This is a genomic window from Stenotrophomonas sp. DDT-1, assembly GCF_001580555.1.
Classification (GTDB): Bacteria; Pseudomonadota; Gammaproteobacteria; order Xanthomonadales; family Xanthomonadaceae; genus Stenotrophomonas; species Stenotrophomonas sepilia.
The window spans coordinates 1-54,394 of sequence record NZ_LEKR01000028.1 but is presented as its reverse complement, the minus strand read 5'-3'; the positions used below and the strand labels follow the sequence as shown (position 1 = coordinate 54,394).

At 67.3% G+C, this 54,394-nt stretch carries 48 protein-coding genes; 27 read left to right on the top strand and 21 right to left on the bottom strand.

The features are described from left to right. Positions 1–534: 534 nt before the first annotated feature. The 3 genes from AB839_RS13980 to AB839_RS13970 form a co-directional block, all read right to left on the bottom strand. The gene (locus tag AB839_RS13980) at positions 535–2,184 is read right to left on the bottom strand and encodes a phosphoethanolamine--lipid A transferase (RefSeq protein ID WP_061479820.1); all 1,650 of its coding nucleotides are present in this window, start codon (positions 2,182–2,184) and stop codon (positions 535–537) included. Next, a complete protein-coding gene (locus AB839_RS13975) occupies positions 2,181–2,948 on the bottom strand; it encodes a phosphatase PAP2 family protein (protein WP_061479819.1) in 768 nt (255 codons plus the stop codon). The genes AB839_RS13980 and AB839_RS13975 overlap by 4 nt, the downstream gene beginning before the upstream one ends. Positions 2,949–3,061: 113 nt before the next feature. Continuing rightward, entirely contained in the window at positions 3,062–4,765 is a 1,704-nt protein-coding gene (locus AB839_RS13970; protein ID WP_061479818.1) for a glycosyltransferase family 39 protein, read from the bottom strand. A 131-nt stretch (positions 4,766–4,896) separates the two neighbouring features. Here AB839_RS13970 and AB839_RS13965 point away from each other — a divergent pair, with 131 nt between their 5' ends. From AB839_RS13965 to AB839_RS13955, 3 genes are all read left to right on the top strand, one after another. Then, positions 4,897–5,610, top strand: a complete 714-nt coding sequence (locus AB839_RS13965; protein WP_061479817.1) for a response regulator transcription factor — start codon at positions 4,897–4,899, stop codon at positions 5,608–5,610. Then, entirely contained in the window at positions 5,597–6,883 is a 1,287-nt protein-coding gene (locus AB839_RS13960; RefSeq protein ID WP_061479822.1) for a HAMP domain-containing sensor histidine kinase, read from the top strand. Before AB839_RS13965 ends, AB839_RS13960 begins: the two co-directional genes overlap by 14 nt. A 120-nt stretch (positions 6,884–7,003) precedes the next feature. Then, positions 7,004–8,254 carry a DUF819 family protein gene (locus AB839_RS13955; RefSeq protein WP_005418276.1) on the top strand — a complete coding sequence of 417 codons (1,251 nt, stop codon included), beginning with the start codon at positions 7,004–7,006 and terminating at the stop codon, positions 8,252–8,254. Between the two features lie 117 nt (positions 8,255–8,371). On the opposite strand, the gene AB839_RS13950 is transcribed toward AB839_RS13955, so the two are convergent. Together AB839_RS13950 and AB839_RS13945 are read right to left on the bottom strand one after the other, a co-directional pair. Then, a complete protein-coding gene (locus AB839_RS13950) occupies positions 8,372–8,596 on the bottom strand; it encodes a CstA-like transporter-associated (seleno)protein (protein WP_005410613.1) in 225 nt (74 codons plus the stop codon). Further along, on the bottom strand, positions 8,596–10,677 hold the full coding sequence (locus AB839_RS13945; RefSeq protein WP_061479816.1) for a carbon starvation CstA family protein: 2,082 nt from the start codon (positions 10,675–10,677) through the stop codon (positions 8,596–8,598). The genes AB839_RS13950 and AB839_RS13945 overlap by 1 nt, the downstream gene beginning before the upstream one ends. 215 nt (positions 10,678–10,892) lie before the next feature. Here AB839_RS13945 and AB839_RS13940 point away from each other — a divergent pair, with 215 nt between their 5' ends. Further along, a complete protein-coding gene (locus AB839_RS13940) occupies positions 10,893–11,744 on the top strand; it encodes a pirin family protein (RefSeq protein ID WP_053499689.1) in 852 nt (283 codons plus the stop codon). Positions 11,745–11,872: 128 nt separating this feature from the next. Here the strand turns inward: AB839_RS13940 and AB839_RS13935 are convergent, their stop codons facing one another. The 4 genes from AB839_RS13935 to AB839_RS13920 all read right to left on the bottom strand — a co-directional run bounded on the left by AB839_RS13935 (position 11,873) and on the right by AB839_RS13920 (position 17,005). Then, entirely contained in the window at positions 11,873–12,331 is a 459-nt protein-coding gene (locus AB839_RS13935; RefSeq protein WP_032954397.1) for a hypothetical protein, read from the bottom strand. A gap of 196 nt (positions 12,332–12,527) precedes the next feature. Then, complete coding sequence (aqpZ, locus tag AB839_RS13930) at positions 12,528–13,247, bottom strand: aquaporin Z (RefSeq protein ID WP_057493448.1); 720 nt, start codon at positions 13,245–13,247, stop codon at positions 12,528–12,530. 121 nt (positions 13,248–13,368) lie between these two features. Further along, complete coding sequence (locus AB839_RS13925; protein WP_061479815.1) at positions 13,369–14,232, bottom strand: pirin family protein; 864 nt, start codon at positions 14,230–14,232, stop codon at positions 13,369–13,371. A 709-nt stretch (positions 14,233–14,941) separates the two neighbouring features. Continuing rightward, positions 14,942–17,005 (bottom strand): 3-hydroxyacyl-CoA dehydrogenase NAD-binding domain-containing protein, encoded by a 2,064-nt coding sequence (locus AB839_RS13920; RefSeq protein WP_061479814.1) that lies wholly within the window; start codon positions 17,003–17,005, stop codon positions 14,942–14,944. A 235-nt stretch (positions 17,006–17,240) separates the two neighbouring features. Between AB839_RS13920 and rpoE the strand changes: the two genes are divergently transcribed. The 9 genes from rpoE (at position 17,241) to recO (ending at position 25,893) form a co-directional block, all read left to right on the top strand. Beyond that, positions 17,241–17,861 carry an RNA polymerase sigma factor RpoE gene (gene rpoE / locus AB839_RS13915; RefSeq protein WP_005418256.1) on the top strand — a complete coding sequence of 207 codons (621 nt, stop codon included), beginning with the start codon at positions 17,241–17,243 and terminating at the stop codon, positions 17,859–17,861. After that, positions 17,858–18,739 (top strand): sigma-E factor negative regulatory protein, encoded by an 882-nt coding sequence (locus AB839_RS13910; protein WP_061479813.1) that lies wholly within the window; start codon positions 17,858–17,860, stop codon positions 18,737–18,739. The genes rpoE and AB839_RS13910 overlap by 4 nt, the downstream gene beginning before the upstream one ends. Before the next feature lie 74 nt (positions 18,740–18,813). Further along, positions 18,814–20,346 (top strand): DegQ family serine endoprotease, encoded by a 1,533-nt coding sequence (locus tag AB839_RS13905; protein ID WP_061479812.1) that lies wholly within the window; start codon positions 18,814–18,816, stop codon positions 20,344–20,346. 182 nt (positions 20,347–20,528) lie between these two features. Then, positions 20,529–22,322, top strand: a complete 1,794-nt coding sequence (lepA, locus tag AB839_RS13900) for a translation elongation factor 4 (RefSeq protein WP_005418237.1) — start codon at positions 20,529–20,531, stop codon at positions 22,320–22,322. 54 nt (positions 22,323–22,376) lie between these two features. Continuing rightward, entirely contained in the window at positions 22,377–23,171 is a 795-nt protein-coding gene (gene lepB / locus AB839_RS13895; protein ID WP_005418234.1) for a signal peptidase I, read from the top strand. A gap of 37 nt (positions 23,172–23,208) precedes the next feature. Continuing rightward, positions 23,209–23,592 carry a DUF4845 domain-containing protein gene (locus AB839_RS13890; protein WP_014038086.1) on the top strand — a complete coding sequence of 128 codons (384 nt, stop codon included), beginning with the start codon at positions 23,209–23,211 and terminating at the stop codon, positions 23,590–23,592. Further along, positions 23,582–24,262 carry a ribonuclease III gene (rnc, locus tag AB839_RS13885; protein WP_061479811.1) on the top strand — a complete coding sequence of 227 codons (681 nt, stop codon included), beginning with the start codon at positions 23,582–23,584 and terminating at the stop codon, positions 24,260–24,262. The genes AB839_RS13890 and rnc overlap by 11 nt, the downstream gene beginning before the upstream one ends. Beyond that, positions 24,259–25,155, top strand: a complete 897-nt coding sequence (gene era, locus AB839_RS13880; RefSeq protein WP_005410599.1) for a GTPase Era — start codon at positions 24,259–24,261, stop codon at positions 25,153–25,155. The genes rnc and era overlap by 4 nt, the downstream gene beginning before the upstream one ends. A gap of 18 nt (positions 25,156–25,173) precedes the next feature. After that, positions 25,174–25,893, top strand: a complete 720-nt coding sequence (gene recO, locus AB839_RS13875; RefSeq protein ID WP_049447075.1) for a DNA repair protein RecO — start codon at positions 25,174–25,176, stop codon at positions 25,891–25,893. Positions 25,894–26,481: 588 nt separating this feature from the next. Here the strand turns inward: recO and AB839_RS13870 are convergent. Beyond that, positions 26,482–27,210: a response regulator gene (locus AB839_RS13870; RefSeq protein ID WP_005418228.1), complete on the bottom strand. Its 729-nt coding sequence runs from the start codon at positions 27,208–27,210 to the stop codon at positions 26,482–26,484. 127 nt (positions 27,211–27,337) lie between these two features. On the opposite strand from AB839_RS13870, the gene rlmD reads away from it, so the two are divergent. The 9 genes from rlmD to AB839_RS13825 all read left to right on the top strand — a co-directional run bounded on the left by rlmD (position 27,338) and on the right by AB839_RS13825 (position 34,620). After that, complete coding sequence (gene rlmD / locus AB839_RS13865; RefSeq protein WP_061479810.1) at positions 27,338–28,672, top strand: 23S rRNA (uracil(1939)-C(5))-methyltransferase RlmD; 1,335 nt, start codon at positions 27,338–27,340, stop codon at positions 28,670–28,672. Between the two features lie 34 nt (positions 28,673–28,706). Continuing rightward, complete coding sequence (locus tag AB839_RS13860; protein ID WP_031270571.1) at positions 28,707–29,192, top strand: CYTH domain-containing protein; 486 nt, start codon at positions 28,707–28,709, stop codon at positions 29,190–29,192. Between the two features lie 113 nt (positions 29,193–29,305). After that, complete coding sequence (locus AB839_RS13855; protein ID WP_061479809.1) at positions 29,306–30,001, top strand: DsbA family oxidoreductase; 696 nt, start codon at positions 29,306–29,308, stop codon at positions 29,999–30,001. A 90-nt stretch (positions 30,002–30,091) separates the two neighbouring features. Next, entirely contained in the window at positions 30,092–31,099 is a 1,008-nt protein-coding gene (gene nagZ / locus AB839_RS13850) for a beta-N-acetylhexosaminidase (protein WP_061479808.1), read from the top strand. Beyond that, positions 31,099–31,653: a hypoxanthine-guanine phosphoribosyltransferase gene (locus AB839_RS13845; RefSeq protein ID WP_005418223.1), complete on the top strand. Its 555-nt coding sequence runs from the start codon at positions 31,099–31,101 to the stop codon at positions 31,651–31,653. The genes nagZ and AB839_RS13845 overlap by 1 nt, the downstream gene beginning before the upstream one ends. A gap of 81 nt (positions 31,654–31,734) precedes the next feature. After that, entirely contained in the window at positions 31,735–32,481 is a 747-nt protein-coding gene (locus AB839_RS13840) for an S-methyl-5'-thioinosine phosphorylase (protein ID WP_061479807.1), read from the top strand. 88 nt (positions 32,482–32,569) lie between these two features. Further along, the gene (locus tag AB839_RS13835) at positions 32,570–32,776 is read left to right on the top strand and encodes a cold-shock protein (protein ID WP_005410590.1); all 207 of its coding nucleotides are present in this window, start codon (positions 32,570–32,572) and stop codon (positions 32,774–32,776) included. 125 nt (positions 32,777–32,901) lie between these two features. Next, on the top strand, positions 32,902–34,170 hold the full coding sequence (locus AB839_RS13830; RefSeq protein ID WP_061479806.1) for an NAD(P)/FAD-dependent oxidoreductase: 1,269 nt from the start codon (positions 32,902–32,904) through the stop codon (positions 34,168–34,170). Positions 34,171–34,350: 180 nt separating this feature from the next. Further along, positions 34,351–34,620, top strand: a complete 270-nt coding sequence (locus AB839_RS13825; RefSeq protein WP_053500349.1) for a hypothetical protein — start codon at positions 34,351–34,353, stop codon at positions 34,618–34,620. 1 nt (position 34,621) lies between these two features. Here AB839_RS13825 and pdeM read toward each other — a convergent pair whose 3' ends face one another. Genes pdeM through AB839_RS13805 form a run of 4 tightly spaced genes read right to left on the bottom strand, consistent with a single transcriptional unit; the run spans position 34,622 to position 40,311 of the window. Continuing rightward, positions 34,622–35,263, bottom strand: a complete 642-nt coding sequence (gene pdeM / locus AB839_RS13820; RefSeq protein ID WP_061479805.1) for a ligase-associated DNA damage response endonuclease PdeM — start codon at positions 35,261–35,263, stop codon at positions 34,622–34,624. After that, positions 35,253–37,712 carry a ligase-associated DNA damage response DEXH box helicase gene (locus AB839_RS13815; RefSeq protein WP_061479804.1) on the bottom strand — a complete coding sequence of 820 codons (2,460 nt, stop codon included), beginning with the start codon at positions 37,710–37,712 and terminating at the stop codon, positions 35,253–35,255. Before AB839_RS13815 ends, pdeM begins: the two co-directional genes overlap by 11 nt. Next, positions 37,709–39,316 (bottom strand): ATP-dependent DNA ligase, encoded by a 1,608-nt coding sequence (locus tag AB839_RS13810; RefSeq protein ID WP_061479803.1) that lies wholly within the window; start codon positions 39,314–39,316, stop codon positions 37,709–37,711. The genes AB839_RS13815 and AB839_RS13810 overlap by 4 nt, the downstream gene beginning before the upstream one ends. Beyond that, on the bottom strand, positions 39,313–40,311 hold the full coding sequence (locus AB839_RS13805) for a ligase-associated DNA damage response exonuclease (protein WP_061479802.1): 999 nt from the start codon (positions 40,309–40,311) through the stop codon (positions 39,313–39,315). Before AB839_RS13805 ends, AB839_RS13810 begins: the two co-directional genes overlap by 4 nt. A 113-nt stretch (positions 40,312–40,424) precedes the next feature. On the opposite strand from AB839_RS13805, the gene AB839_RS13800 reads away from it, so the two are divergent. Continuing rightward, complete coding sequence (locus AB839_RS13800; protein ID WP_061479801.1) at positions 40,425–42,062, top strand: acyl-CoA dehydrogenase family protein; 1,638 nt, start codon at positions 40,425–40,427, stop codon at positions 42,060–42,062. Between the two features lie 278 nt (positions 42,063–42,340). On the opposite strand, the gene AB839_RS13795 is transcribed toward AB839_RS13800, so the two are convergent. From AB839_RS13795 to AB839_RS13785, 3 genes are all read right to left on the bottom strand, one after another. Further along, positions 42,341–42,751 (bottom strand): hypothetical protein, encoded by a 411-nt coding sequence (locus AB839_RS13795; RefSeq protein WP_005418205.1) that lies wholly within the window; start codon positions 42,749–42,751, stop codon positions 42,341–42,343. A 154-nt stretch (positions 42,752–42,905) separates the two neighbouring features. Then, complete coding sequence (locus AB839_RS13790) at positions 42,906–43,247, bottom strand: hypothetical protein (RefSeq protein ID WP_005418203.1); 342 nt, start codon at positions 43,245–43,247, stop codon at positions 42,906–42,908. A 124-nt stretch (positions 43,248–43,371) separates the two neighbouring features. Further along, positions 43,372–44,547 (bottom strand): thiolase family protein, encoded by a 1,176-nt coding sequence (locus tag AB839_RS13785; protein ID WP_049413060.1) that lies wholly within the window; start codon positions 44,545–44,547, stop codon positions 43,372–43,374. Positions 44,548–44,729: 182 nt separating this feature from the next. Here AB839_RS13785 and AB839_RS13780 point away from each other — a divergent pair, with 182 nt between their 5' ends. Further along, positions 44,730–47,573, top strand: coding sequence for an autotransporter serine protease (locus AB839_RS13780; protein WP_061479800.1), 2,844 nt, complete (start codon positions 44,730–44,732; stop codon positions 47,571–47,573). Between the two features lie 47 nt (positions 47,574–47,620). On the opposite strand, the gene AB839_RS13775 is transcribed toward AB839_RS13780, so the two are convergent. After that, on the bottom strand, positions 47,621–48,718 hold the full coding sequence (locus AB839_RS13775) for a Glu/Leu/Phe/Val dehydrogenase dimerization domain-containing protein (RefSeq protein WP_049413064.1): 1,098 nt from the start codon (positions 48,716–48,718) through the stop codon (positions 47,621–47,623). 277 nt (positions 48,719–48,995) lie between these two features. Between AB839_RS13775 and AB839_RS13770 the strand changes: the two genes are divergently transcribed. Beyond that, positions 48,996–50,072, top strand: coding sequence for an HDOD domain-containing protein (locus AB839_RS13770; protein ID WP_061479799.1), 1,077 nt, complete (start codon positions 48,996–48,998; stop codon positions 50,070–50,072). Between the two features lie 3 nt (positions 50,073–50,075). Here AB839_RS13770 and AB839_RS13765 read toward each other — a convergent pair whose 3' ends face one another. The 3 genes from AB839_RS13765 to AB839_RS13755 form a co-directional block, all read right to left on the bottom strand. Beyond that, positions 50,076–51,632 carry a phospholipase D family protein gene (locus AB839_RS13765; protein WP_241776787.1) on the bottom strand — a complete coding sequence of 519 codons (1,557 nt, stop codon included), beginning with the start codon at positions 51,630–51,632 and terminating at the stop codon, positions 50,076–50,078. Between the two features lie 163 nt (positions 51,633–51,795). Then, positions 51,796–52,494, bottom strand: a complete 699-nt coding sequence (locus AB839_RS13760) for an RNA pseudouridine synthase (RefSeq protein ID WP_061479797.1) — start codon at positions 52,492–52,494, stop codon at positions 51,796–51,798. A gap of 47 nt (positions 52,495–52,541) precedes the next feature. Next, positions 52,542–53,042, bottom strand: a complete 501-nt coding sequence (locus tag AB839_RS13755; RefSeq protein ID WP_053499398.1) for a M48 family metallopeptidase — start codon at positions 53,040–53,042, stop codon at positions 52,542–52,544. Between the two features lie 63 nt (positions 53,043–53,105). Between AB839_RS13755 and AB839_RS13750 the strand changes: the two genes are divergently transcribed. Together AB839_RS13750 and AB839_RS13745 are read left to right on the top strand one after the other, a co-directional pair. Beyond that, positions 53,106–53,663, top strand: a complete 558-nt coding sequence (locus tag AB839_RS13750; RefSeq protein WP_061479796.1) for a DUF2058 domain-containing protein — start codon at positions 53,106–53,108, stop codon at positions 53,661–53,663. 170 nt (positions 53,664–53,833) lie between these two features. After that, positions 53,834–54,100: a DksA/TraR family C4-type zinc finger protein gene (locus AB839_RS13745; RefSeq protein WP_061479821.1), complete on the top strand. Its 267-nt coding sequence runs from the start codon at positions 53,834–53,836 to the stop codon at positions 54,098–54,100. The last annotated feature ends 294 nt before the right edge of the window (positions 54,101–54,394 follow it).

Here is a 54,394-nt window from a genome sequence, read left to right as displayed (position 1 = left end):
CCCGCCCGAGGCATGCCTCGGGCCCATGCGGCTGACACCCCGCACTCCGACACCGCCCCACCTCTGACAGATTCCGTGTGCTGTCGGTAGGTGTCGACCTTGGTCGACACATCTGTCAGATATCGAATGGGTCATCCACGCATGGCGTGGATCTACTGTGTCGACCAAGGTCGACACCCACCAGGGCAATGCGTCGTTCCGACAGATCGCGAAAATCTGTCGAAGGCGGGGTGGGTCCGGTTGCGGGAGCGTGAGCCGCATGGATGCGGCGACCGAGCTTACATGGGTGAGGGCGCTTTGCTTGCGAAGCATTGCTTCGCAAGCGCCCGAACGCACAGCCGCCAGCGGCTGGGCCGGGCCCCGGAGGGGGACTTGCAGCGTCCCCCGCAACCGGACCCACCCCGCCAATCCACGGAATGCCAGCTTTTGCTTTTGCTTTTGCTGTTGCTGTTGCTGTCGCTGTCGCTGTCGAGGCTACCGGCCAGCGGCCGGCACTACCGCAGGTGCAGGGCTGCAAGCCCTGCCAAACACCCCTCAACCTTCGCAGTTGGCGAACACGTCGCGGTCGCGCTCGTACAGCGCCGTCTTAACCTGCATGAGGCCCAGCACCGACGGGAACAGGTTGTCGTGGTCGGTATAGGCCGCCGAACGCTTGCGCACGCACTGCAGGTCCAACCCACGGCTGCTGGCGAAGCCCGGCGAGAACCACATCGTCATCGGTACGCGGGTCTGCTCGGCCGGTGCGATCGCATACGGCACGCCATGCAGGAACAGGCCCTTCTCGCCCAGCGATTCACCATGGTCGGACAGGTAGATCATCGCCGTGTCGTAATCCTGCATGCCCTGCAGGGTAGCAATGGTCTTGCTCAGGAAATGATCGGTGTACAACACCGCGTTGTCATAGCTGTTGGTGATCTCGTCGCGCGAGCAGCGGCCGATGTCACGGGTGTCGCAGGTCGGGGTGAAGCGGCGGAACGCGGGCGGATAGCGCTCGAAATAGGCCGGGCCGTGGTTGCCCAGCTGGTGCAGCACCACGACCCGGTCGCCGGGCTTCGCACGCACCTGGGTGGCCAGGTCCTGCAGCAGGATCTCGTCCATGCAGCGGCCATCGGCGCACAGGCCGGGTGTGGTGGCGTCGGACAATGACTGGAAGTCCAGGCCCTCGCACACGCCCTTGCAGCCGGACTGGTTGTCACGCCACAGCGGCGCGATGCCGGCGCGGTTCAGTACGTGCAGCAGCGACTGGTGCGCACGGATCTTCTTCTCGTCGTAGTCGTGGCGGCCCCACGGCGAGAACAGGCACGGCAGCGAGACCTCCGTGCTGGTGCCGCACGAATGCATGTCCGGGAAATTGATCACGCTGGCCTGCGCCAGTTCCGGGGTGGTGTTGCGGCCACCGTTGAGGCCCCAGTTCTGCGCACGCACGGTCTCGCCCATGACGATCACCAGCAGGCGCGGCTTGCTGGCCGGCGCTCGCGGAGTGGCCTTGGCGTCGGTGCCGATCGGCAGCTTCGGTGCGCGCTGCACCGGGTTGTCGCCACGCAGCGCACGCGGCATGCCCAGCAGCACGTTGGCCGGAGTGGCGAGGTAACGCACTTCGCGCTGGTTGCGCATCAGTGCCGAGACGTCCTGGAACGAGATCAACGCGCCGCCGACGGCAGTCACCGCCGACACCACCAGGAAGCCGAGGCGCCACAGCAGGCTGCGGCCCCAGCTGCGACGGCGCAGCTGCACGCGCCACAGCACGATCATCGGCAGCACCGCCAGCAGCAGTACCGGCCACAGCAGCGACACGGTCATCAGCTCGCGGCTTTCCTTGGGGTCCGTCGCCAGCACGTTGCGCAGCATGTCCGCATCCAGGTAGATGTGGTAGCGGCTCATGTAGTGCGCGGCGAATGCGGTCACCAGCAGCAACAGGCTGATCACCACCTTGGCGTTCCAGCGCCAGACCAGGATGCCCAGCAGTACGCCGTGAGCACCCAGCAGCAACAGCAGCAGCGAAAGCGCGTAGCGCAGGCTGCCTGGATGGCTGGCCATCGCGCTGTGCCAGAACAGGCCATTGCCGGCCACCGCGAAGAACAGGCTGGTCAGCGCGATCAGCGCTTCGGTGGACAGCTGCGGCCGCCAGTGGCGCAGACCCGCAAGGGCGGGGAGGCGGGCGGGCCGTTGGACCGATGCGCTCATGCGTTTGCCTCCTGACGGTTGGCATGGTTCAGTTGACGGTGTGTCAGGACGCGCTTGACGATCAGATAGAGGCCGAGCGAAAGCAGCCAGCAGATCAATGCAGTGGCGACGTCATGCGAAAGGAAATGCGCTCCGCGCAGCTGCTGGCTGATGCCGAACACCAAACCGGCGCCGAGGCCGATCCACAACCCGGCCCAGCGCCACGACGGGCGCCATAGCAGGGCGAAGTAGTACAGGCACAGCCAGGCGTAGCCGGCACTGGCGTGCCCGGCCGGGAAGCAGGCCTGCGCGGCCATGCCAGCGGGGCGTGCGGTGAAAAGCCCGATAAATGGCTGGTGGCCGCCGTAGCGCAGCAAGTCCCAAGGGCATTCCATCGGCACCAGCGACTTCAGCAGGGAGATCACGCCGGTGCCCAGCGCCAGGGCAAGTACGACATAAAGCAGCGCCCACCGCAGGGTGTGATCGCGTCCTTTACGCCAGTGATGGAAGCACAGCAGGAGCACGACCAGCGCCGCCGCAGTGCTCAACCATTTACCGGCCTTGTGCACGACGCTGCGGGTGATCCAGGCGTCCTGTAGCACCCATCGGCTGCCCTCAAGGCGGAACAGGTGATCGGCCACCCACTGGTCGCCGCCGAACCCCATTAGCAGCGCAAACACGGGCAGACCGATTGCGACAGGCAGCCAAAAGTGAGTTACGGCGAATCTTGACGCCAGTGGCGATGTCGCAAGCGGCGCGATCGAATCAAGGGGACGAACGGGCATGCTGAGGGAAGGCGGGTTCGGGAATCCGCAGCCATGCTCGTCACCTGCATGTCGGAGAAGGGTCGGACGCTCGTTCGCGCCGGGTTAATGATTTCCCCGGCACGAGTCAACGTTCAGTCTTCTTCGGCGGTCGAGCCGGCCCGTTCGGCGTGGCATTGCGGGTCCCAGGCCGTACCGGGAAGCAGTTGCCAACGATTCCTGTTGGCCATGCCGATGTCGATCACCTTGGCCGGATCCACGCAGGGACTCATCGCCTCGTCCAGCACCAGCAGCCAGCGCTTGTCCGGCGCTTCGGCGAGCCAGGGGCCGGCATCGTGCCATTGCTCGGCCCAGGGCCGCTTGAAGCCGAACTCGCGTACCGGGCGGTCAGCCTGCAGCAGGTTCTGCTCGCGCCAGGCGACCAGCGCCAGTTCGGCGTCCGGACCGATCCGCGCGCCGACGCGGCGCATCAGCGCCGATGCCGATGCGTAGGGATCCAGTGCCGGGATCAGCACCAGGCCGTAGAGCATCCACAGCATGCCGTGGGTCAGCAGCACCAGTGTCGTGGCGCGGCGCACCCGCAACCAGACGGCCAACGTGGCCAGCGCGATGGCGAAGGTCAGCAGGCCATCACCCAGCACCGGCAGCAGCGTATCGGGCATGGCCCGGCGCTCCAGTTGCGCCAAGGCCCACGGGTGCTCGGTCATCAGCATCACGCCGAGCACGCCGGTGGCCAGCATCAGCACCACGCTGTAGCCGAACAGATACCGGCGCACGCACAGCCGGCGCAGCAAGCCCGGCAACAACGGCGCAACCGCCAGTGCCATCGCAGGCAGCATCGGCAGCACATAGACCTCGCGCTTGCCCGGGCTGGCACTGAAGAACACCAGCACCAGCAGCGCCCAGCCCAGCAGCAGCCACTGCCGGCGGTCGCCCCGGCGGATGCGGCGCCACCACGGCTTGAAGAGCAGCGGCAGCAGCAGGCTGCCCGGCAGCCACAGGGTCAGGATCACCTGCAGGTAGTACCAGGCCGGTTGGCGATGGTGCCAGGCGTTGGCATAGCGGGTACCGGTCTGCTTGAACAACAGCTCATGCGCGTAGGCCTGCAGTTCGGCGCTGGGCGTGTGCAGCAGGGCCCAGCCCAGCGGCGCAAGCCACACCGACACGCCCAGCAGGAAGGCCGGGATCAGCCACAGCAGCGTTGCCGGGTGTGGGCCGTCAACGCTGCGCCCGCGGCGACGCTGGTACAGCCACCAGCCGAACCACGGCAGGACCATCAGCAGCGGCAGGAAACCCACGCCTTTGGTCACCGTGCCGAGGCCAGCGGCGAACCCCGCCAGCCACAAGGCAGCCAGGTTGCGGCGTTCGCACAGGTGGCGCATCAAGCCCCACAGGGCCACCGTGGTCATGCCGACCAGCACCATGTCGATCTGCGCGCGCTTGGCCATCAGGCCAAACTGCAGGGTGCAGAACAGCGCCGCCAGGGCGTACAGGGAATGCCGCGGTGACCACAGTCGGCGTGCCAGATCCGACACCAACCACAGGCTGAGCAGGGCGCCCAGCAGCGACGGCAGCAGGAACGACCACTGCCAGCTGCCGACGATCTCGTAGGCCGCCGCCTGCAGCCACATGAAGACCGGTGGCTTCTCCGCATACAGCTCCACGCCCCGGTGCGGCAGCAGCCATTGCCCACTCTCGACCATGGTGCGGGCCGCCAGCACGAAGCGCGGCTCGTCCGGTGGCTGCGGCTGCCGAAGGCCGATCCCCGCTGCCAGCGCAGCAACGATCAACAGCCACAACAGGGGCAGGCGCCAACGGCGGGGCAGGGCTACGGGCACGGCAGGCTCCGGGAGCAAAAACGGCCATTCTGAGGTGGCGGGGGTTGGAAAAGCGTCAGAGGAGGCCGGGACGACCGCATTCCGACATGGGCAGCGCTACCATGGTACGAACTTCCGTGGATGTTTCGTGCATGCGTCTGTTGGTGATCGAGGACAACCGCCAGCTGGTGGCCAACCTGTTCGACTACTTCGAGTCGCGCGGGCACGTGCTCGACGTGGCCCCGGACGGCATCACCGGCCTGCACCTGGCCGGCAGCCATCCCTACGACGCGGTGATCCTGGACTGGATGCTGCCGCGCATGGAGGGGCCGGAGGTGCTGCGTCGCCTGCGCGCCGAGCAGGCTTCGGAGGTGCCGGTGATCATGCTGACCGCGCGCGACGAACTGCCGGACAAGATCACCGGCTTCCGCGCGGGTGCCGACGATTACCTGACCAAGCCGTTCGCCCTGCCCGAGCTGGAAGTTCGGCTGGAGGCGCTGCTGCTGCGTGCGCAGGGCCGGAACCCGCGCAAGCGCCTGCAGGTGGGCGACCTGGTGCTGGACCTGGCGACCCTCGAAGCCCAGCGGGGTGGTCAGGTGCTCCACCTCTACCCGGCCTGCCGCAAGCTGCTGGAGGTGCTGATGCGCGCCAGCCCCGGTGCGGTCACCCGCCAACAGCTGGAGTTCGCCCTGTGGGGCGACGAGCCACCGGATGGTGACCTGCTGCGCTCGCATGTCTATGAGCTGCGCCGCAGCGTCGATGGTCCGTTTGCCGACAAGCTGATCCACACCCTGCCGCGGGTTGGTTACCGCCTTGCGGTGACCGCGGCCGCCGATGCAGGCAAGGGTGATGATGAAGGCGCGTAGGCCAGGCCCGCTGTACCGGCGCGTGGTGTGGTGGTTGCTGGGCTACCTGGCCCTGCTGTCGATCGCTGTGTTCAGCGTCGGCAACTACGTGCACGAACACGCCGAACATGCCGCCTGGCGCGCGCTGCTCAATTCCGAACTGGACAGCATCGTCGAGCACGTCGAGCATGAACCGCACTATCGCTGGCAGGATTCGGACACGCTCAGCCTGTACCGCTTCGATGCAGTCAACCTGCCTGACAGCCTGCGTACGCTGCATCCGGGCCTTCACGACGGCGTGATGATCAAAGGCCGGGAGACGGCGGTGATGGTGCGCGAGACCCGGTCGATGGGACGGGTCGCGCTGGCGCTGGACATCTCCGATTTCCATGACCTGGAGCAGTTCGCCACGCGCTGGGTGATGCTGGCCGGGGTGATCATGATCTTCGTCACCGTGCTGATGGCGTCCTTCGGCATGGAACGCATGGTGCGCCCGTTGAGCCTGCTGGCCCAGCACATCGGCGCATTGCGGCCGGGCGTTCAGGGCCAGCGCATCGAGGTCGACCCGCGCGGCAGTTCCGAGCTGCACACCATCGCCGATGCGCTGAACGACTACCTGGACCGCAACGAGCAGTTCGTCGAGCGTGAGCGGGTCTTCATCAGTACCGCCAGCCACGAACTGCGCACGCCGATCGCAGTGATGACCGGTGCAGCCGAGCTGGCGCTGGAGCAACCGGGCCTGCCCGAACGTGCCCGCCAACAGATGCAGCGGGTGCTGCGCACGGCACAGAGCGTGGAGCAGCTGATCGAGCTGCTGCTGGTGCTGGCGCGTGATCCCGCGCGCCTGGCCGCACGTGCCGAGCGCATCGCACTGGACCAGCTGCTGCCGGAGATCGTCGACGACCATCGCTACCTGCTCGGCGACAAGGACCTGAGCATCGGCATCCAGGCTGCGCCGGTGGATATCGTCGCGCCGCTGGCGGTGGTGCAGGCGGCGATCGGCAACCTGCTGCGCAATGCCATCGAAAACAGCGGCCGCGGCCATATCGAGCTGCAGCTGAGTTCGTCGGCGGTACTGACCCTGCAGGACCCCGGGCACGGGATGAGCCCGGAGGAGATCGCGGCGATCCACGCGCGCATGGCCCGCGGCGAGCGTGCCGATCGAGGCAGTGGCATCGGCCTGGACCTGATCGCGCGGCTGTGCGAGCACCTGGGCTGGACGCTGCAGTTGCAGCCCCGCCAACCGCGCGGGACGCGTGTCACCCTGGACTTCGGCGCTTCGCGCCCCGCTTGATCGGACGGCCGACCTGCTCCGCGCTGCGGCATGACCCGACGTGAAGACAGTGTTAATCTCGACCTGCGCCGCTTCATGCGGCGCTTTTTTTTCCCGCTCCTTCGATCGACAGAGGATCCCATGCCGACCGAACCCGCTACTGCCCTGATCAGCAACGATATCGTTGGACTGGGCCTGATTGCCGCCACCCTGGCCCTGATCTTCTGGGCCGCCAGTGGTCCGACCCCGCTGTTGAAGAAGATCTTCGCCTGGGTGCCGGCACTGCTGCTGTGCTACTTCATCCCCGCCATCTACAACACCGCCGGTGTCATCGATGGCCACAACACCTCGCTGTACAACCCGGTCGCGCGTGACGTGCTGCTGCCGGCCGCGCTGGTCCTGCTGACGCTGTCGATCGACCTCAAGGGCGTCATCAAGCTGGGGCCGAAGCTGTTGCTTGTGTTCTGTGCCGGTACCGCTGGCATCATGCTCGGTGCGATCGTCTCCTTCCAGCTGATGAAGCTGATCCATCCGGAAACGGTGGCCGGTGATACCTGGGCCGGCATGGCCGCGCTGGCCGGCAGCTGGATCGGTGGCGGCGCCAACATGGTCGCCATGCGTGAGGTGTTCGGCACCGACGCCACCACCTTCGGCCAGTTCGCCGTGGTCGACGTGGCCTGCGCCAGCCTGTGGATGGCGATCCTGCTGTTCCTGGCCAACCGCGCGCAGCAGATCGACACCCGCAACGGGGCCGATACGCGCGCCATCGACGAGATGAAGGCACGCATCAGCGCCTACGAGGCACAGAACGCGCGCATTCCCAGCATGACCGACCTGATGGTGATCGTCGGCGTGGCACTGGGTGGCGTCGGCCTGGCCCACGCCATCGCCGCACCGCTGTCGGGCTGGTTCAAGGCCAACGTCAGCTGGGCCAGCCAGTTCAGCCTGGACAGCCAGTTCGTGTGGGTGATCCTGCTGTCCACGGCGATGGGCCTGGGCCTGAGCTTCACCCGCGCGCGCCGGCTGGAAGCCGCAGGCGCATCGCGGTTGGGCACGGTGTTCCTGTACTTCCTGATCGCCTGCATCGGCATGCAGATGAACCTGCTGTCGCTGCTGGATCGGCCGTGGCTGTTCCTGCTCGGCGCGATCTGGATGGCTACGCATGTGCTGGTGCTGTGGGTGGTGGCCAAGCTGCTGCGCGCGCCGTTGTTCTTTTTCGCGATCGGTTCGCAGGGCAACATCGGGGCGGCCGCCTCGGCTCCCGTGGTGGCCGCGGCCTTCCATCCGACGCTGGCGCCGGTGGGGGTGCTGCTGGGGACGGTGGGCTATGCCACCGGTACCGGGTTGGCCTATGTCACCGGCCTGATCCTGAAGTGGATGGCCGGCGCCTGAGTTCTGACCGGACGTTCCTGTTGCGGGTTCGCGGCGTGCGCCGCGAACCCGCTCTGCCCGTGTAGGGCCGAGCACGCGCTCGGCCTTCTTTTGCCTGCGAAAAGGCCGTCCCGGCCCTCAACAGCAGCGGCCACCATTGCGTCCGCCGTAGCGCGCTTCCTGGCGCTCGCGGAAGAACGTCTTGTAGTCCATCGGCTCCTGGTCCGGATGCTTTTCCAGCATATGCCGGACGTAGTTGTCGTAATCAGGAATGCCACAGCACAGTCGTGCGGTCTGCACCAGGCGCCGCCAGATGCGGCGGTGCGCCTGGTACTGGCCGGCGGGAACCAGTTGCGTACTCATCACAGATCCACCATTTCATGCGGCTTCAGCGCCACGTAAGGGGTCTCGCGGTCGCTGCGCTGCGGATTGCGGCGTGCCGCCAGGATGGTCTTGATCGAATACACCAGGACTGCGCCCACCACCAGCAGGAACAGCGCGGTCAGGCCGGTATTGACGTAGGCGTTGACCACGATCTGCTTCATCTGCGCCACCGACTTGGCCGGCGCCGTGATCGTGTCGCTGGCGAGCGCGGCCTGGAACTTGTGTGCCTGTGCCAGGAAACCCTGCGCCGGGTTGCTGTCGAAGATCTTGATGAAGCCGGCATAGGTGGTGCAGATCAGCAGCCACACCGCCGGTACCGCAGTGACCCACGCATAGCGGTCGCGCTTCATCTTGAACAGCACTACCGTGCCCAGCATCAGCGCGATACCGGCCAGCATCTGGTTGGAGATGCCGAACAACGGCCACAAGGTCTGGATGCCGCCGAACGGATCGACCACACCGGTGTAGAGCAGGTAGCCCCACAGCGCCACGCAGCCGGCGGTGCCGATGATGTTGGCGGTCCACGACTCGGTCTTCTTCAGCGCCGGGACGAAGTTGCCCAGCAGGTCCTGCAGCATGAAGCGTCCGGCACGGGTGCCGGCGTCCACCGCGGTCAGGATGAACAATGCTTCGAACAGGATCGCGAAGTGGTACCAGAACGCCATCATTGCGTCGCTGCCACTGGGGATCGCTTCGTGCAGGATCTGCGCGATGCCCACCGCGAGTGTCGGTGCGCCACCTGCACGATGCAGGATGGTCGGCTCGCCGATCGCCGCCGCGGTCGCGGTCAGCTGCTCCGGCGTGATGGTGAAGCCCCAGGTGTTGGTGATGTAGTGCGCCGCCGACGCCGCATCGGCGCCGATCACCGCCGCCGGGCTGTTCATCGCGAAGTAGATGCCTGGATCGATGATCGAGGCCGCGACCAGCGCCATCACCGCCACGAACGATTCCATCAGCATACCGCCGTAGCCGATGTAACGCATGTGCGCTTCATTGGCCAGCAGCTTCGGCGTGGTGCCGGAGGAGATCAGCGCATGGAAACCAGAGACCGCACCGCAGGCGATGGTGATGAACAGGAACGGGAACATGCCGCCCTTCCACACCGGGCCGTCGCCACTGGCGGCGAACTGGGTCAGCGCCGGCATCTTCAGTTCCGGCATCACGATCAGGATGCCGACGGCCAGCGCGATGATCGTGCCGATCTTGAGGAAGGTCGACAGGTAGTCGCGCGGGGCCAGCAACAGCCACACGGGCAGCACCGATGCGACGAAGCCGTAGCCGATCAGCATCCAGGTGATCTGGGTGCCGGTGAACGTGAACGCCGGGCCCCACACTGGGTCGGCGGCGACCTTGCCGCCGTACCAGATCGCGGCCAGCAGCAGGATCAGGCCGACCACCGAGATCTCGCCGATCTTGCCGGGGCGGATATAGCGCATGTACACGCCCATCAGGATGGCGATAGGCATCGTCGCGATTACCGTGAACATGCCCCACGGGCTTTCGGCCAGCGCCTTGACCACCACCATCGCCAGCACCGCCAGGATGATGATCATGATCAGGAACGCACCGAACAACGCGATGGTGCCAGGTACCTGGCCCATCTCTTCTCTTACCAGGTCGCCCAGCGAACGGCCGTTGCGACGGCTGGACAGGAACAGCACCATGAAGTCCTGCACCGCACCGGCCAGCACCACGCCCACCACCAGCCACAGCAGTCCAGGCAGGTAGCCCATCTGCGCGGCCAGGACCGGGCCGACCAGCGGGCCTGCGCCGGCGATGGCGGCAAAGTGGTGGCCGAACAATACGTGCTTGTTGGTCGGCACGTAGTCCAGGCCATCGTTGTTGATCACCGCCGGCGTGGCCCGGGTCGGATCCAGCTGCATCACCCTGTTGGCGATGAACAGGCTGTAGAAGCGGTAGGCCACCAGGTACAGCGAAACCGCGGCGACGACGATCCACAGCGCATTGATGTGTTCGCCGCGGCGCAGGGCCACGGTGCCCAGACAGAAGGCGCCGAGCAGGGCGAGGGCCGCCCAGCCTATTTTGGAAAACCCTTTCATGAGGTGCTCTCTCCCGGAAAGACAGTCAAAGAGTCCCGCGTGCCCTCGACAGGGTCAATTGGCACAGGACGAATCGGCGGTAGTACTTTGGTCGTACGCTTGTTGTGCTGACGTGCAGCGAACATCAGGGATGGAACAATCGGTTGCGGCGCCGTCCATTGGCGTGTGGCCGTGCGGCGTCCATCTTCAGTGGCATCCATCCAACAGGAGTCGCCATGAGCTTTCCCGAACCGGTCCGCGTGCTGCGGACCATCCGTGGCATGCCCACCTCCGACGGTGCCGGCGTGCGCCTGACCCGCGTCATCGGTGGCCCGACGCTGCCCGACCTCGATCCGTTCCTGCTGCTTGATGAATTCGGCACCGACCGCGCCGAGGACTACATCGCCGGTTTCCCGGAGCATCCGCACCGCGGATTCGAGACCGTCACCTACATGCTCGACGGGCGCATGCGGCATCGCGACAACCATGGCAACGAAGGCCTGCTGACCCCGGGCAGCGTGCAGTGGATGACCGCTGGCCGCGGCCTGGTGCACTCGGAGATGCCCGAGCAGGAAAGCGGGCAGATGCGTGGCTTCCAGCTGTGGGTGAACCTGCCGGCAAAGGAGAAGATGACCGAGCCGAAGTACCAGGAGTTCGCGCCTGAGCGGATTCCCGTGGTGCACCCGGAAGCGGGCGTGGAGGTGAAGGTGATCGCTGGCACGGTCGATGGCACCCGCGGCCCGATCGTGCAACCGGCCACCGACCCGCTCTACCTCGACATCACGTTGGCGCCCGACCGTGCCTGGACCTACGCGCTGCCGGAAGGGCACAACGCCTTTGCGTACGTGTTCGAAGGTGGCGTGACTGTGGGTGAGCAGGACGCCGCGCGCGACGTCGCTCGCCAGGAACTGGCGGTGCTGGGCGGTGGCGAGCAGTTGCACATCTCGGCCGGCAATGAAGGCGCGCGCCTGATCCTGGTGGCCGGCCGTCCGCTGCGCGAACCGGTGATGCGCCACGGGCCGTTCGTGATGAACACGCGGCAGGAACTGATGCAGGCCTTCGTCGATTTCCAGGAAGGCAAGTTCTGACGTAGTACCGGCCGCTGGCCGGAAACTGCCTCGCCTGGAGGCGGATCGGGGTGCCGGCCAGCGGCCGGCACTACCGTTGGATCGGGTCGCGCTGCGGGGATGCTGCCAGGCAGTCATCCCCGTCATCCTCAGCGCCCGGCGGCCACGGCCGACGGGGTCAGGCTCATGCCCTGCGCCAGCTGTTGCAGTGACCCCAGCTCCTGCGCGCTGTCCGGATACAGCGAAATCTGCGCGTAACGCCCCTTGTCGAGCTTGACCACGCTGATGCGCCGTTCGGCATACCCCGGCGGTTGCTGGCCGCCCAGGTCGGGCTGGTACCAGTACAGCGATTCACCGCCGAAGCTGCCTTTTTCCTGCCGCAGCGAGCGGTTCAGCGGAATGGACGGGTCACGCGCGCTGAGCATCAGGCTCAGCACTTCCCGGCCATCAGGGGTGCTGGCGCGGCAGACCAGGAAATCGGCCTGCACCTGCTGCTGCCACTGCAGACCGCTGCTGGCCGGTAGCGAAGGACATTCGGACGGCGCCTGCGCGGCGGCGTGGGCCGCAGCGAAAAGCAGGCTCGACAACATGACAGGCACGAACTTCATGCATCCCCCAAGGTGATGAATTGGTTGGCTTCGCCAGCAGAGCCGGCGACCATGGCATCCCATCCCCGGACGCCCCCCATCCGGCATGTGCACGGACGGTCAACTCAACCTTAACGGAACGTGAGCAATCGCACAATTCGCGGTTGCAAGCGCAACCATTGCGGCCGAGGGTCGGCCGCAATGGTTGCTGCGGGGATCAGCGGTCGTTGCCGATCCACTTGTAGATCAGGCCACCGATCGCGCCACCCAGCAGCGGGGCGACCCAGAACAGCCACAACTGGCTGACCGCACCGCTGCCGGCGAAGAAGGCCACGGCCGTGGAGCGGGCCGGGTTCACCGACGTGTTGGTGACCGGGATGCTGATCAGGTGGATCAGGGTCAGCGACAGGCCGATCGCCAGCGGGGCGAATCCGGCCGGTGCCTTGCCGTGGGTGGAACCCATGATCACGATCAGGAACACCGCCGTCAGTACCACTTCGCACAGGAAGGCGGCCGCCACGCTGTAACCACCGGGCGACAGCGCGCCATAGCCATTGCTGGCGAACGCTCCGGCCTGGCTGCCGTCGATGGCGAAGCCACTGGCGCCGGAGGCGATCTGCAGCAGGATGAAGCCGGCCAGCAGGCCGCCGGCGACCTGGGCGATGATGTACGGCACCAGGTCCCTGGTCGGGAAGCGACCACCCGCCCACAGGCCGACGCTGACCGCCGGATTGAAGTGCGCACCGGAGATATGGCCGAACGCATAGGCGCCGGTCACCACGGTCAGGCCGAAGGCGAGCGCCACGCCGAGGAAACCGATACCCAGCGGATTGCCGTCACCACCGAACTTGGCGGCCAGCACCGCACTACCACAGCCACCCAGAACCAGCCAGAACGTGCCGAGGAATTCGGCGGACAAGCGTTTACCCATGCTCATGTGTTGCACTCCTTTGACGGTCGAAAGTGTGATTTATGTCACATTTCAATGATCAGCGGGTGACTGTAGCGTCAACGCCGGGTGCAGGAATACACCCTCGGCTGTGTGCAACACGCGATGCTCAGTACTGCGGCAGCGGGATGAACTCCTTGTCGTCGCCGGGGATGGTGCCGAAGCGACCGGCCTCCCAATCGTGCTTAGCCTGCTCGATACGCTCCTTCGAGCTGGACACGAAGTTCCACCACAGGTGGCGCGGGCCATCCAGCGGCTCGCCACCGAACAGCATCGCCTTTACCGGTGTCTTTGCGCGCAGGCGGCCGCGTGCGCCGGCTTCGGGGATGACCAGGTGCTGTGCGGGGATGTCCACGCCATCCAACTGCGCGTCGCCCTCAAGGATGTACAGCGCGCGCTCGCGGTGGCCGTCGTCGATGTCGATTTCCGCGTCCGCGTCCAGATCGATCGCCACATTGAGCGTATCGGCGAACACTTTCACCGGCGATTCCTCGCCATAGGCGCGGCCAGCGATCACCCGCAGCCAGGCGCCGTTGCGGCGCTGCTCGGGCAGGGTGGCCGCAGCATGGTGATAGAACGCCGGCTCGATTTCCTCGTGCGATTTCGGCAGCGCGACCCAGGTCTGCATGCCGTGGATCGGGTTGTCATGGTCGCGGTCCGGTTGCGGTGTCCGCTCGGAATGGGCAATGCCGCGACCAGCGGTCATCCAGTTGACGTCGCCGGGACGGATCACCTGGTCCGATCCAAGTGTGTCGCGGTGGCCGATCGCGCCCGACCACAGGTAGGTGACCGTGGCCAGGCCGATATGCGGATGCGGGCGCACGTCGATGGCGGTGCCGGGGTGCATCAGTGCCGGGCCCATCTGGTCGACGAACACGAACGAACCGATGCTGCGGGCCTGCAGGGTGGGGACGGCGCGACGGACTTCGAGGCCGCCGATGTCGTGCACGCGCGGAGCGATGATGGTGGTCATGCGGGCGTTCTCGCTGGCAGGGATCAGGCGATCAGCATCGCATGCGGCTGTGACGGGGACATGCCTCGTATGGGTAACAGGGTGTTCCAGCCAACGGCGCAGCCCCTCGTGGCTGGTTGCTTGGTCGCTGACGGCACAAGCACAAGCCGTGCTTGGCCGGGCGGGGTGGGTTCGCGGGGGACGCCGTGAATCCGTCCGTGGAGGCTTGGCCGCGGCATCCATGCCGCGGACACCCCCGCGAACCCACCCCGCCCGGCCCCTGACAGTTTCCGTGTGCGTCCAGCCACGGAGAAGAAAAAAAGAAAATCAAGATCAAACGCCGGTCGCTTCGCTCGCGTCCACGCGTGGTTCAAGCGTTTCGACCAAGGTCGACACCTACCAGCCATCGCAGTTCACCAACCGTCACCGGGAAACTGTCTGGGTGGGGCGGTGTGGGCTTGCAGGACCGTTGGCGCCATAGATGGCGCCATCGAGCCCCCATGGGTGAGGGCGCTTTGCTTGCGAAGCACTGCTTTGCAAGCGCCCGAACGCACAGCCGCCAGCGGCTGGGCCGGACCGCGGAGCGGGGTTTACGGCGTGTCCTGCCTGCCCACACCGTCCCGCCCAACAAACAGAAAAGCCAGAGCCGGCTGTTGCTCCGGCTCTGGCTTTGGCTTTTGCTTCGGCGGTTGCCTCTGCGGGTGCCGGGCCGCAGGCCCGGCCGATGAACTCAGACCACCGGTTCGCGCAGGACGGGGTTGTCCCAGCCCGGGCGCGGGGCGAAACGGTCGCCGTGGCGCTGCTGCAGCGCCTTCAACCGCTCGACGATCACATCGGCACCGACCGCACGGATGTGCTGGATCGGACCGCCGCGGAACGGAGCGAAACCGGTGCCGAAGATCACGCCGGCATCCAGCAGGTCCGCATCGGCCACCACGCCTTCGTGCAGGCACGCCACTGCCTCGTTCAACAGCGGCAGGATCAGGCGGTCTTCCAGGTCGGCCGGGGCCTGGTAGTCGCTGGCCACGTCCGGCTTCTTCGGCTTGCCGTTTTCCCAGGTGTAGATGCCCTGGCCATCCTTCTTGCCACGCTTGTCCGGTTCCACCGTCTGCAGCGCGGCCGGAATCTGCAGGCCCAGGAACGGCGCCAGTTCGCGGCCGACACCGGCGGCCACGTCCAGGCCGACGGTATCGATCAGTTCGATCGGGCCCATCGGCATGCCGAACTTCACGGCGGCCTTGTCGATCACCGGGCCCGGGATGCCTTCGGCGTAGGCGGTGGCGGCTTCCAGCATGTACGGGAACAACACGCGGTTGACCAGGAAGCCCGGGCTGCCGGCCACCGGCACCGGGAACTTGCCCAGCGCCTTGCAGAACGCGGCCAGGCGGCGCTCGGTCTCCGGCGCCATGCCATCGTGGTGGATGATTTCCACCAGCGGCATCTGTGCTACCGGGTTGAAGTAGTGCAGGCCGGCGAACTGCGCCGGGCGCTGGATGTGATCGCGCAGTTCCACCAGTGGAATCGACGAGGTATTGGTGGTCAGCAGGGCGTCCTGCTTCATCTTCGGTTCCAGCGTCTGGTACAGCGCACGCTTGGCTTCCGGGTTCTCGATGATCGCCTCGATCACCAGATCCGCTTCGGCAACCCCATTGCCTTCCAGGTCGGCACGCAGGCGTGCGGCCACGGCGGGGCGCTTGCTTTCGTCGCGCACCTTCTTGGCAAACAGCGCCTGCGCGCGTTCCATGGCCGGGTCGATGAAGCGCTGCTCGCGGTCCTGCAGGGTCACCTCGAAGCCCTTGTAAGCGGCCCACGCGGCGATGTCGCCGCCCATCACGCCGGCGCCGACCACGTGCACGTGACGGATGCCGGAATCACCACTGCCCAGGCCCTTCAGTCGCTCGGTGAGGAAGAAGATACGGATCAGGTTGCGCGCGGTCGGTGTACTGGCCAGCTTCACCACGGCGCGCCGCTCGGCGTCCAGGCGGGCCTGGATCGGCTTGCCGCCACTGCGTTGCCAGGTGCTGATCAGCGCGTACGGCGCCGGGTACTGGTCCTTCTTCGCCTTGCGTGCGACCTGCTTGACCATCTGCGGCGCCAGAAGCCTGCGCGCCAGCCAGGTGTTGGTGGCCCACGCCGTCGCGCGCTGCTTGAACGGGCGGGTGGTGCCGGACAGCGCCAGCGCGACGGCGGTGTCGAGCACCACCGCTGGCGCCACCACCTTGTCGACCAGGCCGATGCCACGCGCGGCCGAGGCCGACAGGGTGCGGCCGGTCAGCATCATGTCCATCGCCGCCGGCGCGCCCACCAACTGCGGCAGGCGGGCGCTGCCGCCCCAGCCCGGGAAGATGCCCAGCTGGGTTTCCGGCAGGCCGATGCGGGTGCTGCTGTCATTGGACGCCACGCGGTAGCGGCAGGCCAGCGCCAGTTCGGTGCCGCCGCCCAGGCAGTGGCCGTGGATCGCCGCAACGGTGGGGCAGGGCAGCTCGGCCAGCTTCTGATAGGTCGCCTGGCCACGACGGATCGCGTCGTTGACAGTGCCACGACGGTCGAATTCCTGGAACTCCTTCAGGTCGGCACCGGCAATGAAGCCGGCCTTCTTCAGTGACTGGACCACCACGCCTTTGGGTGGGTCCAGCGCGATGCGCTCAAGCAGGTCGCCCAGCTCCAGCAGCACGTCCTGCGACATCGCGTTGACGCTGCTGTCCTGACGATCCAGGGAGAGAACCACCACGCCGTCGTCGCGGATCTCGGGGTGCCAGTGGCTGAAGCGGAGACCATCGAAGCCTGAGAGCATGGACGTTCCATCCGGTTGTGTATGGAGAAGCGGCTATGATCCAGAGGTTGTTTCCCCCGCGTCAAATCCCAATAGCAGGGGAGTGGCGCCCCCGGATCCATGGCCGTGGACCGGGACGCTAACGGAACGGTGGTTAAAAGCTGGTGCGGCGCCAGGTGATCGGCGACTGAACTTTTCCCGGGATTGGCAGTCTCATTGCCCGACGTCGGTTGGGCTGACAGGAGTGCGGCCCCTCATGGCCGAGGTTGATACACCACAGGAGCTGGATCTGGAACTGGTCCGGCGCGTGCAGCACGGCGAGAGTGCCGCCTTCGATGTCCTGGTGCGCAAGTACCAGCATCGGGTGGTGGCCCTGGTCGGTCGCTACATCGCCGACTGGAGCGAATGTCAGGACGTCGCCCAGGACACTTTCATCCGTGCCTACCGCGCGATCGGGAGTTTCCGTGGCGATGCCCAGTTCTCAACCTGGTTGCATCGAATCGCCGTGAATACCGCCAAAAACTACCTGGCTTCACACAATCGACGGCCGCCGACCGATGACATCGACATCGGCGATGCCGAACAGTTCGACAGTGGTACGCGCCTGCGTGACACCGACACGCCCGAACGCGAGTTGATGCGCCAGGAGCTGGAACAGACGGTGATGAAGGCCGTCAACGCGCTGCCGGAAGAACTCCGGTCAGCGATCACCCTGCGCGAGGTGGAAGGCCTGAGCTACGAGGATATCGCGCAGAAGATGGGGTGCCCGATCGGCACGGTGCGTTCACGGATCTTCCGGGCGCGCGAGGCGATCGACACCGAACTCCGGCCGCTGCTGGACATCGGCAGCGCCACCCGTGAGAAGAGCCGCGTATGACCAGTAACCCGTTCAACGAATCGCAGAACCATCAATCGCCCGCCGGGCAGCGCCTGGACCAGCGCCATCGCGAGCAGCTGTCGGCCCTGGTCGATGGCGAGCTGGGCGCCGATGAAGCGCGTTTCCTGCTGCGCCGGATGGAGCACGACCCCGAGCTGGCCGGTTGCCAGGAGCGCTGGCAGCTGCTGGGCGACGTGATGCGCGGGCAGGCGTCGGCACTGGCTCCGGCCGGGTTCAGTGCCGCCGTGGCTGCCGCCATCGCGGCCGAGCCGGCGCCACAGGCCGAGCCGCGTCGCCAGGTACGTCGCAGTGGCTGGCGGGCCTGGGGCGGCGGCGCCGCCCTGGCCGCGTCGGTGGCCGCCGTCGCGCTGTTCATCGGCGGCGAGAAACTGAAGGAGGCCACGCCGGGTGAACCGCTGGCGCCGCAGGTGATCGCCAGCCAGGCGGAACTGCCGCCGGCGCCAACCGCGCCGGCCCCGGTGACCGAAGCATCGGTGGATACCGCCGCGATGGCCGTGGCGGCGGCGCCGGCTGTGGCGATGGCTGCCACCAGCCGTCGCCAGGACGCCCGCCGCGCCAGTGCAACCCGCAGCCAGCAGGCCGCGCGTGCCGCCCAGCGCGATGACGCTCCGCAGCGCGCCATCGCCGCCCTGCAGGCACCGCTGGCTCCGACCGTACCGGCCAACGCCAACCACAACCTGCCATTCGGTGAGGTCGGCGGGCTGCAGGCCCGGCCGTGGCCGCGCTCCAGCCTGGCGCCGACCGCGGGTGGTGCGCTCAATGCCAGTTTCCCGGCCCGCGCCGGCGGTGCCGCGTTCTACCCGTTCGAGCCGCGCCTGCAGGACGACCTGCCGGTGCCGCCGCGCCCGCGCGACTGAGCCGGGCGCCTTCACGCCCCGCCGTCGGCGGGGCCCGTATTCCTCTTTCCATCCGACCCGGAGGTTGCCGTCCGATGACTCCCCGACTTCGCACGCAGGCCATTGGCCTGCTGGCCCTGACCCTTCCCCTGGTGGCCTGCGCGCAGGCGCCGGCGCCTGCCGCCCCGGCCCAGCCTGCGCCGGCCGCGGCGCCGCGGGCGCCTGCACAACCGCTGGTCAGTGGCTTGCCTGACTTCACCAACCTGGTCGAACAGGTCGGCCCGGGCGTGGTCAACGTCGACACCACCATCGTCCGCAACAACCGCCAGGCCTCGCGCGGCCCGATGGGCGACGATGACATGCCGGAGTTCTTCCGCCGCTTCTTCGGCCCTGACTTCCCGATGCCGGGGCAGGGGCCGGGTGGGCAGGATGGCGGTCCCAGCATCAAGGGGCGTGGCATGGGATCGGGCTTCATCATCTCGCCCGATGGCTATGTGCTGACCAACTACCACGTGGTGGCCGACGCCAGCGAGGTGAAGGTCAAGCTGGGCGACAGCCGCGAGTTCACTGCCAAGGTGGTGGGCAGCGACCAGCAGTACGACGTGGCCCTGCTCAAGATCGATGGCAAGAACCTGCCCACCGTGCGCGTGGGCGATTCCAACACCCTGAAGCCGGGCCAATGGGTTGTCGCGATCGGCTCGCCGTTCGGCCTCGACCATTCCGTTACCGCCGGCGTGGTCAGCGCCGTCGGTCGCAGTACGGGGGGGCCGGACCAGCGCTACGTGCCATTCATCCAGACCGACGTGGCGATCAACCAGGGCAATTCCGGTGGGCCGCTGCTGAACACCCGCGGCGAAGTGGTCGGCATCAACTCGCAGATCTTCTCGGCCTCCGGTGGCTACATGGGCATCAGCTTCGCGATCCCGATCGACCTGGCGATGAGCGCGGTCGAGCAGATCAAGAAGAGCGGCAAGGTCACCCGCGGCCAGCTCGGCGCGGTGGTCGAACCGATCGATTCGTTGAAGGCGCAGGGACTGGGCCTGCCAGACAGCCGCGGCGCGCTGGTCAACCAGATCGTGGCCGGCAGTGCGGCCGCCAAGGCCGGCGTGCAGGTGGGCGATGTCATCCGCTCGGTCAACGGCAGCGCGGTCAACAGCTGGTCCGACCTGCCGCCGCTGATCGGTGCGATGGCGCCGGGCAGCAAGGTGAACCTGGTGGTTTACCGCGACGGCAAGCCGCATGAGCTCAGTGCCACGCTGACCGCACTGAGCGAGGACGGGCAGGCCAATGCCCGCGGGCCGTCGGCTGGCGGTGGCGAGGCGGCTCCGCAGACCGGTGCCAACGCCCTGCTGGGGCTGGATGTCAGCGACCTGAACGCGGCCCAGCGCAAGCAGTTGGGGCTCAACGGCAATGAAGGCGTGCGCATCACCGGGGTCAAGGGCCAGGCGGCACGCGATGCCGGCCTGTCGCCGGGCATGGTGATCCTGCAGGTCGGCCGCACTGCGGTCGGCAGCGTGGATGCCCTGAACCGGGCGTTGTCCAGCTTCAAGAAGGACGACGTGGTGATGCTGCTGGTCCGCACGGCCAACGGCAACAGCGCCTTCGTGGCGGTGAAGGCCGGCCAGTAAGGCTCCTGCCGGGGCCGCTTCGGCGGCGCCGGCGCGGCCCCCGAAGCCCCGCCCCGGCGGGGCTTCGGCCGTTCTGGCCCCGGTCCGATGAGGCAGTTTTCGCGGCCGGGCGCCGGGCATGCGATAATCGACCGTTACCCTGACGACGCCGCGCGCCGCCGCCACCTATGTCTTCTGATTCGATGCGGAACATCCGCAACTTCTCCATCATCGCCCATGTCGACCACGGCAAGTCCACGCTGGCCGACCGCATCATCCAGCTCTGTGGTGGCCTGCAGGCCCGCGAGATGGAAGCGCAGGTGCTCGACTCCAATCCCATCGAGCGCGAGCGTGGCATCACGATCAAGGCGCAATCGGTGTCACTGCCGTACCTGGCCAAGGACGGGCAGACCTATCACCTGAACTTCATCGACACCCCCGGCCACGTCGACTTCTCCTATGAAGTCAGCCGCTCGCTGGCCGCCTGCGAGGGCGCGCTGCTGGTGGTCGATGCGGCGCAGGGCGTGGAAGCGCAGTCGGTGGCGAACTGCTATACCGCAGTGGAGCAGGGCCTGGAAGTGGTGCCGGTGATCAACAAGATCGACCTGCCCACCGCCGACATCGAGCGCGCCAAGGCCGAGATCGAGGCCGTGATCGGCATCGACGCTTCCGACGCCGTGCCGGTCAGTGCCAAGACCGGCCTCAACGTGCAGGACGTGCTGGAGGCGATCGTCCATCGCATCCCGCCGCCGGTGCCGCGCGACACCGACAAGCTGCAGGCGCTGATCATCGACTCGTGGTTCGACAACTACCTGGGCGTGGTCTCGCTGGTGCGCGTGATGCAGGGCGAGATCAAGGCCGGTGACAAGCTGCAGGTGATGTCGACCGGCCGCAACCACCAGGTCGACAACGTCGGCGTGTTCACTCCCAAGCGCAAGGTGCTGCCGGCGCTGCGTGCCGGTGAAGTGGGCTGGGTCACCGCCAGCATCAAGGACGTGCATGGTGCGCCGGTCGGCGACACCCTCACCCTGGCCGGCGATCCGGCGCCGAAGCCGCTGCCGGGCTTCCAGGAAATGCAGCCGCGCGTGTTCGCCGGCCTGTTCCCGGTCGATGCCGAGGACTACCCGGACCTGCGCGAAGCGCTGGACAAGCTGCGCCTGAACGATGCCGCGCTGCGTTTCGAGCCGGAAAGCTCCGAAGCGATGGGCTTCGGCTTCCGCTGTGGCTTCCTGGGCATGCTGCACATGGAGATCGTGCAGGAGCGCCTGGAACGCGAATACAACCTGGACCTGATCAGCACCGCGCCGACGGTGGTGTATGAGGTCCTGAAGACCGACGGCTCGGTCATCAACATGGACAACCCGGCCAAGCTGCCGCCGGTGAACCAGGTCGAGGAGATCCGCGAGCCGATCATCCGCGCCAATGTGCTCACTCCCGAGGAATACATCGGCAACATCATCAAGCTGTGCGAAGAAAAGCGCGGCAGCCAGATCGGCATCAACTACCTGGGCAGCCAGGTGCAGATCAGCTACGAGCTGCCGATGGCCGAGGTGGTGCTGGACTTCTTCGACAAGCTCAAGTCGGTCAGCCGTGGCTATGCCTCGCTGGACTACCACTTCGTGCGCTTCGACGCCGGCCCGTTCGTGCGCGTCGACGTGCTGATCAACGGTGACAAGGTCGACGCACTGTCGCTGATCGTGCACCGCAGCCACGCCGACCGCCGTGGCCGCGAGCTGTGCGAGAAGATGAAGGACCTGATCCCCCGGCAGATGTTCGACGTGGCCATCCAGGCCGCCGTCGGCTCGCAGATCATCGCCCGCACCACGGTCAAGGCGATGCGCAAGAACGTGCTGGCCAAGTGCTATGGTGGCGACGTCTCGCGCAAGAAGAAGCTTCTGGAAAAGCAGAAGGAAGGCAAGAAGCGCATGAAGCAGGTCGGCCGCGTGGAGATCCCGCAGGAAGCGTTCCTGGCCGTGCTGCAGATGGACAACAAGTAAGCCCGCACCGGCCTCGCGGGGCCGGTCGTCTGGTGACGTTGCAAAGGACCCTGAATGAAACTGTTTGAGATCCTCCTGGTCGTGCTGACCCTGGCCTCGGGCCTGATCCTGCTCGCCGACAAGCTGTACCTCGCCAAGCGCCGCGCCCAGCGCGCGGGCCTGCTCGACACCGAGCCGGTGCTGGTGGACTACTCGCGTGCATTCTTCCCGGTGCTGGCGATCGTGCTGATCGTGCGCAGTTTCATCGCCGAGCCGTACAAGATCCCGTCCAGCTCGATGATGCCGAACCTGCTGATCGGCGATTTCATCCTGGTCAACAAGTTTTCCTACGGCCTGCGCCTGCCGATCAGCAACACCAAGATCGTCCCCTTCGGCGAGCCGTCGCGCGGCGACGTGGTGGTGTTCCACTTTCCCGGCCACAGCGACAACGACCCGGCCAAGGGCGAGAACTTCATCAAGCGCGTGATCGGCGTGCCGGGTGACACCGTGGTCTTCGAAGGCGACGGCGTGATCCTCAATGGCGAACCGCTGAAGTACGACAACAAGGGCATCTATGCCGGCCACAAGGGCCAGGGCGAGGGCGCCAACCTGCTGGTCGAGCACCTGCCGGGCCGTACCCATACCGTGCTGGAGACCGACTATCCGCGTGGCCAGGGCCAGTGGACCGTACCGGCCGGCAAGTATCTGGTGATGGGCGACAATCGTGACAACAGCGACGATGGCCGCTTCTGGGGCCTGCTGCCGGAAGAAAACCTGCGCGGCAAGGCCTTCCTGATCTGGCTGAACTGCCAGGGCTGGTTCTGCAAGGATGGCTTCGAGCCGTCGCGGATCGGCTCGAGCATCAACTGAGTACCTTCACATCCAACGCGTATCTGGGGAGAACGCAATGAAGACGATGAACACGCAGCGTGGCATGACCCTGACCTCGTTCCTGGCGGTCCTGATCGTGGTGGGTTTCTTCCTTTACATCGGCATGAAGCTGTTCCCGATGTACCAGGAGTATTACGCGGTGCGCTCGGCGATGAAGAGCCTGGCCAAGGAGCCGGGTGTGGGCAGCATGGAGCCGGCCCGGATCCAGGATCTGTTCTTCAAGCGCCTGTACATCAATTACTCGGAAAACGTGAAGCCGGCCAACGTGAAGTTCGACCGTCGCGACAACGGCTGGACTCTCAAGGTCAACTACGAAGTGCGCCGTCCGCTGGTCGGCAACCTGGACGTGGTTGGCAAATTCGATTCATCCCAGGACCTGACCCGAAGCGGTGCCGAATAAACCTTTCCAACGTGGTGACCTGATCGGTCATCCCTTCCGCGACCCGGCGCTGCTCAAGCAGGCGCTGACGCATCGTAGCGCCGGTGCGCCACACAACGAGCGCCTGGAGTTCCTGGGCGACAGCATCGTCAACATGATGGCGGCCGAGGCGTTGTACCGACGCTGGCCCAAGGCTGACGAGGGCGCGATGACCCGTGCCCGCGCCGAACTGGTGCGTGAGGGCGCGCTGGCGGTGATTGGACGTAGCCTGGAGCTGGGCGAGCGGCTGATCCTGGGCCCGGGCGAAATGAAGTCCGGTGGCCACCGTCGTGATTCGATCCTGGCCGACGCGGTGGAAGCCGTGGTGGCTGCGATCTACCTGGACGCCGGTTTCGAGGCCTGCCGGGCGGTGGTACTGCCCTGGTTCAGCGCTTCGATCGAGGCACTGCCGGCCTCCGGCCGACCCGAGAAGGACCCCAAGACCCGCCTGCAGGAATGGCTGCAGGCCCGACAGAAGCCGTTGCCGCAGTATGAACTGGTGTCAGAATCCGGTGACGACCACGCCAAGCACTTCCGGGTACGCTGCAACGTAGCCGACCCGGCCGCCAGCACCGAGGGCGAAGGCGCCTCGCGGCGGCTTGCCGAACAACAGGCGGCTGCGGCCGTCCTAGAACAACTGGATTCCAAGTGAGCGAACAAACTCCCCATCATTGCGGCAGCGTGGCCGTCATCGGCCGCCCGAACGTGGGCAAGTCGACCCTGACCAATGCCCTGGTCGGCGCCAAGGTCAGCATCGTCTCCAACCGTCCGCAGACCACGCGCCATCGCCTGCTGGGCATCGCCACCTATCCGGAAGGCCAGCTGGTGCTGGTCGACACCCCCGGCCTGCACAAGGTGCAGAAGCGTGCGATGAACCGGGTGATGAATCGCGCCGCGCGTGGCTCGCTGGAAGGCGTCGATGCCGGCCTGCTGGTGATCGAAGCCGGTCGCTGGGATGAAGAGGACAGCCTGGCGTTCAACGTGCTGCGCGACGCCGGCATCCCGGTGGTGCTGGTGGTCAACAAGATCGATCGCCTGAAGGAAAAGGGCGCGTTGCTGCCGTTCCTGCAGCAGGTGACCGAGGGTCGCGACTTCGCCGCCGTGCATCCGATCTCCGCGCAGAAGCGCAACGGCCTGGAAGCGCTGGTGCGCGACGTGCTGAAGCTGCTGCCGGAAGCCCCGCCAATGTTCGGCGAGGACGAGATCACCGACCGCAGCCAGCGTTTCCTGGCCGGTGAACTGGTGCGCGAGCAGCTGATGCGCCAGCTCGGCGAGGAACTGCCGTACGCCACCACTGTCGAGATCGAGCGCTTCACCGAGGACGGCAACCTGCTGCGCATCGGTGCGGTGATCTGGGTCGAGCGTGAAGGCCAGAAGGCCATCGTGATCGGCAAGGGCGGCGCTCGCCTGAAGGAGATCGGCGCCAAGTCCCGCCTGCAGATGGAGCGTCTGTTCGGGGCCAAGGTGTTCCTGGAAACCTGGGTGCGCGTGCGTGAAGGCTGGTCCGACGACGAGGCCGCGCTGAAGGCCTTCGGTTACGAGTAAGGCGTTGTAGTCGCTTCGATGATGATCGAGGACGACACCGGCTTCGTGCTGCACGCACGGGCCTACCGCGAGACCAGCCTGCTGGTCGAAGTGTTGAGCGCGCAGCATGGCCGTATCGGCCTGCTTGCGCGTGGCGTGTCCACTGCCAAGGGCCAGGTGCTGCGCGCCGCCCTGCAGCCGTTGCAGTGGATCCGCTTCAGTGCCCAGCAGCGGGGGGAACTGGCCCAGCTGCGTGGCGCCGAGGCGCTGGATGCCGCGCCACGCCTGGTCGGGCAGGCGATGCTCGCCGGTTTCTACCTGAGCGAGCTGACCCTGCGCCTGGCCCCGCGCCAGGACCCGCTGCCGGAGCTGTACCTCGCCTACGGCGAGGCGCGTGCGCGGCTGGCGGTGGGCGCTGGCCTGGCCTGGACCCTGCGCCGTTTCGAACGCGAGCTGCTGTCTGCACTGGGCCTGGGTTTCGAGCTGGACAGCGCCAGCGATGGCCAGCCGATCGACCCGGCGGCACGCTACGAACTGGACCCGCAGGAGGGTGCGCAGCGCCTGCTGAGCGAGCGCGGCGGGGAGCGCCGGGCAGCCGCCACCGGGTCGGCGCTGTTGGCGCTGGCGGCTGACGAAGAGCCGGATGCCGCCGATCTGGCCAGCCTGCGCCTGCCGATGCGGCGGGTGCTGGCCCATCACCTGGGGCCACGCGGCCTGAAGTCCTGGGAAATGCTCGAGCAGCTCGCGCCCCGCAGGTAGGGGGTGTTCGGCAGGGCTTGCAGCCCTGCACCTGCAGAGTCAACGTCAACGGCAGAAGCTGGCTATCCGTGGGGAGGCGGGGTGGGTCCGGTTGAGGGGGGCGCTGCAAGTACCCCGCCGGGGCCCGGCCCAGCCGCTGGCGGCTGTGCGTTCGGGCGCTTGCGAAGCAGTGCTTCGCAAGCAAAGCCCCCTCACCCATGTAAGCTCGGTCGCCGCATCCATGCGGCTCACGCCCCCTCAACCGGACCCACCCCGCCTTCGACAGATTCTTGCGAGCTGTCGGAATGGCATGGGGTCGGATCCGTTTTCCACAGGAAAACGGATCCGAACCCAGATTGATTTCGATATCTGACAGAGATTCATCCACGCATGGCGTGGATCTACCCGATCGCGGAAAACTGTCAGAGGTGGGGCGGTATCGGAGGGCGGGGTGTCAGCCGCATGGATGCGGCTGCCAAGCCTACAGGGACGTACTTGCGGCGTCCCCGCACTCCGACACCGCCCCGCCAGCCCACGGAATGCCAGCTTTTGCTGTTGCCTTGGCTTGAAGCCTCTGCGGGTGCAGGGCGCAGCCCTGCCGAGCAACCCTCAATGCAGCAGGGCCGCCACCGCGTCGCGGAACCCCGCCTGGGCCTGCCCGGACTCGGGCGCGTGATGCAGTTGCCGCACCGCGCGCCCCAGCCGTGCCGCGCCGACGAAGCCACAACTGGCCTGCAACCGGTGCAGCTGGCTGCGCAGCTGGCGCTCGTCGTGCTGGTCGACCGCCTGCTCGACCGCGTCGCGCACGCCCGGCAACTCGGCCAGGAACAGTTCGCGCAGTGCGATCAGGTGGTTGCGCTGGCCATTGAGCGCTGCCAGGGCTGCGGTCTCGTCCCAGTCCTGTACGGCCAGTTCGACCGCGGCCGGGGCCTGTGCCACGAAGATCCCCGCCGGGCTGTTGACCAGCGCTCGGCGCACGGCCTTCAGCAGCTGGTCGCGGCCCAGTGGCTTGACCAGGGTGTCGCTGAAACCAGCTTCGCGCAGGCGGGCGTGAATGGAGGCATCGCCGTCGGCGGTATGTGCCAGTGCCGGCGTGTCGGGATGTGAACGGCGCAACTCACGCAACAGCTGCGCGCCATTGCCGTCCGGCAGGTTGACGTCGATCAGCCACAGGTCATGCGAGCCGGGCTCGGCACTGGCCAGGGCACTGGCCAGCGAATCTGCGGTATCCACATCCGCCGGTAACGTTTCCAACGCCGCCTTGAAAAAACCGCGGCTGATGATGTCGTCCTCGACAAGCAGGAAGCGGGGCCGTGCGGCCCGCGGGGTCATCTGCATCAGGGCTGCCTCCATGTCAGCTGTCCCAATCATCAAGCACGGCGGCCACGGGCGCAAGCGGGTCCGGGCCCCATCGGTCAGGATCTGCGACAATACGCCCCCATTTTTGCCCGCAGCCTGTTGCCACGTGGCCCGATCCCGCTCCCGCACCGACCGTACCCCGTTCCAGACCGAGATCCTCGACCTCAGCCATGATGGTCGCGGTGTCGCCCGCCGTGAAGGCGAGGGCGGCAAGGTTACCTTCGTCAGCGGCGCCCTGCCCGGTGAGGTGGTGATGGCCGAACAGACAGCCCGCAGCCGCCATTTCGACGAGGCGCGCACGCTGGAGGTGCTGCAGGCCTCGCCGCAGCGGGTGACCCCCAAGTGCCCCCATTTCGGCACCTGTGCCGGCTGCGTACTGCAGCACCTGGACGAGGCCCAGCAGATCGTCGCCAAGCAGCGCGTGCTGATGGACAACCTGGAGCGGATCGGCCATGTGAAGCCGGGCACCGTGCTGCCGCCGCTGGTCGGCGAGAGCTGGGGTTACCGCCGCAAGGGCCGCTTCTCGGTGCGCCGGGTCGAGAAGAAGGACAAGACCCTGGTCGGCTTCCGTGAACAGGATCCGCGTTTCGTCGCCGACCTCAGCCAATGCCTGACGGTGATTCCGGAAATCGGCACCAAGGTCGAGGCGCTGTCCACCTTCATTGAAACGCTCGATGGCAAGCGCGACATCCCGCAGATCGAGTTCATCGCCGGTGACCAGGCGGTGGTGCTGACCGTGCGCCACCTGCAACCGCTCAGCGATGCGGACCGCGCGGCCTGGGCTGCCTTCGGCCAGCAGCATGGGTTCGTGATCTACCTGCAGTCCGGCGGCGTGGACACCGTGCAGCCGCTGGACGGGCAGGGCGTGGCGCTGTCGTTCCGGCTGGCGCCGTGGGATGTCGAGCTGGCGTTCCGCCCGTTGGATTTCATCCAGGTCAACGCCAAGCTCAACGAGAAGATGATCGCCCACGCCCTGGACCTGCTGCAGCCGGGTAAGGACGAGCGCGTGCTGGACCTGTTCTGCGGCCTGGGCAACTTCACCCTGCCGCTGGCCCGCCGTGTGCGTGAAGTGGTGGGTGTGGAAGGCGATGCCGGCCTCGTCGCGCGTGCACGTGAGAACGCGGAGCGCAACGGCCTGGCCAACGCGCAGTTCTTCAGCGCCGACCTGACCCAGGACCAGCGCAGCACGGCGTGGATGCGCCAGGGCTTCGACAAGCTGCTGCTGGATCCGCCGCGCTCGGGCGCGATCGAAGTGCTGCAGCAGCTGCCGCTGAAGCAGTTCAAGCGCATCGTCTACGTCAGCTGCCACCCGGGCTCGCTGGCGCGCGATGCCGGCTATCTGGTCAACGAACAGGGCTTTACCCTGGTCAGCGCCGGTGCCATGGACATGTTCCCGCACACCGCGCACGTGGAAAGCATCGCGGTATTCGAAAAGCGCTGAGCAGCTGTCATCACCCGTGGCGCATAATTGCGCCATGGGCATCGAAATCGAACGCAAATTCCTGGTCAGCAGCGATGGCTGGCGCACCGCCGCGCATCGGGTGATCCCGATGGCGCAGGGCTACATCAACGACATGGGCGCGCTCGACCGCGGCACCCAGAACGCCTCGGTGCGCGTGCGCATCGAAGGCGACCACGCCGCGCTGAACCTGAAGTCGCGCACCCTCGGCCACACCCGGCAGGAGTTCGACTACCCGATCCCCGTGGAGGACGCGCGCGCACTGCTGGCGTTGTGTGTCGGCGGCCTGATCGACAAGCGCCGCCATCTGGTCGAACACGCCGGCCTGACCTGGGAAGTGGACGAGTTCCTCGGTGACAACGCCGGCCTGGTGGTGGCCGAAGTCGAGCTGGAAAGCGCGGACCAAGCCATCGACCTGCCGGACTGGGTCGGCGCCGAAGTGACCGATGACGCCCGCTACTACAACGTTGCCCTGGCCAGCCGCCCGTATTCAGAGTGGTGAACCCCCAAAAAGGGGACGGAGGGGATTAAGTCGTCTTTACCCCGCCTGTGCGGAAAGCGACTTAATCCCCTCCGTCCCCTTTTATCGAGGAAGGCGGTCCCCATGTCGTGGGGATGAGAATCGACATCTACTCCGACGTGGTCTGCCCCTGGTGCTGGATTGGCAAGCATCGTTTCCAGCAGGGCGTGCAGTTGCTGGGCGCCAATGCGCCTGACCTCGATATCCACTGGCAGCCGTTCCAGCTGGACCCGGATGCGGACGACACCCCGGTGCCGCTGCGCGAGGCCTATGCGCGCAAGTTCGGGGGCGTGGAGCGCACCGAGCAGATCCTCGGCCAGACCCAGACCACCGCGCGCGCGGAGGGGCTGCCGATGGATTTCAACCAGGGCCAGGTGCGGGTGACCACACTGCCGGCGCATCGGGTGTTGTGGCTGGCCGGCCAGCATGGCGTGCAGGATGCGGTGGGTGAAACGCTGTTCCGCGCCCACTTCGAGCATGGCCAGAACCTGGCCGATACCGCAGTGCTGGTGAAGGCCGGCGTGGCGGGCGGCCTGGACGGTGGTGAAATCGCGCAGATGCTGGCCTCCGACCGGGGGCTGGCCGAGGTCGAAGCCAAGCTGGCGCAGGCCCATGCACTGGGCATTTCTTCGGTGCCGACCTTCGTCATCGATGGGAAGTGGGCGATTTCCGGGGCCCAGCCGCCAGAAGCGTTCGCCCAGGCCCTGCAGCAGATCGCGGCCGAACAGGGCGCCCCGGCCACCCCGGCTGACGGCGACGAGGCCTGCGGCCCGGACAGCTGCAAGGTCTGACCGGCTCCTTTTTCTGACCACTGCGCCTGTCGGCCGGTTCTGCGACAATGCGGCACTGCGCCATGCGGGCGCGCGTTGTGGAGATCGACCATGCTGCTGATCGGCGTTGCCGGCACCGAACTGACCGCCCAGGAACGTGACTGGCTGCAGCACGACGCCGTGGCCGGAGTGGTGCTGTTCAAGCGCAACTTCGCCTCGCGCCAGCAGGTGACCGATCTGAGCGCGGCCATCCGTGCCGCTGCCCCGCGCCCGCAGCTGATCTGCGTGGACCAGGAGGGCGGCCGCGTACAGCGCTTCCGCGAGGGCTACAGCGATCTTCCGCCGCTGCAGGACATTGGTGCCCTGTACGCCACCGACCCGCAGCAGGCCCTGGCGCTGGCCGAGCAGCACGCCTGGCTGATGGCCAGTGAAGTCCGCGCCAGCGGCCTGGATCTCAGCTTCGCCCCGGTGGTCGACCTTGGCCGCGGCAACCGCGCCATCGGCAACCGCGCCTTCAGTGAAGACCCGCAGGTCGTGGCCGCGTTCACCGCAGCCTATGTGCGCGGCATGCACGCGGTCGGCATGGCCGCCACGCTCAAGCATTTCCCTGGCCACGGCACCGTGCTGGAAGACACCCACGTGGATACCGCGATCGATCCACGCGCGCTGGACGAACTGCGCGCGCAGGACCTGGTGCCGTTCCAGGCCGGCATCGCCGCCGGTGCCGATGCGGTGATGATGGCGCACGTGATCTATCCGCAGGTGGCACCGGAGCCCGCCGGCTATTCCCCACGCTGGATCCAGGACATCCTGCGCGGCGAACTCGGCTTCCGCGGCGTGGTGTTCTCCGATGACATCGGCATGGCCGCCTCGCACAGCGCCGGCGGCGTGCCGGCACGCGTGCACGCGCACCTGGACGCCGGCTGCGACGTGGTGCTGGTCTGCCATCCGGAACTGGTCGATGAAGCCCTGCATGCGGTGCAGGGACGCTCCCTCAATACTGCTGCGCTGCTGGGCCTGCTCGGCCGCGGCGCGCTCGGCTGGGACGGCCTGCTGGCCGATGCCCGCCATGGCGACACCCAATCCCGTCTGCTTGAAACCCTTGGAAGAACCGTCTGATGCCCAACCTCACCATTTCCCAGGCCCTGGCCCAGGCTGACCTGCTGGTCGACCGCCCCACCATCGACAAGGCCATCGCTGCTATCGCCGACGCCATCGCGCGCGATTACAAGGGCGAGGTGCCGTTGTTCCTGTCGATCATGCATGGTGCGCTGCCGTTCGCCGGCCAGCTGGCGCTGGAACTGGGCGCGCGCGGCCAGGACGTGCAGTTCGATTACCTGCACGCCACCCGCTACCGCGGCGAAACCACCGGCGGTGACCTGGTCTGGAAGCACAAGCCGGCCACCTCGCTGTTCGGCCGCCGCGTGCTGCTGGTCGACGACATCCTCGACGAGGGCTACACCCTGCAGGGCGTTCGCACCTGGTGCCTGGAGCAGGGCGCGACCGATGTGCGCATCGCTGCGATGACCGTGAAGAAGCACGACCGTGCGCTGCCTGACGTGACCGCCGATTACGCGGGCATCGAGCTGCCGGACCGCTACGTGTTCGGCTTCGGCATGGACGTCAACGAAACCCTGCGCTGCGTGCCGGCCATCTACGCAATGAAGGAATAACGGCGCGGCCGCCCGCGGCGCGTCTTTTCCATCGCCGGCATCCTCGGGTGCCGGCGTTCGTCTTTTCATGGAGTGCTTCGAATGCAACAGATCGCCCTGGCCGTGATCGGCGGTACCGGTGTCTACAACCTGGCCAAGCTTGACGACGTGCAGACCCACGAGGTCGACACCCGCTTCGGCCGCCCATCGGGCCCGGTGCGCGTGGGCACGCTGCTCGGCCATCGCGTGGCGTTCCTGGCGCGGCATGGCGAGGGGCATTCGCTGCCGCCGCACAAGATCAACTACCGCGCCAACCTGGCTGCGCTGCAGCAGCTGGGCGCGCAGCGGGTGCTGGCATTGAACACGGTGGGTGGCATCACCGAGAACTTCGGTCCGCGCGTGCTCGCCTGCCCGGACCAGATCATCGACTACACCTGGGGCCGCATCAGCACGATCTGTGAAGAAGAAGGCTCCGACGTGGTCCACGTCGATTTCGGCCATCCGTACACGCCGATGCTGCGCAACAAGATCCTGGCGGCAGCCAAAGTGACCGGTGTCACGGTCCATGACGGTGGCTGCTATGGCGCAACGCAGGGCCCGCGCCTGGAAACGATCGCCGAAATCGCCCGCATGCGCCGCGACGGTTGCGATCTGGTGGGCATGACCGGCATGCCGGAAGCCGCACTGGCGCGGGAGCTGGGGCTGGATTATGCCTGCCTGGCGATCATCGCCAACTGGGCCGCCGGCTGCGGTGATGGCGAGGAGATTACGATGGCCGAAGTGCTGGCCAATGTGCAGGCGGCCAGCAACGGACTTCCGGAACTGGTGGGCGAATTGGCGCGGGGGTGATTGTCTTCCCCGAGCAAGCTTTGCATACTCAGCTTGTGCGCGGGTTCAGCGTACACCACCCATTCATTGCATAAGGTCTCGCATCACCATGCCGAACGGTACCGTCAAGTGGTTCAACGACGCCAAGGGATTTGGCTTCATCTCGCCGGAGGATGGCAGCGCCGACGTGTTCGCGCACTTCTCCGCCATCAACTCCAAGGGCTTCCGCAGCCTGCAGGAAGGCCAGCGTGTCACCTATGACGTGACCCAGGGCCCGAAGGGCGCCCAGGCTTCGAACATCACGCCGGCCGAGTGATCCACTCGACAGTGCGTTGAAAACCCCGCTCCGGCGGGGTTTTTTTTGCGCTGCGACAAGAATTGCGCTGCCGTGGGCGGAGGCCCCGCTGGGCATCCGGATTTGCGCTCGGGCACAATGCGCCCATGAAGGAACGACTGCGCATCGCCGTGATCGGCTACGGCACCGCTGGACAGGCATTGTCCATCCTGCTCTCCCGTGATGGCCACGAGGTGGAGATCTTCGAACGTGTGCCCACGCCGGGACCGGTTGGCGCCGGTTTCCTGCTGCAGCCCAGCGGCCTGCAGGTGCTGTGGCAGATGGGCCTGCTTGACGCCGTGCGCGCGCATGCCGCGCCGGTGCATCGCCTGTACGGCGATACGCCGTGCGAACGCGCAGTGATGGACATGCGCTACGCCGGCCTGGACGCGCGCCTGCACGGCCTTGGCATGCAGCGCGGCGCCCTGTTCTCGTTGCTGGATGATGCGCGTGCAGGTGCGGGCCAGCTGCATGCCGGCGTCAGCATCGCCGCAGTGGATGCCGAGCACGGCCGCCTGCGTGACAGCGAAGGGCGCCTGCACGGTGCGTTCGACCTGGTGGTGGCCGCCGATGGTGCGGCCTCGACGCTGCGCGGCGCGATCAAAGACGGTAACGGACTGGATCGCGTGTATCCGTGGGGTGCGCTGTGGTGCCTGTTGCCGGCCGAAGACTGGCCACACCTGCAGGAGCTGCGGCAGCGCTACGTGGCCGCGCGCAAGATGATCGGGCTGTTGCCGGTCGGTACGCGGCCCGGTGATGACACGCCGCGCCTGAGCTTTTTCTGGAGCCTGCCACGCGCCGATTTCGAACGTTGGCAGGCCGACGGCATGACGCCCTGGCTGGACGAACTGCATGCGCTGTGGCCGCAGGCCAGTGCACGCTTCGCGCATCTGCGTGATGCCGGCCAGCTGGCACGGGCCGTCTACCGCGACGCGGTGATGACGCGCTGGCATCACGGCCGCATGGTGCTGGCCGGCGATGCCGCGCATGCGATGAGCCCACAGCTGGGCCAGGGCGTGAACATGGCGCTGCTCGATGCGCTGGCGCTGCGCGATGCCTTGCGCGCGCATGGTGGCGGTGCCGCGGCATTGCAGGCCTACCAGGCGCAGCGCAGGGCACACGTTGCGGTCTACCAGCGCTGGAGCCGTTGGCTGACGCCGCTGTTCCAGTCCGATCGCGATGCCTGGGCCAAAGCGCGCGACGTGCTGCTCGGCCCGATGGGGCGCCTGCCGGGTGGACGTGGTCACATGCTGCGTGTGCTCAGCGGTACCCAGCATGGCTGGTTCGGTTCGCTCGCGCTGGATCCGGCTTTCGTCGACGCGCTGGCCACTGCGGCGCAGGTGCCTCGCATCAACGCGATCACAGCCACTGCGTGAAACGCGTCGTCACGTGAATTAACGGTTGCCTCACTGCGCATATGCGACAAGTAGGTTGCACGCGATTGCGCGTCGCCCGTTTTCCTTTCCGTGATCAACATCGCGCGTGGCCCGGGAGGCGCTGCCGTCGCGGCCTGTTGCGGCCCGGATGTGCCGCCTGTTGTCGAAGAGGAGGATGCCATGTTGTTCGCGGTCGAGGAGCTGGAATCGGAAATCTGCAAGCTGCGCGGTCTGTTGCAGATGCTGCACGAAGACCAGCCCGACGTACTGGAGGACGTGTTCGAGTTCCATGTCGGCAGCCTGATCAGTCATGCGTCGCCTGAGCACCACACGCGCATCCGCACCTGCGCGCAGGAGATGCTGGCGGCGATCCAGGCATTGCCGCGGCGACGGGAAGAGGACACGCCTGAGTTCCAGCTGATGCCGCAGCTGGATATCCGTCCGGCCTGATTCAAGCCAGGGGCAGTGCCACCAGGCCGTTGTCCACGCAGGCGACCATCTGTTCGCCGGCAGCGGGAACAGGAACGATTCCGGCGGTGAACGCGGAGAAGGCCGGCAGGAGCGTCATCCTGTCACGCAGCCAGAACGCGGGGAAGCGCCGCCGCAACGGAGGCAAAGCGATCTGTGGATGCAGATGCCCGGCGATCACATGCAGCTCCGCATCGGGCACCGGCTCATGCCGAAGCAGGAACGGTGGCAACCGTACTTCGTCGTGGATCTGCACCTGCAGCTCGGCATGCGGCAGCTGCCGGTCATGATTTCCGCGCAGGACATGCACGTCCAGTGCGGCATTGCGTTCGCGCCATCCCAGCCATTGCTGGTACCACGCAGCACGATGCGCCGGGCCATGCAGGATGTCGCCCAGGATCCACACCTCGCGGCAGGCACGCGCGTCCAGCAGCCCCTGCAGGCGTTGCAGGTCCTTGCCGGTACCGCCGCCGGGCAGCGCGATGCCTGCGCGGCGGAAGACATCGGCCTTGCCCAGGTGCAGGTCGGCGAGCAGCAGTGCCTGCCGCGCGGGCCAGTACAGTGCACGCGCGCCAAGCAGCACCAGCGGCTCGCCTGCGCGCAGCAGCGGCAGTTCATCGGCCATGCCGACGCTCCAGTTGCTGGGCCACGCGTTGCACCCGGGTACGCCAGTCTTCGTTGCTGAACTGCCCGCGCAGGCGTTCGGCCCACAGCGGGAAACCCAACGGCGTCAGTGACGCCGGGCGCTGCACCGAGAGGGTCTGCATCCGAATCCTGGCCAGTACCTGTTGCAGCCCCGGCATGTCGAGGCTGTCATTCAGCACTTCCTGTTCCGCCAGCGCCAGCAGCAGGTGATCCGGGTCGTGCTCGCGCAGTACGTCGTAGAGCAGTCCCGCGGACGCCTGCAGCTGGCGCAGTGCCCGTGGCATGCCACCGGGCAGGCTGGGGACCAGCAGGCCGGCGACGCGTGCGATGCCGCGGAACTGGCGACGCGCCAGCTCGCCCAGGTTCACCGCAGCACGCAGGTCATCCAGCAGCTGATCGGAGGCGAACAGCGCCCGCCATTGCGCCGCGTCCAGATCGATAGCCTGTGCCGGTGCCAGCACCAGGCCGTGATCGTTCACCGCATAGCCGATGCTGTTGCGCTGCCGGCGGGTACAGCGCAGCGCCAGCAGGGCGGCCAGCGCCTCATGCACGTGGCGGCCGGCAAAGGGATAGACGAACAGGAACTGGCCTTCGCGACGCCGCACCTCTTCCACCAGCAGGTGGCCCGGGCCGGGAAGCGCCGACAACTGTTGCTGCAGTGCCAGCAAGGGCGACAGCCAGCGTGATTCGGCGCTGTCGTCAGCACCGGACAGTACCCACTCCAGCTCACGTCCGAGTGGCATCGACAGCGGCAACTGGCCTCCCTGCCAGCGTGGCACGACACCGTCTCCGCGCCCTCGTGCCAACCGCACGAAGGCGGTCATGTCGCGCAGCTGCACAAGCTCCAGCAGGCGCCCGGCGAACTGGAAGCGGTCGCCACGGCGCAGGCGGCTGGCGAACTGCTCCTCCACGGCGCCCAGGCTGCCGCCGCGCAGGAACTGCACGCGCACGCTGCCATCGCTGCTGATGGTGCCGATCGACAGCCGATGACGCAGCGCCTGGCGGCGGTCGTGCATGCGGTACCACCCATCGGCATCTCGCACGACCTTGTGGAAATCGGGGTACTGGGCCAACGCCTGCCCGCCCTGCACGATGAACGTGAGCACGGCCTGCCACTGGTCGTCGCCGAGCGACGCGAAGGCATGGGTACGCCGGACCTGTGCCAGCAGCGCAGTGCTGTCGAAGCCGCCCGCCAGTGCGCGGCTGACCGCGTGCTGGGCCAGCACATCCAGCGACAGCGTCGGCGGCCTGCGCGCTTCGACCACACCTTCAGCCAAGGCACGGCGCACCGCAGCGTACTCGGCCAGTTCCAGCGCATGGCTGGGCACGCACAGGATGGCGCCGCTGGCACCCGGGCGGTGGCGTGCGCGTCCGGCGCGCTGGCGCAGGCGCGCCACGCCCTTCGGGCTGCCCAGCTGCAGGACCTGCGCAACCTCGGGGAAGTCGACACCCAGGTCGAGGCTGGAGGTGGCAACCACGCAGCGCAGCGCGCCCGCGCGCAGGCCATCCTCCACCTGCTGGCGCAGCGCCGGATCCAGCGAGCCGTGGTGCAGCGCAAGCGTGTCCGGTTCTTCCGGCCAGACCGCCGCCAGCGCCTGATGCCACAGTTCCGCCTGTGCACGGGTGTTGGTGAACAGCAGGCTGCTGCGTGCCTGCATCAGTGCCTCCAGCACGCGTGGCAGCTGTGCCAGGCCCAGATGCCCCGTCCATGGGAAGCGCTCGCCGGGGTCTGGCAACAGGCTGCGCACGCTCAGTGGGCGCGGTCGTACGCCCTGCACGATAGGTGCTTCCGGTCGCCCGGGCAGCAGCACGTCGCGCGCCTCCTGCAGATTGCCCAGGGTGGCTGACAGTCCCCACAGCTGCAATGCCGGCGTGGTATCGCGCAACACCGCCAGGTTCAACTGCAGCAGGACGCCGCGCTTGTTTCCCAGCAGTTCGTGCCATTCGTCCACCACCACGCAGCGCAGCCGCTGCATGCGCGGCAGCGTATCTGGATAGCTCAGCAGCAGCGCCAGTGATTCCGGCGTCGTCACCAGTACGTCGATGCGGCCTTCGCGCGCCTGGCGCCGCTCGCGGTTGCTGGCGTCACCACTGCGCAGGCCGACACGCCAACCCAGCCCCAGCCCATCGACCACGGTCTGCAGCGCGCGCGCGGTGTCGCTGGCCAAGGCGCGCAAGGGGGTCACCCACAGCACCTGCAGCGGGCGTACCGCGCTGGCGCGGCGGGGGGAGGGCGGCGGGTCGATCATGGCCTGCAGCAGCGGCCCTCCGAACATCGCCAGTGTTTTGCCGCTGCCTGTGGGCGTGTGCAGCAGTCCGGATTCGCCGGCGAGATAGTGACGCCACATCGCGCGCTGGAACGGCAGTGAGCGCCAGCCTCTGGACGCGAACCAGTCTTCCAGCCGGCGCAGTGCCTGGCTGCGGTTCATCGTGCCAATGCCTGCAGCGTGGCCAGCTGATCGGCTTCGCTGGCGGGCTTGTCGTGGCGCCAGCGCAGGATGCGCGGAAAGCGCACAGCGATGCCCGACTTGTGCCGGCTGCTGCGGTTGACCGCCTCGAAGCCCAGCTCGAAGACGTGTTCGGCGCGAACGCTGCGCACCGGGCCGAAGCGCTCGCGGGTGTTGGCGCGGATCCAGCGATCGAGCGCGAGGATTTCCTTGTCATCCAGGCCCGAATAGGCCTTGGCGACCGGTACCAGCGTGTCGCCGTCCCAGACGCCGAAGGTGTAGTCGGTGTACAGCGTGCTGCGCCGCCCATGGCCGGCCTGCGCGTACAGGAGCACCGCATCGATGGTGAGCGGATCGACCTTCCATTTCCACCAGTCACCACGGCGGCGTCCGGCCTGGTAGGGCGAGGCATGCCGCTTCAGCATCAGTCCTTCCACGCCGCGTTCGCGTGCCACGTCGCGCATTGCCGCCGCCTGAAGCCAGTCGTCGGCGTCAACGCCGGGTGAGAGCTGGATCCGTGCATCGTTCAGTGCACCGACGACCTCGGCGAGCCGCGCGCGCCGCTGCTGCAGCCGACGTTCGCGCAGGTCGACGCCATCGAGTTCAAGCAGGTCATAGGCGAGCACCCGCACCGGCGTGTTGCGCAGGGTGGCCGCACCGGGTTTTCGGCGCTGGATGCGCGTCTGCAGCGCGGTGAAGGCACGCGGCAGGTCCGCGGCTTCGTCCCAGGCCAGCAGCTCGCCGTCGAGCACGCAGCCATCGGGAAGCGCCATCGCCGCCTGTTCGATCTCGGGGAAGCGGCCATCCAGCCGCTCTTCGCCGCGTGACCACAAGGCGACCTCGCCGCGCCGGCGCAGCAGCTGCAGGCGGATGCCATCCCACTTCCATTCCAGCAGCCAGTCATCGATCGCGCCAAGTCGTTCGGCAGGGTTGCCCTCCAGTGGCGAGGCGAGGAAGAACGGGTAGGGCTGCTGCCGGTCCAGCGGCAGCTCATCCGGCGACAGCAGCTGGGCCAGCAGCCCGGGCGAGGGCACCCACTCGCCCAGCATGCGCTGGGCGATGCGTGCGATGTCCAGGCCGGACCATTCGGCCAGCGCCTGCTGCACCAGTCGTTGCGAGACGCCAACGCGCAGGGCGCCGGTCAGCAGCTTGTTGAACACCAGGCGTTCGCTGCTGCACAGCTGCTGCCAGCCGGCCACGACTGCCGCACGGCGCATCGCCTCGGGTTGGTTGGCCACCGCCAGCAGGTGCTGTTCGATCCATTCGGCCAGGGGCCGGTCAGGCGAGGGGTTCGGTGGGTCGTCCAGCAGCAGGGTCAGCGTTTCGGCCAGGTCACCCACCTGCGCATAGCTGTCCTCCACCAGCCACGGTGGCAACCCTGATTCCTCGGCAATCCAGGCGCGCAGTTCGCCACTGGCGGCGATCTTCCTGCGCGCGCCGCCCACCTTGCCACCACTGAGCAGGTACAGCGCCCACGCCGCATCGTGCGCGCCTGCCTGGCCGAAGTAATCGACCAGTGCCGCTCGCTTGTCCAGCGTGGCAGTGCTGCGGTCCAGGCGTTGGTAGAGCGCTGCGAAGGCCTTCATTCCTCGCTCCCGAAATCGGTACGGAAGGCTTCGGCAGCCACGCCGCGTTCGCGCAGGAACGGAATCAACGCATCGGTATTGCCATGGGTGGCGATCACACGCTGCGCGCCGGTCTGTTCGATCGTCTGCAGCAGTGCTGGCCAATCGGCGTGGTCGGAAATGACGAAGCCACGATCAACGTTGCGGCGGCGGCGGTTGCCGCGCAGTTGCATCCAGCCCGAGGCGAAGCCCAGCTGGTGACGGCCGAAGCGGCGCATCCAGGGCGTGCCCGCAGCTGAGGGCGGGGCGAGGATCAACTGGCCGGCGGCATCGGGCTGGCGGCCCTGTTCGGCTACGGTGAGCGTCTCCAGCATCGGTACGCCGGCCTGCCGGTACACCGCCACGCCATTGGCGATGGCGCCATGCAGCCAGGCCGGCCGATCGTCCAGTGGCCGCAGCTCTGCCAGCACCCGCTGTGCCTTGCCCAGCGCATAGCACAGCAGGATCGCAGCCTCGCCGCGTTGTTCGCATTCGCGGCGCCACGCCACGATCTCAGCAGCGACTGCCGGCGTGTCTGGCCAGCGGTAGATCGGCAGGGCGAAGGTGGCTTCGGTGATGAAGGTATCGCAGGGCACTACTTCGAACGGCGCACAGGTTGGGTCAGGCTGCCGCTTGTAGTCGCCGGAGGCGACCCAGACCTGCCGCCCGTCGTCGATGCGCACCTGCGAAGATCCCAGGACGTGACCGGCTGGATGCAGCGATACCTGTACCCGGCCCAGGCGGAACGGCACGCCCTCGACGTGCGCCTGCACCGGCACATCGCCCAGGCGCCAGCGCAGGATCGGCAGGCTGCCTTCGCTGCAGTGGTACTCGCCCATGCCCGGGCGGGCGTGATCGCCGTGGCCATGGGTGATGACCGCGCGCGCTACCGGTCGCCAGGGATCAATGTGGAAATCGCCGGCGGCGCAGTACAGCCCTTCCGGGCGCAACACCACCAGATCGTCGTTGGCTGCCATGCGGTCACTGTGGCCTGCCGCTCGTGCACAGGGCGAGAACCGGCCTGAACACGGGCTTGGCAAGTCATGCGGCACAATCGGACCGCATACCTCTTGCCGCCAGGATGGACCGGATGAGTGGACCGAGCTTCAGCAGCGACGCGCCCTACGAAACCCATGTGGTGTTGAACCAGCCGCCACCGTTCGCGGGGCGCCAGTTGTGGACTGACGACGTGGCGCTGATGGAAGCCGTGCAGCGCGAAGGCGCTGGCAGCTTCGCGCCACGCCTGGCGGTCTATGGCGCGCTGGCCGGCGACGAGCTGTACCGGCTCGGCTTCGATGCCAACCGCGATCGCCCACGCCTGCGCACGCATGATGCACAGGGTCATCGCATCGATACGGTGGAGTTCCACCCGGCCTATCACCAGTTGATGGAAACGGCGAAATCGCACGGTGTCGCCGGCTTGTCCTGGCACGAACCGCAACCCGGCGCGCACGTCGCGCGTGCGGTGTTGAGCTACCTGCACCACCAGGCCGAGGCCGGCACCAGTTGCCCCTTGACGATGACCCATGCAGCAGTAGCGGTGCTGCACACGCAGCCGCATCTGGCCGAGTGGGCACGCAAGGCCGCAGCGCCGGTCTATGACCCGCGCGACGTGCCGGTAGCTGACAAGGCCGGCATCACCCTGGGCATGGGCATGACCGAGAAGCAGGGCGGCTCGGATGTGCGCGCCAACAGCACGCGCGCCGAACCGATCGATGGTGAGCGCTATCGCCTTGTCGGCCACAAGTGGTTCTTTTCCGCACCGATGTGCGATGGCTTCCTGGTGCTGGCGCAGGCGCCGGGAGGACTGACCTGCCTGCTGATGCCGCGCCGGCTGGCCGACGGTGACCGCAACGCGTTCCGCCTGATGCGGTTGAAGGACAAGCTCGGCGATTGGGCCAATGCCTCCAGCGAAGTCGAGTTCTGCGGCGCGCAGGCATGGCGGGTGGGCGAGGAGGGGCGTGGCGTGGCCACCATCATCGGCATGGTGATGATGACCCGCCTGGATTGCATGCTGGGCGCAGCGGCGGAAATGCGCATGGCGTTGGCGCAGGCGTTGCACCACGCACGCCATCGCCGCACCTTCGGCAAGCTGCTGGTCGAGCACCCGTTGATGACCAATGTGCTGGCCGACCTGGCACTGGAATCGGAAGCGGCCACGGTACTTTCGATGCGCATCGCACGCGCGGTGGATCGCGCAGGCGTGGATGCCAACGAAGCTGCGCTGGCACGGGTGGGAACGGCGCTGGGCAAGTACTGGCTGTGCAAGCGCGCGCCGGCCTTCGTCAACGAAGCGCAGGAATGCCTCGGCGGCGCAGGCTATGTGGAGGAATCGATGCTGCCGCGGCTGTACCGGCAGGCGCCGTTGAATTCGATCTGGGAAGGCAGTGGCAACATCCAGTGCCTGGACGTACTGCGCGCGCTGGCACGTGAACCGGAGGCACTGGCGGCGCTGCGCGCCGAGCTGGCAGCGGTGGCCGATCGTGATGCGCGCTACGCAGCGGCTTTGCAGCATTGGGCAGCGGCACCGGCACCGGATGAGTCGCAGGCGAGGCTTTTCTGCGAGCGCACTGCGCTGCTGTTGCAGGCAGCGTTGATGTTGCGGGCGGGCAGTCCAATGGCTGAAGCGTTCGTGCGCAGCCGGCTGGAAGGGCAGCATGGGCTGGTGTTCGGGACGCTGCCGGCGGGTGTGGATCTGTCGGCAATGCTGGCGCGCGCGCTGCCTTAGGGGCGGCCAACGGCGAAGCCCCTCGTGGTGGCCGCTGATACTGATGGGTGGGCCGCGCGGGTAGGTCGCGCGGGCGCCGTGAATACGTCCTTGTAGGCGCGGGCGCGCCATCCATGGCGCTTACGCCCCTGCGCAAGCTACCCGCGCGTCCTTGGACACTTTCCGTACGCGTCCAGCACGGAATCAACCGAAAGAGCAGAGAGCGAAAAGCAGAAAAGCCGCGGCAGTGCCGCGGCTTTTCCTGTGGCGCCGAGCCGATGCCCGGTTGCCGGTACGCCTTAGTGCTTGGCTTCTTCCTTGGCGGCGTTCGCCTTGGCGTCATTGGCGACATCACGGGCCTTGTCAGCAACCTTCTGTGCGGCGTCCGCAGTGGCGTCGCTGGCATGTGCAGCGGCGTCGGTTGCCGCAACCTTGGCCTTGTCTGCGGCGTTTGCGGTGGCGTCTGCGGCCTTGTCCAATGCCTGCTGGGTATCGGCGGCGGCCTGCTCGGAAGCGGCAGCGGTCTTGTCGGCAGCGTTGCGGGTGGCTTCGGCGGCCCTGTCCACGGCGTCACGGGCGGCAGCGCCGGCGCTGTCGGCGGCCTGCTGCGCGTCCTGCTTGGCCTGTTCGGCTTCCGGACCCTTGCAGGCGGCCAGGGCCAGCAGCAGGGAGGCGGCCAGCAGCGTGGTGGTGATCGGGCGAATCTTCATGGCGGTCTCCGGTACTGCAATGGATGGGGACGCCAGCCTATTCATGCCGTTGTGAAGACGGGGTCGCGATCCGAGGCGCGCGCAGGCAGCAGGCCAAAGAAAAAGCCGCTGGCGAACCAGCGGCTTTTCCAGAACAGCCTGAAGAAAGAAGTTATTACTTCTTGGCTTCTTCAGCAGCGTCCTTGGCCTGCTCAGCGGTAGCTTCGGCAGCCTTGGCAGCGTCCTTGGCTTCGCCAGCAGCAGCGTCGGTCGCGGCAGCAGCGGTGTTGGCAGCAGCGTCGGTCGCAGCGTCAGCAGCGGTGGCGGCGGTGTTGGCAGCCTGCTGGGCAGCGTCGGCGGTCTGGGCGCCGGCAGCGGCGGCCTGGTCGGCAGCAGCCTGGGCTTCGGTGGCGGCTTCGTTGGCCGAAGCAGCGGCGTCCTGGGCAGCTTCCTGCTTCGAGCAGGCGGCCAGGGCCAGAGCCAGGGACATCGCGACCAGCAGCTTGTTGATGCTCATTGTGTAAATCCTCGTCGTTAGAATTAGGCAACGCGCATGCTGCGCGCCGACAACATGATGACAAGCCAAGATTGGGTGTCAAGCGATCCCGCATTCATTTTTGCGAAATCGTCGTTAAATCTTTTTAAATCAATTCGATGGCGATGGCTGTTGCTTCACCGCCACCGATGCACAGGGTGGCAATGCCGCGCTTGCCACCGCGCGTGCGCAGGGCGTTGACCAAGGTCACCACCAGGCGTGCACCGGAGGCACCGATGGGATGGCCCAGTGCGCAGGCCCCGCCATTCACGTTGAGCTTGTCGTGCGGGATGCCCAGTTCACGCATCGGTGCCATCGCCACCACGGCGAAGGCCTCATTGATTTCGAACAGGTCGATCTGGTCCAGCGACCATCCGGTCTTGGCCAGCAGCGTGCGGATCGCGCCGATCGGGGCGGTGGTGAACCACTCCGGTTCCTGCGAATGGGTGGCGTGGCCGACGATGCGCGCCAGCGGGGTAATGCCACGTGCGTTGGCGTCTTCCTCGGTCAGCAGGACCACCGCAGCGGCGCCGTCGGAGATGCTGGAGGAGCTGGCGGCGGTGACGCTGCCGTCCTTCTTGAAGGCCGGGCGCAGGGTCGGGATCTTGGCGATGTCGGAGCGGCCGGGTTGCTCGTCGGTGGCGACCTCGACCTCACCCTTGCGGGTGGCGACCTTCACCGCGACGATCTCGTCGGCGAATGCCCCATTGGCCTGTGCGGCCTGTGCGCGCTTGACCGATTCGATCGCATAGGCGTCCTGTTCCTCGCGGCTGAACTGGTACTTGTCCACGGCGCATTCGGCGAATTCACCCATGGCCTTGCCATCGTAGGCGTTGACCAGGCCGTCGTGGGCCATGTGGTCGATCGCCTGGAAGTTGCCGAAGCGGTTGCCGGTACGCGAGTTGGGCAGCAGGTGCGGGGCGTTGGACATCGATTCCATGCCGCCGGCAACCACGATGCTGGCCGAACCGGCCTTGATCAGGTCATGGCCGAGCATGATGGTCTTCATGCCCGAGCCGCACACCTTGTTGAGGGTGGTGGCACCGGTCGACAGCGGAATGCCGGCGGCGATCGCCGCCTGGCGGGCGGGCGCCTGGCCGAGGTTGGCCGGCAGCACGCAGCCCATGAGGACTTCTGAGACGTCGCTGGCCGGCACGCCCGACTGTTCCAGGGCGGCCGCGATGGCGGCCGCGCCGAGGGTCGGGGTCGGCACGCCGTTGAACTGGCCGAGGAAGGAGCCGATGGCGGTGCGCTTGGCGGCGGCGATGACGATGTTGGACATGGCAATCTCGTTGATGCGTAAGCAATGTTCGGAAAGGAGACCGAAGACGTTGGAAGCGCCGCGATTTCCCGGCAGACTGCGTGGGGGTCGACCCAAGTATAGAGGGTCGGGGAGGGCCGCCGCTGGGCGGCACCGCACGCCTGCCGGGATGTAGGCAGGCCAACGTTCATGGGAAGGAATCGATGGAACGCACGATGATGGTGAGGTCGGCGCTGGCGTCGGCGCTGGCGATGGCATTGACGGCATGTGGTGGCGGCGGAGGCGGCGGCAATGTCCGCATCGATCCACCCCCGACCACCCCGACGCCCCCGACCACGCCCCCGCCGACCACCCCGCCTCCGGCCAAGCCGCAGGAGCCGGCCTTCGACGCGCACCTGTCCGTGACCAATGCGCGTGCCGCACAGGCCGCCGGCCTGACCGGGCAGGGGGTGCGCATCGGCATCGTCGATTCGGGCGTGCAGCGCAACGCAGTGGCGCTGAACGGGCGCGTGGTCGCCAACCTCAACTACATCGACCCCGCCCGCAACAACCTGCAGGTGGACGACGTGGTGGGTCACGGCACGGCGGTGGCCAGCCTGGCCGCGGGTGCTCCGGTGGGGTCCTGGCCGGGCGGCATCGCCCCCGGCGCACAGATCGTTTCGGCGCGGATCATCGCCGACAAGCCGCCCGTCGATGACGGCAGCGGCAAGGGCAATTCCTTCAGCGGCCCACTGGGCGTGGCGCAGGTCCACCAGGACCTGATCAGCTACGACGTGAAGGTGATGAACAATTCGTGGGGCGGCCTGTACTGGACCGACCTGCCGACCACCGCGCAGGTGGCGGCCGAGTACCGGCCGTTCGTCATCAATCATGGCGGCCTGGTGGTGTTCGCGGCCGGCAACGATGCGCGCCCCGAGCCGAGCAGTCTGGCCGCGCTGCCCAGCCAGCTGGGCGTTGCCGGCTCGCTGCCAGCGGCCGATCTGGAGCGCGGCTGGCTGGTGGCCACTGCGGTGGATCCGTATGCACCGGGCACGCTGGCCAGCTACGCCAATGCCTGCGGCCAGGCCGCGCGCTACTGCCTGGCGGCGCCGGGCAGCGCGGTCTATCCCGATGCCAACGGCGGCAGCTATTACTGGAACTACGGCACGTCCTTTGCCGCCCCGCTGATTTCCGGCGCCGCCGCCCTGGTCTGGCAGCGCTACCCGTACTTCGACAACAACCTGGTGCGGCAGACCCTGCTGGGCACCGCCAAGGACATCGGTGCGCCCGGCGTGGATGCGGTGTTCGGCTACGGCCTGCTCGACATCTCGCGGGCGATCAAGGGGCCGGGGCGCTTCGACTGGGGCGATGTGGTGGCCAATGTCGATGCGCCATCGAGTGGCTCGCTGTGGAGCAACGACATCGTCGGCAGCGGTGGCCTGGTCAAGCAGGGCGGGGGAACCCTGGTGCTGGGTGGCAACAACAGCTACAGCGGCGCCACCCGCATCGAGCGCGGCATCCTGTCACTGCAGAACGGCAGCGTGATCCGCTCCAACGTGACGATCCTGGCGCAGCCCGATCCGGATTCGACCGGCCTGCAGTTCAATGGCGGTACGCCGCGCGTGATCGGCAATGTGGTCAACGGCAGCAGCGTGTTCCTCACCACCGGCAACACCACCGGCACCATCGAGGGCAACTACACCCAGCAGGCCGGTGCACAGCTGATGATCGCACTGGGTGCCAATGCGCTGCAGGTCACCGGCAACGCCACGATCAACGGGGGCGTGCGCGTGCACGGCTTCGTCTCCGGCTATGTGCCGCAGAACGGCAGCCGCCAGGACCTGATCCACGCCGCCGGCGGCCTCAACGGCACCTTCAGCAGCCCGGCCACCTCCAGCGGCCTGCAGGGCCTGTCGCTGCTGCAGAGCAGCTATGGCTATGACAGCAACAACGCTTGGTTGAACCTGACCCAGGTCAGCGTCACGGCGGCAGCGACCGGGCTCACGGCCTCGGCGCAGTCGGCTGCGCAACGCGTGGACAGTGCGTTCAGCGCGCTTGATGGCGATACGACGCTGCAGGGCTCGGCCTTCGGTACGGCCGCCGGTGCGCTGCAGTGGACCGGCGGTGGCAGCAAAGGCCTCGAGGCCAGTTTGCAGAGCCTGTCCGGACAGGCGCATGCGCGGGCCGAGTCGGCCACCTTCGACAGCATCGACATGTCACGCCGCGCGATCGCCGAGCGCTTCGATCGCGTGCAGGCGGCGCCGCGCCTGCGCGGGGCCTGGCAGAGCGCGCTCGGCGAAGCCGGGCAGGGCAGTTTCGCCGGCAATGCCGCCGACAGCCGTGGTTGGATGGCCGGCCAGGACCTGCCGCTGGGCAGCAATGGGCTGATGGGTGTGGCCTTCGGCGAAACCCGCAGCAATGGTGGCAGTGGCTTCGGCGGTGATCGTGGGCGTGATCGCCAGGCGCAGGCGCAGCTGTACGCCGGCTGGAACCTGGGCCGGGGCTATGCGCTGGCGCAGGTCGGCAGCGGCCAGTTCACCCGTGCGCTGGATCGCCAGTTGCTGCTGGGCGCCGGCGCCTACGGTGTCTCTGCACGTTACGGCGGACGTTTCAGCAGTGCCAGTGTCGAAGCCGGCTATCGCTTCGGCAACGCGGGTGCGTCGTTGACCCCGTATCTGGGCGCCAGCACGACGCGCGTGGATACCGATGCCTTCAACGAACTGGGCGGGTTCGGCTTCGGCCTGCGTGGCGATGCCAACCGCGTACAGCGCAGCCAGATGCTGGCCGGTATCCGCGGCGAACGTGGCTGGGGGCGCTGGACCCTGCGCGGGCATGCCGAATGGCAGCAGCGGCTCGACGGTGCCGATGCGGACTGGCAGGCCAGTTTCGTCGGCGTTGATGCATGGGCGCCACTGGCGGGCTGGAACGCGCCGCGAGGCAGTGCGTTGTTCGGCGTGGCGCTGGAGTCGTGGTGGGGCCGCAACGGCCGCCTGAGCCTGGGCTTTGACCAGCGCGTCGGAGGCGAAGGCGCGCGCCAGGCGGCGTTGCGCTACAGCACCGGCTTCTGAACGGGCGGTCGCGCCGGGTCGAAAGGCCCGGCGCGACATCGGCAGGCTCAGCCGCCGCGCAGGTTGCCCAGGCGCGGGGTGCTGCGGCCCAGCGGCATCTTCAGCTTGCCGATCGACAGGATACGGCTTTCGGCGATGCGGTCGGCTGCCCGCTGCGGCGCGATGTTCTCGCGTTGCGACAGTTCGAAGATGCGGGTGAGGTTGTGGTAGATGCTGCGGATCAGGCGCATCGCGCGTTCGCGGTTGTAGCCATCGATCTCCAGCGACACGTTCATCACGCCGCCCGCGTTGACCGCGTAGTCAGGTGCATACAGGATGCCGCGCGCATGCAGTTCATCGCCGATTTCCAGGCTCGCCAGCTGGTTGTTGGCGGTACCGCAGATGATCTTCGCCTTGATCCGCGGCAGGGTGTCGGCGTTGATCGCGCCTTCCAGCGCGCACGGTGCGAACACATCGGCGTTCACTTCGTGGATCTCGTCCGGCTTGACCGCTTCGGCGCCGAAATCGCTGACCGCGCGATCAACCAGCGCGCTGTCCAGGTCGGTGACATACAGTTTGGCGCCGCGATCGCGCAGCAGCTTGACCAGCTCCATGCCGATGTGGCCCAGGCCCTGCACTGCGATGCTGGTCTTGCCCACTTCCTCATGGCCGAACTTGAAGCGCATCGCCGCCATCAGCGCCTGCAGCGCACCGTAGGCGGTGAACGGGGCCGGATCGCCGGAGCCGCCATGGACCTGGTGCACGCCGGTCACGAACTGGCTCTCCAGGTAGATGTTCTCCATGTCGTTGACGTCGGTACCGACGTCCTCGGCGGTGATGTAGCGCCCTCCCAGCGAGTCGACATAACGGCCGAAGGCGCGGAACAGTACTTCAGTCTTGTCCACCTTCGGGTCGCCGATGATCACCGCCTTGCCACCACCGACGTTGAGGCCGGCCAGCGCATTCTTGTAGGTCATCGTCCGGCTCAGCCGCAGCACGTCGGCCAGCGCCTCGTCGGTGCTGGCATACGGACGCATGCGCACGCCGCCCAGGGCCGGGCCCAGGGTGGTGTTGTGGATGGCGATGATCGCCTGCAGGCCGGCATCGTGGTTGTGGCAGAACACCACTTGTTCGTGGCCGGTGGTGGCGAGGGTTTCGAATAGCATGGCGTCTCCGATGGCGCGAACAGCGGCGAACTGCAGCGAACGGCCAGTGAACGGTAGGGTCCCAAAACAAAAAAAGCGACGTCGTCATGGCTGGGGGACGGGTCGCGCGGCGCCATTCTAGTCCATTCCCCCGGCCGGTGCCGTCGACATCGCATGCCTTGCAGTTAAAGAAGATGAAAATGCGGCCGATGCTGCGACGACGGCGGGTGGCCGGATTCGCGTGAAGAGGCAGGCGGTCAGTGACGGCAAGGGCACCACAACGACAGGGCAGGCGGCGATGACAGCGGCCTGGTGGCGATCGCTGCGCGGCTGGCTGGCGCGTTCGACCGGGACGGCACCGTCGCGGCTGGTTGCTGCGTCCCGCCAGGCGGTGGCCGCCGCAGCGGCGAGCCTGCAGGGCGAGGCGCTGCCCCCGGCCGAGATCGCTGCACATCTGCAACGTGGCCTGCATGCGCTGGCCCTGTACCCGCGTCTGGCCGGTGAATCCACGCCGGTGCAGGCCGCAGGGCTGGGCGAGGCGGTGGCGCGCGCGCTGCAGGACCGCAACTGGGCGGCCAGGCAGCTGCCCCGCCGGCCGCAACTGCTGCCGCAGCTGATCCAGACCGTCAACGACGATGCCGCCTCAGCGCGGGTGATGGCCGCGATCATCGGCCAGGACCCGGTACTGACCGGCAACCTGCTGCGCATCGCCAACAGCCCGGCCTACAAGGTGCATGAGCGCCCGGTTGAAAGCCTGCAGCGGGCGGTGACACTGGTGGGTACCGAAGGCGTGCGGCAGATCATCAGCGCGGTACTGGTGCAGCCGGTGATGCAGGTGCAGTGCGAAGTGTTCCCGCAGTTCAGCGCGATCATCTGGGAGCACGCGCTGCTGGCCTCGCGCGCGGCCGCCGATCACGCACGTACGGTCACCTTCGGTGATGCCTTCGCTGCGCAGTGGCTGGGCCTGGTGCAGGGACTGGGCGCGTCACTGGTAATGCGCCAGCTGCTGCAGGAAGCGCAGGCCCGCGGCGAGGACGTGGAGCCGGCGTTGGCCCTGCAGCTGCTGCAGCAGTGGTCGTTACCGTTGGCGCAGCGGGTGGCCGCCGCATGGGAGCTGCCTGAGCCGGTTCACCAGGCCCTGGCCGTGGATGCAGAAGGGGCGCTGGCCGACAGCCTGCGCCTGGCCAGCGCCGCCGCAGCGGCCAGCCTGTTGTGCCGCCATGGGCATGCCAGCCAGAGCCGCATGCTGGCGCTGCTGGAGCAGCTGCCTTCAGCGCCGCCGCATGCATTGCGCTGGATCTGGCGGCGCCTGCATGGGCGCAGCGTGGAAACGCTGGATGAGGCCGGACAGGACCAGGCCGGCCCGGCGGCCTGAGTGCTACAGCTGCGATTCGACAGGCAGCCAGCTGATCACCCGCGACAGCCAGCGTTTGCGCGCCGTTGCCCCTGGCTCGGCCTCGACCCAGTGCGGTGGCGGCTCGCGCTCCAGCCAGCGCAACCGGCCACGGTCGTCCAGCGCCAGCCACCAGCTATGCCTGGGGTCTGCCAGGCGCAGGTACTCATCGCGCAGCCGCGCCCCCAGCACCGGGTCGTCGAACAGTACGCCCATTTCGGTGTTGAGGTAGGCCGAGCGCGGGTCGAGGTTGAACGAGCCGACGAAGCCGCGGCGGTCGTCGACCACGAACGCCTTGGTGTGCAGGCTCGCGCCGCTGCTGCCGAACATGCCGGCATCGCCGGACTGACCCTGCGCCTTCAGTTCGTACAGGTGGACGCCCGCTTCGAGCAACGGCACGCGGTAGCTCATGTAGCCGCCGTGCACGGCGGCGACGTCGTTGGCAGCCAGTGAGTTGGTCACCACGCCGACCTGCACGCCCCGCCCGGCCATGGCCGAAAAGCCATCCAGGCCTTCGTTGCCTGGCACGAAGTAGGGCGAGATCAACAACGTTTTGTGCCGGGCGGCCTGCAGCTCGCTGATCAGGGTCGATACCAGCCAGGCAGCGCGATCATCCCTGCGATGCTTCATCGGCGGGTCCGAGACGATGCGCACTGCACTGCTCCAGTGCAATGGCTCGGGACTCGGGCGCTGCCGCTGGCGTGATTCGGCCACGCGCGCGAGGTAGGGCCGGGCCACGTCCCGCTGCGCCTCATGATCCGATTCGCGCACCAGCAGGCGCAGCTGCGCATCGGTATGGAAGGCAAGCGCGGATACCGGAATGGCGGCCTCGCTGTTCCAGTAGTTGTCGAAGATCCGGTTGGCCTGTTCTACGGCAGGGCCGGCGACCAGCAGGTCCAGATCCTGGAAGTTCACATCGGTGCGCGCGCTGAAGTACTCCTCGCCGATGTTGCGGCCACCGACGATCGCGACGCGGCCATCGGCGATCCAGCTCTTGTTGTGCATGCGGTGGTTCACGCTGAAGAAGCGTTGCACCATCTCCACCATGCGCAGGATGCCGGTCCGGTTGCGGAACGGGTTGTAGAGGCGGATTTCAATGTTGGGGTGCCGGTCCAGCGCCATCATCAGCGCGTCCTTGTCCTTGGCATTCATGTCATCGAGCAGGATGCGCACGCGCACACCGCGCTCGGCGGCGTCATGCAGCGCCTTGGCCATCAGGTGGCCGATCAGGTCGTCGTGCCAGATGTAGTACTGCAGGTCCAGGCTGCGGCCAGCGTGCGCGGTGATCATCGCGCGCGCGGCGAAGGCATCCATGCCATCACTGAGGAACGCTACGCCTGATTGCCCGGGATGCGCGTCCTGCAGCGGCACGATCTGCTGGTCGATGCGGGTCTGCGCCGGCTGCAGTGGCAGTACATGCGAGGGCGCGCCCTGTGCCTGTGGCGTGAGATGGTCGGCCAGCAGCAGCCCGGACAGGACCAGCAGCAACAGCGCGGCGAGGATGATTGCACCGACGCGCAACAGGCGTCGCCACAGGGGCATGGGCAGGCTCATGCCTCGATGGTAGATCCACGCCCTGCGTGAAGGAATGCCTGCAGGATCGATAGGGCATCAGCGCGCTTGCCTTCGGCAACGGATCCGACCCCGGGGGCGTCACAATGGGGGCGGACCCGTTTCCGCAGGAAAGGGCCCTGACCCGCAGGCCTCAGAACCGCTCGTCGCTGCCCAGGTAACGCCACTGCGCCGGCGGCAGCGGCCCCAATGCCACGCGGCCGATGCGCAGTCGGCGCACGGCCAGCACCTGCAGCCCGGCGGCGGTCACCGCCACGCGCAGGCCCTTGGCGGTCAGCCCCTTGCCGGCAAAGCGCAGGCGCTGCTCGCTTTGCCAGCTGACCTTGGCGCCGCCGGATTCCTGCTGCAGCCGCGCCAGCAGCCACGGTCCTCGCTCGGGGCCGCCTTCGGCCACTTCGATCAGGTATTCCTGTTCGGTGCGGCCCAGATTGCGCTGTAGATGGGCCAGCGTGGCCGGGTCCTGGCTGATCACCACCAGGCCGCTGTCGCTGGCCGGAAGGGCAGCGGCCAGTTGCAGGCCGTGGAAATGGCGCTGCAACGGACGGATGTCGCTGGCATCAAGTTCGCTGCGGCTGTCACTGCTGACCAGCGCACACAGGGTCTCAGCAGCAACGCCGGCCGGCTTGTGCAGCAGCATGCTGACCCGCTCGGCCTTTTCATCGCTGGCCTGCTCGGCCACGACGATCACCACGCTGTCATCAACGGGGCGCTGCGGCTGTTCCACCACTTCGCCGTTGACCGTGACCCAGCCGCCTTCGATATAGCGCCGCGCTTCGCCGCGGGGGATGCCGAGCAGGGCGGACAGGCGTTTGTCGAGACGGATCGGTTCCATGGCGGGCAGGTCGGGCAGGGGGCGCGCAGTGTAGCTGCTGCGGCCGGTCAGCGCTGGCTGCGGTTGGCCAGCTCGGTCAGGTACAGACGGGTATCGAACTCCAGCTGCAGGTAATCCGGTTCCATGTGTTGGCATAACTGGTAGAAGGCCTTGTTGTGGTCGGCTTCCTTCAGGTGGGCCAGCTCATGCACCACGATCATGCGCAGGAACGCCGCTGGCGCCTGGCGGAATACCGTAGCGATGCGGATCTCGCGGCTGGCCTTGAGGCGGCTGCCGTGCACGCGGGAAATGGCGGTATGCGTACCCAGCGCGTGCTTGATCACTTCCAGGGTGTTGTCGTAGCAGACCTTGTTGAGCGGCACCGACTTGCGCAGGTAGCGATCTTTCAGCGCCTGGGTGTAGTCGTACAGCTGGCGGTCGCTGCGCACCTCGTGCGGGTCGGGATAGCGCTGCTGCAGCCAGGGGCCGAGCTTGCCCTGCGCCAGCAGTTCGCTGACCTGGGCGACCAGGGGTTCGGGGTAGCCGGTGAGGTACTTCAGGACTGCCATGCAGGGGCGGCGGGGCGTCGGTAGAATGGAAGCATCCAAGATTACACGCGGTACGTACCGACCATGGCAAAGCCCAACGCGCTGCAGGAACAATTGCTCAAGGCCGGTCTGGCCAAGAAGTCGCAGGCCAGCGCCGCCGCGCGGGAGCAGGCCAAGGCCCGCCAGGGCAAGGGCGAATCGGCCTCGGCCGAGGTCCAGCGTGAGGCTGAACGTGCCCGTGCCGAGAAGGTCGAGCGCGACCGTGCGCTGGCCGCCGAGCGCAATGCCCAGGCCAGGCAGGCGGAACAGAAGGCGCAGGCGAAGCAGATCATCGCGGCCCATGCCGTGCCCCACAAGGGCGATGACGAGTATCGCTTCAGCGATGGCGCGGCGATCCGCACCCTGCTGATCGACCCCAAGCTGCGCAAGGCGCTGTCGGTGGGCGTGCTGGTCATCGTCGCCAATGGCGAGGGTTACGCCCTGCTGCCGCGCGCCGCCGCCGAGAAGGTACGCGAGCGGACCCCGGAGGCGATCATCGTCGACCACGGCCAGCCGGGCTCGACCGCCGAGATCTCCACCGGCAACGCCGAGGACGACGCCTACTACGCCCAGTTCCAGGTGCCGGACGACCTGATCTGGTAAGCAAAAAGGGGACGGAGGGGATTAAGTCGCAATCGGCTTGATCGTACCCATCCGCGCTCTGTTCGTCTTCCTGAAGAGCAGCCGAGCGTGGCTCGGCTCTACATTAAGGCGTGCCTTTTTGCCGGGGTGTATTGTCTCCATATCAGGCGACACACCTGCGGAGGATGGCCATGGCTACCGGTTGGGCGGGAGACGGCGCGGTCCAGGACCAGATCGACGCCACCGTCGACGATGCGATCGCCCGCGCGCGGCGCCAGCTGCGCGAGGGCCCGGGTCTGGAGCACTGTGAGGAATGCGGCGCGCCGATCCCGTTGGCGCGGCGCCAGGCCGTGCCCGGTGTCCGGCTGTGCGTGGCGTGCCAGCAGGCGCATGACGACGAAGAACAGGCGCATGCCGGCTACAACCGGCGTGGCAGCAAGGACAGCCAGTTGAGGTAAAGGTTGTTCGGCAGGGCTGCGCCCTGCACCTGCTTGGAGCAACGGCAACGGCAACGGCAAAAGCGTGCGATCCGTGGGATGGCGGGGCGGGTCCGATTGAGGGGGACGCTGCAAGTACGTCCATGTAAGCTCGGTCGCCGCATCCATGCGGCTCACGCCCCCTCAATCGGACCCACCCCGCCTTCGACAGTTCTCTGCGATCTGTCGGAACAGCTCGTTGGGTATCGATATCTGACAGATTTCATCCAAGCACGGCGTGGATATACCCGATCGCGGGAATCTGTCAGAGGTGGG

Bases quoted from the DNA above. Each gene is read 5' to 3' on its own strand.
- AB839_RS13815 (WP_061479804.1), bottom strand. From the start codon at position 37,712: ATGAACCGCAGCCAGGCACTGCGCCGGCTGGAAGACTGGTTCGCGTCC.
- AB839_RS13810 (WP_061479803.1), bottom strand. From the start codon at position 39,316: ATGAAGGCCTTCGCAGCGCTCTACCAACGCCTGGACCGCAGCACTGCC.
- AB839_RS13870 (WP_005418228.1), bottom strand. From the start codon at position 27,210: ATGCAGATGACCCCGCGGGCCGCACGGCCCCGCTTCCTGCTTGTCGAG.
- AB839_RS13755 (WP_053499398.1), bottom strand. From the start codon at position 53,042: ATGGCAGTCCTGAAGTACCTCACCGGCTACCCCGAACCCCTGGTCGCC.
- AB839_RS13855 (WP_061479809.1), top strand. From the start codon at position 29,306: ATGAGAATCGACATCTACTCCGACGTGGTCTGCCCCTGGTGCTGGATT.
- AB839_RS13905 (WP_061479812.1), top strand. From the start codon at position 18,814: ATGACTCCCCGACTTCGCACGCAGGCCATTGGCCTGCTGGCCCTGACC.
- AB839_RS13800 (WP_061479801.1), top strand. From the start codon at position 40,425: ATGAGTGGACCGAGCTTCAGCAGCGACGCGCCCTACGAAACCCATGTG.
- AB839_RS13805 (WP_061479802.1), bottom strand. From the start codon at position 40,311: ATGGCAGCCAACGACGATCTGGTGGTGTTGCGCCCGGAAGGGCTGTAC.
- AB839_RS13750 (WP_061479796.1), top strand. From the start codon at position 53,106: ATGGCAAAGCCCAACGCGCTGCAGGAACAATTGCTCAAGGCCGGTCTG.
- AB839_RS13745 (WP_061479821.1), top strand. From the start codon at position 53,834: ATGGCTACCGGTTGGGCGGGAGACGGCGCGGTCCAGGACCAGATCGAC.
- nagZ (WP_061479808.1), top strand. From the start codon at position 30,092: ATGCTGCTGATCGGCGTTGCCGGCACCGAACTGACCGCCCAGGAACGT.
- AB839_RS13770 (WP_061479799.1), top strand. From the start codon at position 48,996: ATGACAGCGGCCTGGTGGCGATCGCTGCGCGGCTGGCTGGCGCGTTCG.
- pdeM (WP_061479805.1), bottom strand. From the start codon at position 35,263: ATGGCCGATGAACTGCCGCTGCTGCGCGCAGGCGAGCCGCTGGTGCTG.
- AB839_RS13925 (WP_061479815.1), bottom strand. From the start codon at position 14,232: ATGACCACCATCATCGCTCCGCGCGTGCACGACATCGGCGGCCTCGAA.
- AB839_RS13860 (WP_031270571.1), top strand. From the start codon at position 28,707: ATGGGCATCGAAATCGAACGCAAATTCCTGGTCAGCAGCGATGGCTGG.
- lepB (WP_005418234.1), top strand. From the start codon at position 22,377: ATGAAACTGTTTGAGATCCTCCTGGTCGTGCTGACCCTGGCCTCGGGC.
- AB839_RS13955 (WP_005418276.1), top strand. From the start codon at position 7,004: ATGCCGACCGAACCCGCTACTGCCCTGATCAGCAACGATATCGTTGGA.
- AB839_RS13945 (WP_061479816.1), bottom strand. From the start codon at position 10,677: ATGAAAGGGTTTTCCAAAATAGGCTGGGCGGCCCTCGCCCTGCTCGGC.
- AB839_RS13920 (WP_061479814.1), bottom strand. From the start codon at position 17,005: ATGCTCTCAGGCTTCGATGGTCTCCGCTTCAGCCACTGGCACCCCGAG.
- AB839_RS13825 (WP_053500349.1), top strand. From the start codon at position 34,351: ATGTTGTTCGCGGTCGAGGAGCTGGAATCGGAAATCTGCAAGCTGCGC.
- AB839_RS13950 (WP_005410613.1), bottom strand. From the start codon at position 8,596: ATGAGTACGCAACTGGTTCCCGCCGGCCAGTACCAGGCGCACCGCCGC.
- AB839_RS13835 (WP_005410590.1), top strand. From the start codon at position 32,570: ATGCCGAACGGTACCGTCAAGTGGTTCAACGACGCCAAGGGATTTGGC.
- AB839_RS13965 (WP_061479817.1), top strand. From the start codon at position 4,897: ATGCGTCTGTTGGTGATCGAGGACAACCGCCAGCTGGTGGCCAACCTG.
- AB839_RS13795 (WP_005418205.1), bottom strand. From the start codon at position 42,751: ATGAAGATTCGCCCGATCACCACCACGCTGCTGGCCGCCTCCCTGCTG.
- AB839_RS13980 (WP_061479820.1), bottom strand. From the start codon at position 2,184: ATGAGCGCATCGGTCCAACGGCCCGCCCGCCTCCCCGCCCTTGCGGGT.
- AB839_RS13790 (WP_005418203.1), bottom strand. From the start codon at position 43,247: ATGAGCATCAACAAGCTGCTGGTCGCGATGTCCCTGGCTCTGGCCCTG.
- AB839_RS13975 (WP_061479819.1), bottom strand. From the start codon at position 2,948: ATGCCCGTTCGTCCCCTTGATTCGATCGCGCCGCTTGCGACATCGCCA.
- AB839_RS13830 (WP_061479806.1), top strand. From the start codon at position 32,902: ATGAAGGAACGACTGCGCATCGCCGTGATCGGCTACGGCACCGCTGGA.
- AB839_RS13940 (WP_053499689.1), top strand. From the start codon at position 10,893: ATGAGCTTTCCCGAACCGGTCCGCGTGCTGCGGACCATCCGTGGCATG.
- AB839_RS13840 (WP_061479807.1), top strand. From the start codon at position 31,735: ATGCAACAGATCGCCCTGGCCGTGATCGGCGGTACCGGTGTCTACAAC.
- AB839_RS13760 (WP_061479797.1), bottom strand. From the start codon at position 52,494: ATGGAACCGATCCGTCTCGACAAACGCCTGTCCGCCCTGCTCGGCATC.
- recO (WP_049447075.1), top strand. From the start codon at position 25,174: ATGATGATCGAGGACGACACCGGCTTCGTGCTGCACGCACGGGCCTAC.
- AB839_RS13765 (WP_241776787.1), bottom strand. From the start codon at position 51,632: ATGCCCCTGTGGCGACGCCTGTTGCGCGTCGGTGCAATCATCCTCGCC.
- AB839_RS13775 (WP_049413064.1), bottom strand. From the start codon at position 48,718: ATGCTATTCGAAACCCTCGCCACCACCGGCCACGAACAAGTGGTGTTC.
- AB839_RS13910 (WP_061479813.1), top strand. From the start codon at position 17,858: ATGACCAGTAACCCGTTCAACGAATCGCAGAACCATCAATCGCCCGCC.
- aqpZ (WP_057493448.1), bottom strand. From the start codon at position 13,247: ATGAGCATGGGTAAACGCTTGTCCGCCGAATTCCTCGGCACGTTCTGG.
- AB839_RS13845 (WP_005418223.1), top strand. From the start codon at position 31,099: ATGCCCAACCTCACCATTTCCCAGGCCCTGGCCCAGGCTGACCTGCTG.
- AB839_RS13960 (WP_061479822.1), top strand. From the start codon at position 5,597: ATGAAGGCGCGTAGGCCAGGCCCGCTGTACCGGCGCGTGGTGTGGTGG.
- AB839_RS13935 (WP_032954397.1), bottom strand. From the start codon at position 12,331: ATGAAGTTCGTGCCTGTCATGTTGTCGAGCCTGCTTTTCGCTGCGGCC.
- AB839_RS13780 (WP_061479800.1), top strand. From the start codon at position 44,730: ATGGAACGCACGATGATGGTGAGGTCGGCGCTGGCGTCGGCGCTGGCG.
- AB839_RS13890 (WP_014038086.1), top strand. From the start codon at position 23,209: ATGAAGACGATGAACACGCAGCGTGGCATGACCCTGACCTCGTTCCTG.
- AB839_RS13785 (WP_049413060.1), bottom strand. From the start codon at position 44,547: ATGTCCAACATCGTCATCGCCGCCGCCAAGCGCACCGCCATCGGCTCC.
- lepA (WP_005418237.1), top strand. From the start codon at position 20,529: ATGCGGAACATCCGCAACTTCTCCATCATCGCCCATGTCGACCACGGC.
- rpoE (WP_005418256.1), top strand. From the start codon at position 17,241: ATGGCCGAGGTTGATACACCACAGGAGCTGGATCTGGAACTGGTCCGG.